General features: G+C 67.5%; 58 protein-coding genes, 1 tRNA gene and 1 pseudogene (1 of these 60 cut by a window edge). 38 read left to right on the top strand and 22 right to left on the bottom strand.

Translation table 11 applies throughout. The annotated features are described in order from the left end of the window. The 15 genes in view from KYC_RS14100 to sctC are tightly spaced (at most 48 nt apart) and all read left to right on the top strand, a layout consistent with a single transcriptional unit that may run on beyond the window. Positions 1–223, top strand: the 3' portion of a protein-coding gene (locus KYC_RS14100) for a tetratricopeptide repeat protein (RefSeq protein ID WP_008163319.1). The gene continues 218 nt to the left of window position 1, outside the view; 223 of the gene's 441 nt are visible here — the last part of the coding sequence; its start codon lies beyond the left edge, outside the window; it ends in the stop codon at positions 221–223. Between the two features lie 48 nt (positions 224–271). Beyond that, positions 272–700: a type III secretion system inner rod subunit SctI gene (sctI, locus tag KYC_RS14095; RefSeq protein ID WP_008163316.1), complete on the top strand. Its 429-nt coding sequence runs from the start codon at positions 272–274 to the stop codon at positions 698–700. Further along, a complete protein-coding gene (gene sctJ / locus KYC_RS14090) occupies positions 700–1,551 on the top strand; it encodes a type III secretion system inner membrane ring lipoprotein SctJ (RefSeq protein ID WP_008163314.1) in 852 nt (283 codons plus the stop codon). Before sctI ends, sctJ begins: the two co-directional genes overlap by 1 nt. Further along, a complete protein-coding gene (locus tag KYC_RS14085; RefSeq protein ID WP_008163311.1) occupies positions 1,548–2,204 on the top strand; it encodes a SctK family type III secretion system sorting platform protein in 657 nt (218 codons plus the stop codon). Before sctJ ends, KYC_RS14085 begins: the two co-directional genes overlap by 4 nt. Further along, the gene (locus tag KYC_RS14080; protein ID WP_008163309.1) at positions 2,174–2,812 is read left to right on the top strand and encodes an HrpE/YscL family type III secretion apparatus protein; all 639 of its coding nucleotides are present in this window, start codon (positions 2,174–2,176) and stop codon (positions 2,810–2,812) included. Before KYC_RS14085 ends, KYC_RS14080 begins: the two co-directional genes overlap by 31 nt. 2 nt (positions 2,813–2,814) lie before the next feature. Next, a complete protein-coding gene (gene sctN, locus KYC_RS14075) occupies positions 2,815–4,146 on the top strand; it encodes a type III secretion system ATPase SctN (protein ID WP_008163306.1) in 1,332 nt (443 codons plus the stop codon). Beyond that, positions 4,143–4,649, top strand: a complete 507-nt coding sequence (locus tag KYC_RS14070) for a type III secretion protein (protein ID WP_008163305.1) — start codon at positions 4,143–4,145, stop codon at positions 4,647–4,649. The genes sctN and KYC_RS14070 overlap by 4 nt, the downstream gene beginning before the upstream one ends. Next, a complete protein-coding gene (locus KYC_RS14065; RefSeq protein ID WP_008163304.1) occupies positions 4,646–5,206 on the top strand; it encodes a hypothetical protein in 561 nt (186 codons plus the stop codon). Before KYC_RS14070 ends, KYC_RS14065 begins: the two co-directional genes overlap by 4 nt. Before the next feature lie 16 nt (positions 5,207–5,222). Beyond that, positions 5,223–6,302: a type III secretion system cytoplasmic ring protein SctQ gene (sctQ, locus tag KYC_RS14060; protein ID WP_008163303.1), complete on the top strand. Its 1,080-nt coding sequence runs from the start codon at positions 5,223–5,225 to the stop codon at positions 6,300–6,302. Further along, the gene (gene sctR, locus KYC_RS14055; RefSeq protein ID WP_008163301.1) at positions 6,299–6,985 is read left to right on the top strand and encodes a type III secretion system export apparatus subunit SctR; all 687 of its coding nucleotides are present in this window, start codon (positions 6,299–6,301) and stop codon (positions 6,983–6,985) included. The genes sctQ and sctR overlap by 4 nt, the downstream gene beginning before the upstream one ends. A gap of 7 nt (positions 6,986–6,992) precedes the next feature. Further along, a complete protein-coding gene (gene sctS, locus KYC_RS14050; RefSeq protein ID WP_008163300.1) occupies positions 6,993–7,259 on the top strand; it encodes a type III secretion system export apparatus subunit SctS in 267 nt (88 codons plus the stop codon). A 15-nt stretch (positions 7,260–7,274) separates the two neighbouring features. Beyond that, positions 7,275–8,075, top strand: coding sequence for a type III secretion system export apparatus subunit SctT (gene sctT / locus KYC_RS14045; protein ID WP_008163299.1), 801 nt, complete (start codon positions 7,275–7,277; stop codon positions 8,073–8,075). Beyond that, complete coding sequence (gene sctU / locus KYC_RS14040; RefSeq protein WP_043518426.1) at positions 8,072–9,130, top strand: type III secretion system export apparatus subunit SctU; 1,059 nt, start codon at positions 8,072–8,074, stop codon at positions 9,128–9,130. Before sctT ends, sctU begins: the two co-directional genes overlap by 4 nt. Next, positions 9,127–9,522 (top strand): CesT family type III secretion system chaperone, encoded by a 396-nt coding sequence (locus KYC_RS14035; RefSeq protein ID WP_008163292.1) that lies wholly within the window; start codon positions 9,127–9,129, stop codon positions 9,520–9,522. Before sctU ends, KYC_RS14035 begins: the two co-directional genes overlap by 4 nt. Continuing rightward, positions 9,519–11,465 carry a type III secretion system outer membrane ring subunit SctC gene (sctC, locus tag KYC_RS14030; RefSeq protein ID WP_274428536.1) on the top strand — a complete coding sequence of 649 codons (1,947 nt, stop codon included), beginning with the start codon at positions 9,519–9,521 and terminating at the stop codon, positions 11,463–11,465. Before KYC_RS14035 ends, sctC begins: the two co-directional genes overlap by 4 nt. 19 nt (positions 11,466–11,484) lie before the next feature. Here sctC and KYC_RS14025 read toward each other — a convergent pair whose 3' ends face one another. The 4 genes from KYC_RS14025 to KYC_RS14010 form a co-directional block, all read right to left on the bottom strand. Further along, the gene (locus tag KYC_RS14025) at positions 11,485–12,051 is read right to left on the bottom strand and encodes an RNA polymerase sigma factor (protein ID WP_043518424.1); all 567 of its coding nucleotides are present in this window, start codon (positions 12,049–12,051) and stop codon (positions 11,485–11,487) included. 223 nt (positions 12,052–12,274) lie between these two features. Beyond that, positions 12,275–12,847: a BspR family type III secretion system anti-sigma factor gene (locus tag KYC_RS14020; RefSeq protein WP_008163286.1), complete on the bottom strand. Its 573-nt coding sequence runs from the start codon at positions 12,845–12,847 to the stop codon at positions 12,275–12,277. 212 nt (positions 12,848–13,059) lie between these two features. Further along, positions 13,060–14,244 (bottom strand): ABC transporter substrate-binding protein, encoded by a 1,185-nt coding sequence (locus KYC_RS14015; RefSeq protein ID WP_008163283.1) that lies wholly within the window; start codon positions 14,242–14,244, stop codon positions 13,060–13,062. Beyond that, positions 14,241–16,244: a SpoIIE family protein phosphatase gene (locus KYC_RS14010; RefSeq protein ID WP_008163281.1), complete on the bottom strand. Its 2,004-nt coding sequence runs from the start codon at positions 16,242–16,244 to the stop codon at positions 14,241–14,243. The genes KYC_RS14015 and KYC_RS14010 overlap by 4 nt, the downstream gene beginning before the upstream one ends. A gap of 109 nt (positions 16,245–16,353) precedes the next feature. Between KYC_RS14010 and KYC_RS14005 the strand changes: the two genes are divergently transcribed. Next, positions 16,354–18,846 carry an MFS transporter gene (locus KYC_RS14005; protein ID WP_043518416.1) on the top strand — a complete coding sequence of 831 codons (2,493 nt, stop codon included), beginning with the start codon at positions 16,354–16,356 and terminating at the stop codon, positions 18,844–18,846. A gap of 60 nt (positions 18,847–18,906) precedes the next feature. Here KYC_RS14005 and alr read toward each other — a convergent pair whose 3' ends face one another. Together alr and KYC_RS13995 are read right to left on the bottom strand one after the other, a co-directional pair. Next, complete coding sequence (gene alr, locus KYC_RS14000) at positions 18,907–20,052, bottom strand: alanine racemase (protein WP_008163277.1); 1,146 nt, start codon at positions 20,050–20,052, stop codon at positions 18,907–18,909. Positions 20,053–20,186: 134 nt separating this feature from the next. Continuing rightward, on the bottom strand, positions 20,187–20,618 hold the full coding sequence (locus KYC_RS13995; protein WP_008163275.1) for an ATP-binding protein: 432 nt from the start codon (positions 20,616–20,618) through the stop codon (positions 20,187–20,189). Positions 20,619–20,771: 153 nt separating this feature from the next. Here KYC_RS13995 and KYC_RS13990 point away from each other — a divergent pair, with 153 nt between their 5' ends. Beyond that, entirely contained in the window at positions 20,772–21,107 is a 336-nt protein-coding gene (locus KYC_RS13990; protein WP_008163274.1) for an STAS domain-containing protein, read from the top strand. A gap of 9 nt (positions 21,108–21,116) precedes the next feature. Here KYC_RS13990 and KYC_RS13985 read toward each other — a convergent pair whose 3' ends face one another. Further along, the gene (locus KYC_RS13985) at positions 21,117–21,344 is read right to left on the bottom strand and encodes a hypothetical protein (protein ID WP_008163272.1); all 228 of its coding nucleotides are present in this window, start codon (positions 21,342–21,344) and stop codon (positions 21,117–21,119) included. A 197-nt stretch (positions 21,345–21,541) separates the two neighbouring features. Between KYC_RS13985 and KYC_RS13980 the strand changes: the two genes are divergently transcribed. The 3 genes from KYC_RS13980 (at position 21,542) to KYC_RS13970 (ending at position 24,497) form a co-directional block, all read left to right on the top strand. Then, complete coding sequence (locus KYC_RS13980) at positions 21,542–22,471, top strand: NUDIX hydrolase (RefSeq protein WP_008163269.1); 930 nt, start codon at positions 21,542–21,544, stop codon at positions 22,469–22,471. A gap of 82 nt (positions 22,472–22,553) precedes the next feature. Further along, complete coding sequence (gene nadC / locus KYC_RS13975; RefSeq protein WP_043518413.1) at positions 22,554–23,438, top strand: carboxylating nicotinate-nucleotide diphosphorylase; 885 nt, start codon at positions 22,554–22,556, stop codon at positions 23,436–23,438. 72 nt (positions 23,439–23,510) lie between these two features. Further along, positions 23,511–24,497 (top strand): tripartite tricarboxylate transporter substrate binding protein, encoded by a 987-nt coding sequence (locus KYC_RS13970; protein ID WP_043518411.1) that lies wholly within the window; start codon positions 23,511–23,513, stop codon positions 24,495–24,497. A gap of 45 nt (positions 24,498–24,542) precedes the next feature. Here the strand turns inward: KYC_RS13970 and KYC_RS13965 are convergent, their stop codons facing one another. Further along, the gene (locus KYC_RS13965) at positions 24,543–25,220 is read right to left on the bottom strand and encodes a tellurite resistance TerB family protein (protein ID WP_008163262.1); all 678 of its coding nucleotides are present in this window, start codon (positions 25,218–25,220) and stop codon (positions 24,543–24,545) included. 171 nt (positions 25,221–25,391) lie between these two features. On the opposite strand from KYC_RS13965, the gene KYC_RS13960 reads away from it, so the two are divergent. Then, positions 25,392–25,790 (top strand): OsmC family protein, encoded by a 399-nt coding sequence (locus KYC_RS13960; protein ID WP_008163261.1) that lies wholly within the window; start codon positions 25,392–25,394, stop codon positions 25,788–25,790. A 43-nt stretch (positions 25,791–25,833) separates the two neighbouring features. Here the strand turns inward: KYC_RS13960 and fabI are convergent, their stop codons facing one another. From fabI to gloB, 3 genes are all read right to left on the bottom strand, one after another. After that, positions 25,834–26,619 carry an enoyl-ACP reductase FabI gene (gene fabI / locus KYC_RS13955; protein WP_008163259.1) on the bottom strand — a complete coding sequence of 262 codons (786 nt, stop codon included), beginning with the start codon at positions 26,617–26,619 and terminating at the stop codon, positions 25,834–25,836. 115 nt (positions 26,620–26,734) lie between these two features. Beyond that, positions 26,735–28,153 (bottom strand): transglycosylase SLT domain-containing protein, encoded by a 1,419-nt coding sequence (locus KYC_RS13950; RefSeq protein ID WP_008163257.1) that lies wholly within the window; start codon positions 28,151–28,153, stop codon positions 26,735–26,737. 7 nt (positions 28,154–28,160) lie between these two features. After that, positions 28,161–28,982 carry a hydroxyacylglutathione hydrolase gene (gene gloB / locus KYC_RS13945; protein WP_008163255.1) on the bottom strand — a complete coding sequence of 274 codons (822 nt, stop codon included), beginning with the start codon at positions 28,980–28,982 and terminating at the stop codon, positions 28,161–28,163. Between the two features lie 19 nt (positions 28,983–29,001). Here gloB and KYC_RS13940 point away from each other — a divergent pair, with 19 nt between their 5' ends. From KYC_RS13940 to KYC_RS29650, 7 genes are all read left to right on the top strand, one after another. Beyond that, positions 29,002–29,781: a class I SAM-dependent methyltransferase gene (locus KYC_RS13940; protein WP_008163253.1), complete on the top strand. Its 780-nt coding sequence runs from the start codon at positions 29,002–29,004 to the stop codon at positions 29,779–29,781. 50 nt (positions 29,782–29,831) lie between these two features. Further along, a complete protein-coding gene (gene rnhA, locus KYC_RS13935) occupies positions 29,832–30,293 on the top strand; it encodes a ribonuclease HI (RefSeq protein WP_008163251.1) in 462 nt (153 codons plus the stop codon). A 177-nt stretch (positions 30,294–30,470) separates the two neighbouring features. Continuing rightward, complete coding sequence (locus KYC_RS13930) at positions 30,471–31,553, top strand: efflux RND transporter periplasmic adaptor subunit (protein WP_008163249.1); 1,083 nt, start codon at positions 30,471–30,473, stop codon at positions 31,551–31,553. 33 nt (positions 31,554–31,586) lie between these two features. After that, positions 31,587–34,676 (top strand): efflux RND transporter permease subunit, encoded by a 3,090-nt coding sequence (locus KYC_RS13925; protein WP_008163248.1) that lies wholly within the window; start codon positions 31,587–31,589, stop codon positions 34,674–34,676. A gap of 2 nt (positions 34,677–34,678) precedes the next feature. Continuing rightward, the gene (dnaQ, locus tag KYC_RS13920; protein ID WP_008163247.1) at positions 34,679–35,404 is read left to right on the top strand and encodes a DNA polymerase III subunit epsilon; all 726 of its coding nucleotides are present in this window, start codon (positions 34,679–34,681) and stop codon (positions 35,402–35,404) included. A 60-nt stretch (positions 35,405–35,464) separates the two neighbouring features. Beyond that, positions 35,465–35,539, top strand: a tRNA-Val gene (locus KYC_RS13915). 420 nt (positions 35,540–35,959) lie between these two features. Next, complete coding sequence (locus KYC_RS29650; RefSeq protein ID WP_008163246.1) at positions 35,960–36,127, top strand: hypothetical protein; 168 nt, start codon at positions 35,960–35,962, stop codon at positions 36,125–36,127. An 18-nt stretch (positions 36,128–36,145) separates the two neighbouring features. Here the strand turns inward: KYC_RS29650 and KYC_RS13905 are convergent, their stop codons facing one another. The 5 genes from KYC_RS13905 to KYC_RS13885 all read right to left on the bottom strand — a co-directional run bounded on the left by KYC_RS13905 (position 36,146) and on the right by KYC_RS13885 (position 40,289). Beyond that, positions 36,146–36,613 (bottom strand): YaiI/YqxD family protein, encoded by a 468-nt coding sequence (locus tag KYC_RS13905; RefSeq protein ID WP_008163245.1) that lies wholly within the window; start codon positions 36,611–36,613, stop codon positions 36,146–36,148. A 5-nt stretch (positions 36,614–36,618) separates the two neighbouring features. Further along, positions 36,619–36,885 carry a hypothetical protein gene (locus KYC_RS13900; RefSeq protein WP_008163244.1) on the bottom strand — a complete coding sequence of 89 codons (267 nt, stop codon included), beginning with the start codon at positions 36,883–36,885 and terminating at the stop codon, positions 36,619–36,621. Between the two features lie 42 nt (positions 36,886–36,927). Then, the gene (locus tag KYC_RS13895; protein ID WP_008163242.1) at positions 36,928–38,424 is read right to left on the bottom strand and encodes a TAXI family TRAP transporter solute-binding subunit; all 1,497 of its coding nucleotides are present in this window, start codon (positions 38,422–38,424) and stop codon (positions 36,928–36,930) included. Between the two features lie 2 nt (positions 38,425–38,426). Beyond that, positions 38,427–39,635, bottom strand: a complete 1,209-nt coding sequence (gene gltS / locus KYC_RS13890; protein ID WP_008163241.1) for a sodium/glutamate symporter — start codon at positions 39,633–39,635, stop codon at positions 38,427–38,429. Between the two features lie 159 nt (positions 39,636–39,794). Then, positions 39,795–40,289 carry a GNAT family N-acetyltransferase gene (locus KYC_RS13885; RefSeq protein ID WP_008163237.1) on the bottom strand — a complete coding sequence of 165 codons (495 nt, stop codon included), beginning with the start codon at positions 40,287–40,289 and terminating at the stop codon, positions 39,795–39,797. A gap of 165 nt (positions 40,290–40,454) precedes the next feature. Between KYC_RS13885 and KYC_RS13880 the strand changes: the two genes are divergently transcribed. Beyond that, positions 40,455–41,501 (top strand): glycosyltransferase family 2 protein, encoded by a 1,047-nt coding sequence (locus KYC_RS13880; protein ID WP_008163235.1) that lies wholly within the window; start codon positions 40,455–40,457, stop codon positions 41,499–41,501. Between the two features lie 2 nt (positions 41,502–41,503). Continuing rightward, on the top strand, positions 41,504–43,087 hold the full coding sequence (locus KYC_RS13875; RefSeq protein ID WP_008163232.1) for an ArnT family glycosyltransferase: 1,584 nt from the start codon (positions 41,504–41,506) through the stop codon (positions 43,085–43,087). Here the strand turns inward: KYC_RS13875 and KYC_RS29875 are convergent. Beyond that, positions 43,047–43,442, bottom strand: coding sequence for a GtrA family protein (locus tag KYC_RS29875; RefSeq protein WP_008163230.1), 396 nt, complete (start codon positions 43,440–43,442; stop codon positions 43,047–43,049). The genes KYC_RS13875 and KYC_RS29875 overlap by 41 nt on opposite strands. A 36-nt stretch (positions 43,443–43,478) precedes the next feature. Here KYC_RS29875 and KYC_RS13865 point away from each other — a divergent pair, with 36 nt between their 5' ends. Then, positions 43,479–44,294: a ChbG/HpnK family deacetylase gene (locus KYC_RS13865; protein ID WP_008163228.1), complete on the top strand. Its 816-nt coding sequence runs from the start codon at positions 43,479–43,481 to the stop codon at positions 44,292–44,294. Here KYC_RS13865 and KYC_RS13860 read toward each other — a convergent pair. Further along, positions 44,291–45,154: a LysR family transcriptional regulator gene (locus tag KYC_RS13860; protein WP_008163226.1), complete on the bottom strand. Its 864-nt coding sequence runs from the start codon at positions 45,152–45,154 to the stop codon at positions 44,291–44,293. The genes KYC_RS13865 and KYC_RS13860 overlap by 4 nt on opposite strands. A gap of 111 nt (positions 45,155–45,265) precedes the next feature. Here KYC_RS13860 and KYC_RS13855 point away from each other — a divergent pair, with 111 nt between their 5' ends. Further along, positions 45,266–45,727, top strand: a complete 462-nt coding sequence (locus tag KYC_RS13855; protein WP_008163224.1) for a multidrug/biocide efflux PACE transporter — start codon at positions 45,266–45,268, stop codon at positions 45,725–45,727. Here the strand turns inward: KYC_RS13855 and KYC_RS13850 are convergent. Both KYC_RS13850 and KYC_RS13845 read right to left on the bottom strand, forming a co-directional pair. Continuing rightward, a complete protein-coding gene (locus tag KYC_RS13850; protein ID WP_008163221.1) occupies positions 45,724–46,611 on the bottom strand; it encodes an alpha/beta hydrolase in 888 nt (295 codons plus the stop codon). The two genes, KYC_RS13855 and KYC_RS13850, sit on opposite strands and share 4 nt — an antisense overlap. Positions 46,612–46,692: 81 nt before the next feature. Further along, on the bottom strand, positions 46,693–47,580 hold the full coding sequence (locus KYC_RS13845) for a LysR family transcriptional regulator (protein ID WP_008163220.1): 888 nt from the start codon (positions 47,578–47,580) through the stop codon (positions 46,693–46,695). 96 nt (positions 47,581–47,676) lie between these two features. Here KYC_RS13845 and KYC_RS13840 point away from each other — a divergent pair, with 96 nt between their 5' ends. After that, positions 47,677–48,081, top strand: coding sequence for a CidA/LrgA family protein (locus KYC_RS13840; RefSeq protein ID WP_008163218.1), 405 nt, complete (start codon positions 47,677–47,679; stop codon positions 48,079–48,081). Next, entirely contained in the window at positions 48,071–48,763 is a 693-nt protein-coding gene (locus KYC_RS13835; RefSeq protein ID WP_008163216.1) for an LrgB family protein, read from the top strand. Before KYC_RS13840 ends, KYC_RS13835 begins: the two co-directional genes overlap by 11 nt. Positions 48,764–48,771: 8 nt before the next feature. Here the strand turns inward: KYC_RS13835 and KYC_RS13830 are convergent, their stop codons facing one another. After that, positions 48,772–49,416: a LysE family translocator gene (locus KYC_RS13830; protein WP_008163214.1), complete on the bottom strand. Its 645-nt coding sequence runs from the start codon at positions 49,414–49,416 to the stop codon at positions 48,772–48,774. Then, positions 49,413–50,336: a DMT family transporter gene (locus tag KYC_RS13825; protein ID WP_008163212.1), complete on the bottom strand. Its 924-nt coding sequence runs from the start codon at positions 50,334–50,336 to the stop codon at positions 49,413–49,415. The genes KYC_RS13830 and KYC_RS13825 overlap by 4 nt, the downstream gene beginning before the upstream one ends. 142 nt (positions 50,337–50,478) lie before the next feature. Between KYC_RS13825 and KYC_RS13820 the strand changes: the two genes are divergently transcribed. The 4 genes and pseudogenes from KYC_RS13820 to KYC_RS29470 all read left to right on the top strand — a co-directional run. Next, positions 50,479–51,936 carry an aminotransferase-like domain-containing protein gene (locus tag KYC_RS13820; RefSeq protein WP_043518408.1) on the top strand — a complete coding sequence of 486 codons (1,458 nt, stop codon included), beginning with the start codon at positions 50,479–50,481 and terminating at the stop codon, positions 51,934–51,936. A gap of 39 nt (positions 51,937–51,975) precedes the next feature. Beyond that, positions 51,976–52,320, top strand: a complete 345-nt coding sequence (locus KYC_RS13815; RefSeq protein ID WP_008163208.1) for a protein tyrosine phosphatase family protein — start codon at positions 51,976–51,978, stop codon at positions 52,318–52,320. Between the two features lie 98 nt (positions 52,321–52,418). Next, on the top strand, positions 52,419–52,883 hold the full coding sequence (locus KYC_RS13810; RefSeq protein WP_008163206.1) for a universal stress protein: 465 nt from the start codon (positions 52,419–52,421) through the stop codon (positions 52,881–52,883). Between the two features lie 356 nt (positions 52,884–53,239). Further along, positions 53,240–54,196 (top strand): annotated as a pseudogene (locus KYC_RS29470) (hypothetical protein); the annotation flags it as partial.

Raw genomic sequence — 54,196 nt, 5'->3', positions numbered from 1 at the left:
CCTGAATTCGGCGCGCGCGTCCGAAGCCGTGGCGCTGCTGGAATCCGCCGTCCTCGCCGACCCCGGCGAACGGGCGCTGCTGGACGCCTGGCGCGGATTCGCGCTGCAGCTCGCCGGCCGCAACGGCGAAAGCCGGTGGCTGCTCGAGACCGTCGCACGCGGTCAGGGCGACGGCGCCCAGCTTGCGCGCGGTCTGCTCGGCCTGCCGCGGGAGGGCGCCTGACATGCGCGCCGCCACCGCTCGTCAACCTGATTACCGGAGTTAGGGAACATGGAAATCGCCGCGCTCTCGGCCGCCCTGCCGCCCGTGCTGAACACGCCGGCCGCCGCGCCCGCGCAACTGGCCACCGAACGCTTCAACGCCATCATGAACGCGCCGGCCATCGAGCCGGGAAGCGAAACGCCCGCGCTGACGGGGCTGCAGGCCGCCTTGCAGACGGCCTTTGCGGCGCCCGTGGACGCGGCGCCGCAGACGCTGGGCAACCAGATCCTCTCCAGCCTGCGCAGCACCACCACGGAATACGCCGACAAGTGGCAAGGCATCTCGGGCCGGCTGGACGCCTTGGCCGCCCAGCCCACGGTGGCCGACATGATGCGGCTGCAGGCGGACCTGCTGCACGTGTCGGTGAACTACGAGATGGTCAGCAAGGCCGTGTCGCGCACGACGCAGAACATTGATTCGCTCGTCAGGATGTCGTAATGCCATACGTTGCACGCTTTTCTTCCGGCGCGGCCTCGCGCAGCGCCGTGTTCGCGCCGCTGGGGCGCTTGCGCTATCTGCTGCTGGTCCTGCTGTTGGCGCTGGCGGCCTGCGGCTCGCGCGTCGAATTGTTTTCTGCCGCCAACGAAAGCGAAGCGAACGAGGTCCTGTCGGTGTTGCTGGATGCCGGCATCTCGGCACAGAAGGCTACGACCAAAACGGGCGTGGCGGTGTCGGTTGACGGCCAGCAGGTGGCGCGCGCGCTGGACATTCTGCGGGCGCGGGGCTTGCCTCGTGAGCGCTTCGACGGCATGGGCCAGATCTTCCGCAAGGAGGGCCTGGTGTCCTCGCCGATGGAAGAGCGCGCGCGCTACATCTACGCGCTGTCGCAGGAACTGACCAACACGCTGTCGCAGATGGACGGCGTGCTGGCTGCCCGGGTGCACGTGGTGCTGCCGGAGCGCGGCGGCGTGGGCGAAACCACCACGCCGTCGACCGCCGCCGTTTTCATCAAGCACCAGACGGGCTACAACCTGGACGCCCTGCAGCCGCAGATCCGCAAGCTGGTGACCCACGCCATTCCCGGCCTCACCGAAGACCGCGTGTCGATCGTGCTGGTGTCGGCGCAGCCCGCGGCCGCGTCGGCGGCGGGCGGCAGCGCCACGCGCCAGGTCATGGGTATCGAGGTGGCGGAAGGCTCGGCCGGCACGCTGGCCGCGCTGCTGGGCGCGCTGGCGCTGCTGGCGCTGGCGCTGGCCGCGGCGGTCGGCTGGCTGCTCTGGCGCTACGGCCGGCCCGCGGGCATTACGCCGCTGCGCCGCGAGCCGAGCGCCGAGGCGCGCGGATCATGACGCTGGCGTCCAGCGCCCTGGATCGCCGGCTGGTTGTCTTCAACCTGCTGCCCAGCCGCACCCTGCATCCCAGCCGCCACGCCGCGTTCGCGGCGCCGGCCGGGCTCGATGCGCTGGCCGCCGCGCCGGCGCTGGCGTCGTCCTGGCACCGGCACTGGTCGCGGGAGATCCTGCGCGCGCTGGACCTGGTGGACCGGCCCGTCACGGACGCTGGCCGGCCGGAGCTGGCGCTGGCCCTGCTGCCTGCCGAGGCGATGGCGCAATGCGCGCGGCGCATGGGTGCGACGCTGTGCGGCCCGCGCCTGCGCCGGGCCATCGCGGGCGAGGAAGTCCGGCTGCTGATGGGCAGCCTGGGCGCAGAAGTCCTGGAATACACGCGCCGCACGGCGGGCGGGCTGCACCCCGGCATGCCGGAAAGCGCGGCCTGGCCGATCGAACAAGCCGCCGGCGCGGTGGACGCGCTGGGCCAGGCCGCCTTGCGCGCAGCGCTGAGTCCGGCCGGGCCGGAACTGCTGCTGCGCGCCGAATTGAAACTGCCGGAACAGTCGGCCGAGCGCTCGCCCCTGCCTGCGGCTGAAGCGCTGTCGCTTGGGCTGTCGATACTGAAGCACATGGATCCCTTATGGCATTCCTCATTCCCCGCGCTCCGCTGACGCCCCGCGCGCTGGCGGGGCGGACCGACCCGGGCGCCCGCGTGCTGCGCGCCGCCGACCAGGCGGCCTGGGCCGACGCCCAGGCGCTGCTGGCGCAGGCGCGCGAGCAGGCCGACGCCATTGTCGGCGGCGCGCAGGCCGCGTTCGACGCCGAGAGCCGCCGCGGCTACGAAGAAGGCCGCGAGTCGGCGCTGCTGGACCAGGCCGAGAAGATGATCGAGACCGTGGGCCGCACGGTCGAGTACTTCGCCGGTGTTGAGAACGAGATGGTGGAGCTGGTGATGGCCGCGGTGCGCAAGGTCGTCGATGGGTTCGACGACCGCGAGAAAGTCATGGTGGTGGTGCGCAACGCGCTGGCCGTGGTGCGCAACCAGAAGCAGATGACGCTGCGGCTCAATCCTGCGGAAGTCGACACCGTGCGCGAACAGATCAACGACCTTCTGGCCGCCTATCCCGGCGTGGGCTACCTGGACATCCTGGCCGACGGCCGCCTGGCGCGCGGCGCCTGCATCCTGGAAAGCGAGATCGGCATGGTCGAAGCCAGTCTGGAAGGCCAGATCCAGGCGCTGCGCCAGGCCTTTCAGCGCACGCTGGGCAGCAGAATATAGCCATGCGCCAATTCGATTACATCGCCGAGATGATGGGGCTGGCGCTGCAGGACACGCCGACCCTGCGCATCAAGGGCCGGGTTACGCAGGTGATCGGCACCATCATCAAGGCCGTCGTGCCGACCGTAAAGGTGGGCGAGGTCTGCATCCTGCGCAATCCCGGCGAAAACTTCGAGATGAAGGGCGAGGTGGTTGGTTTTGCGCGCGACGCGGCGCTGCTCACGCCCATCGGCGACATGTACGGCATCTCGACGGCGACCGAAGTCATACCGACTGGCCGCGCCCACATGGTGCCAGTGGGCCCGGGCCTGCTGGGCCGGGTGCTGGACGGCCTGGGCCGGCCGCTGGACGAGGCCGAACTCGGTCCGCTCGAGGCCAGCAAGTTCTACCCGGTGTTCGCCGAGGCGCCCGATCCCCTGAAGCGGCGCATCATCTCCCAGCCTCTGGAACTGGGCGTGCGCGCGCTGGACGGCGTGCTGACCTGCGGCGAGGGCCAGCGCATGGGCATCTTCGCGGCGGCCGGCGGCGGCAAGTCCACACTGATGGGCATGCTGGTCAAGGGCGCCGACGTGGATGTGACCGTGGTGGCGCTGATCGGCGAACGCGGCCGCGAAGTGCGCGAGTTCCTGGAACACGAGCTGGGCCGGGAAGGCCGGCGCAAGAGCGTGATCGTGTGCGCCACCAGCGACAAGTCGTCGATGGAGCGCGCGAAGGCGGCCTATGTGGCCACCGCCATTGCCGAATACTTTCGCGACCAGGGCAAGCGCGTGCTGTTCCTGATGGACTCGGTGACGCGCTTTGCGCGCGCCCAGCGCGAGATCGGCCTGGCGGCGGGCGAGCCGCCGACGCGCCGGGGCTACCCGCCGTCGGTGTTCGCGACGCTGCCCAAGCTGATGGAGCGCGCCGGCATGAACGAGCACGGCTCCATCACGGCGCTGTACACCGTGCTGGTGGAAGGCGACGACATGACCGAGCCCATTGCGGACGAAACCCGTTCCATCCTGGACGGCCACATCGTGCTGTCGCGCAAGCTGGGGGCCGCCAACCACTACCCGGCGATCGACGTGCTGGCATCCGCCAGCCGCGTGATGAACGCCGTCATTACGCCCGAGCACAAGCGGGCGGCGGGACGGCTGCGCGAGCTGATGGCCAAGTACCAGGAAGTGGAGCTGCTGGTGAAAATCGGCGAATACAAGCGGGGCGGCGACGCCGTCACCGACGAGGCCATCGACAAGATCGGCGCGATCAACGCCTTCCTGAAGCAGCGCACGGACGAGCGTGCGGCCTTGCCCGAAGCCCTGGCGCGCATGACCGAGATCGTGGGGGCGGGATGAGCGTCTTCGACGAACTGCTGGCCATCAAGCGCTTTCGCGAAGGGCAGGCGGAGATCGCCGTGTCGCGGCAGCGCCTGCGCCATGCGGAGGCGGACGCCGCCCGGCTCGGGTCCGAAGCCGCACTGGCGGCTTTCCGCGACGAAGCCGAACGGCGCGAGCGCGCCATGTATGGCGACCTGTGCAGCCGGGTGGTGCGCGTGCGCGAAATCGAGGACGTGCTGCAGGGCGTGGCAGGCCTACGCGAAGGCGAGCGCCAGCGCGAACAGGCGCTGGAGGCCGCTGAGCGCCAGCTGGAAGCGGAAAGCCAGGCGCTGGCCGCCAGCCGCCAGCAGCATCAGCAGGCCGTGCGGCTCACGGGAAAATTCGTGGAGCTGGCGCGCATCCACCTGGACGAGCACCTGAAGGCGTTGGAGCAGAAGGAAGACCTGGAAATGGAAGAGGCCGCGTCGATCTCGCGTGATCGCGAGGACTGGGAGCAGCACGAGGAGTTCGAGCCGGCATGAGCGACCGACGCATTGGCCTGGAAACGGCCATCCCGCAGGGAACATGGAACGCCGGGCAGTCCGACGGACAGGCCGCCGGGCGGCAGGCCAGCGACGCCGACCGCCAGGCGTTCGAGCAGGCCATGTCGCGGGGCGAGGCCGATGCGCCGGCCGCGCCGCCGGCCGCATCGTCGCCGTTTGCGCTGTTTGGCGCGGGCGCGCCCGTGGTCGCCGCGGGCGCCGACGGCCAATCGGAGACCCTGGCCCAGGCCTTGAGCGACACCGCCGGGCAGTTGCTGGTGGCCGACGGCAGCCAGGGGCGCCGCCAGGTCCGGATCGAATTGAAGGACGACGTGCTGCCGGGCGTCAGCGTGTCCGTCTACGAGGACGAAGGCCGCATGATCGCGGATTTTGTCTGCGCGCACGAAGGCTCGCGCGAACGGCTCTGCGCCATGGCGCCGGCGCTGGCTGCGCAGCTGGCCGCCAGCCTGGACAGGCCGACGCGCGTGCGCGTGGCCACCGACGACCCGGAAGACTCCCGTCTGGCGGAGACCGACGCCCCGGCGCCGGGCCGCTGACTTTTGCTGATTCCCCATGACCGCCAGTACGCATTTCTCCTTGTCTTCCCATCCGCTGCCGCGCCTGAGTGGCAATGAGGCGCGCGCGCGCTCGCTGATTGCGCGCCACGGCGCCGACCTGCCCATCGTGCTCGCCCCGCCTGACGGCGTGGATGCGGAACCCGCCGCGTGGCGCCTGGGATTCACGCCCGGCGTGCCGGACGCCGTCCGCCAGTCCGCCACCTTGTCTGCCGATCTGGAATGGGCCGGCGCCCGCCTGCGCGTCGGGCTGCCGCCGTCGGCCGCCCAGGCCTGGCTTGCCGCCCGGTATCCAGAGCTGGACGCCGCTGCCCCGCCGCCTGCACTGGTGGCGGCCGCCATCGAGGGCCTGCTGGCCGAAGCGATGGCGGCCTTGAGCGCCGCGTCGCCGGGCGGCCCGGCGCGCGTCGCCGCCATGGGCGCAGCCGCCGCGCCGCTGCCGCAGGCCTGGACGCTCGCCGCCCGCAACTGCGCCAATGACGACACCGTCTACGCCAGTCTGGAGGCGGACGGACTGGGGCTGATGCTGCTGGCCGGCCTGATCGGCGCGGCCGCCCCGTCCGACAACGGCATGGACGTGGACGGGGTGCCGGTGCGCGTGGCTGCGCGGCTGGGCTGGACCGATATGCCGGCCGACGAATTGCGCAGCCTGCGGGCGCGCGACACGGTCTTCCTGGACCACTACCTGGTCTCGCCGGAAGGCGAGCTCTGGCTTTCCGCCGGCGCGCAAGGGCTGCGCGTGCGGGCCGAACATTCCTCATACCTCGTTACCCAAGGCTGGACTTCCCTTATGACCGAGACGCCTCAATCGCCGGCCGACGCCGAAGCCGGCGCGCAGACGCCTTTCGATATCGACGCCGTCCCCGTGCGCCTGACGTTCGAGCTGGGCGAACGCCACCTCACGCTGGGCGAGCTGCGCCGCCTGCAGCCCGGCGAAATATTCGACCTTGAACGCCCGCTGGCCGACGGCCCGGTCATCGTGCGGGCCAACGGCGCGCTGCTGGGCACGGGCGAACTGGTGGAGATCGACGGCAGGATCGGGGTGACGCTGCGCAGCGTGGGCAAGGCGGGCGCATGAGCGGCGCTGCGGATCCGATCAGCCTGGCCGTCGTCCTGGCGCTGCTGGCGCTGGTGCCGCTGGCCGCCGTCATGACCACGTCCTTCCTGAAGATCGCGGTGGTGCTGACGCTGGTGCGCAACGCCCTGGGCGTGCAGCAGGTGCCGCCCAACATGGCGCTGTACGGCCTGGCGTTGATCCTGTCGGCCTACGTAATGGGGCCGGTCGTCATGCAGATCGGCGACGAGCTGCGCGCGCCGCCAGCGGCGGTAGCCCCGGGCGTAGCGACGCCCGGCGTAGCGACGCCCGACCGGCTGGAAGGCATCATGGACGCGGTGGCGCGGGGCGCGGAGCCCATGCGCGCGTTCATGATGAAGAACAGCCGGCCCGAGCAGCGCGACTTTTTCGTGCGCACGGCGCGCGAGCTGTGGGGCGAACAGGCCGCCCGCAACCTGAAGCAGGACGACCTGCTGGTGCTGATCCCGTCGTTCCTGGTGTCGGAACTGACGGCCGCCTTCCAGATCGGCTTCCTGCTGTATCTGCCGTTCGTCATCATCGACCTGATCGTGTCCAACATCCTGTTGGCGATGGGCATGATGATGGTCTCCCCGGTCACGATCTCCATGCCCCTGAAGCTCTTCCTGTTCGTCATGGTCGACGGCTGGACGCGGCTGATCCAGGGCCTGGTGCTGTCCTACGGTTGAGCGCGCCATGGGAACCGTCGATCTCGTCTCTTACATGACCCAGGCGCTGTACCTGGTGCTGTGGCTGTCCCTGCCGCCCATTGCGGTGGCGGCCATCGTCGGCACGCTGTTTTCGCTGTTCCAGGCGCTGACGCAGATCCAGGAGCAGACGCTGTCGTTCGCGGTGAAGCTGATTGCGGTGTTCGCCACGATCATGCTGACGGCGCGCTGGCTCAGCGCCGAGCTCTACAACTTCACGATCTCCGTGTTCGACCTCTTCTACAAGATCCATTAGGGGCGGCGCAGACACATGATTTCCGGCATTACGTACGCTGAAGCAAAGGTATTCCTGGGCACGCTGGCCATGACGCAGCCCCGGATCCTGGCGTTGTGCGCGATGCTGCCGCTGTTTAACCGGCAGCTCCTGCCCGGGATGCTGCGCTACGCCCTGTGCGCGGCCATCGGTATCGTGCTGGTGCCGGCGCTGGCGCCGCGCTATGCCGTCATGGACTTGGGCACGGTCGAGATCGCGCTGATCGTGGTCAAGGAGGTCTTCGTCGGCATGGTCATGGGCTTTCTGGTGGCCATTCCGTTCTGGATCTTCGAGGCGGTCGGCTTCGTGGTGGACAACCAGCGCGGCGCCAGTCTGGGCGCCACGATCAATCCGGCCACCGGCAACGACTCTTCGCCCATGGGCATCCTGTTCAACCAGGCTTTCATGGTGTTCTTCCTGGTGGGCGGCGGCTTCACGCTGATGCTGACCATGCTGTACGACAGCTTCCGGCTGTGGGACCTGTGGGACTGGACACCCACGCTGCGCGAGGAAAGCATTCCCCTGATGCTGGACCAGCTTGGCCGGTTCCTGCGCCTGACATTGCTGTTTGCCGCGCCGGCGATCGTCGCGATGTTCCTGGCCGAGGTCGGCCTGGCGCTGGTGAGCCGCTTCGCGCCGCAGCTCCAGGTGTTCTTCCTGGCCATGCCGATCAAAAGCGCGCTGGCCTTGCTGGTGCTGGTGCTCTACATGAGCACGCTGTTCGAGTACGCCGCCGAGGCCACCGGCCAGATTGGTTCGGCGCTGCCGTTCCTCGACAACCAATGGCGGGCGCCATGAGCGGCGAAAAGACAGAACAGCCAACCGGGAAAAAGCTGCGCGACGCGCGGCAGAAGGGCGACGTCGCCCACAGCAAGGATTTCACCCAGACGCTGCTGGTGCTGGCGCTGTTCGGTTACATGCTGGGCAACGCACATGGCATCGTCGAGTCCCTGGGCCGACTGATCCTGATACCTGCCACCCTGGTGGGTCTGCCCTTCGAGCAGGCGCTGCCCACCGCGCTGGACGCGGCCCTGCGCGAAGCGGTGGCGCTGGTGCTGCCGTTCATCCTGATCGTGCTGATCGTGGGCATGTTTTCGGAATTCCTGCAGGTCGGCGTGGTGCTGGCGTTCGAAAAGCTCAAGCCTTCGGCCAAGAAGCTCAACGTGATGGAGAACCTGAAGAACATCTTCTCCAAGAAGAACCTGGTCGAGCTGTTGAAGTCGATCATCAAGATCGCGTTTCTCTCCGTTTTGGTGACGCTGGTTGTGCGCGATGCTCTGCCGGAGCTGATGGCGGTGCCGCACAGCGGCCTGGCGGGCCTGGAGGCGGGCGTGGGCGGCATGATGCGCACGCTGGTGGTGAACATCGCGTTCGCCTACGTGGTGATTTCGCTGGCCGATTTCGTCTGGCAGCGTATGCAGTACCGCAAGGGGCTGATGATGAGCAAGGAAGACATCAAGCAGGAATTCAAGGAGATGGAGGGCGACCCCCACATCAAGCACAAGCGCAAGCATCTGCACCAGGAAATGGTGATGCACGGCGCCGTCGCCAGCGCGCGCAAGGCGACCGTGCTGGTCACCAACCCCACCCACCTGGCGGTCGCGATCTACTACCAGCCCGACGAGACCCCGCTGCCGCGGGTGCTGGCCAAGGGCGAAGGCGCGCTCGCCGAACAGATGATGAAGGCCGCGCGCGAAGCGGGCGTGCCCGTCATGCAGAACATTCCGCTTGCGCGCGCCCTGATGGCGACTGCGCAAGCCGACCAGTACATCCCCAGCGAGCTGATCGAGCCCGTCGCCGAAGTGTTGCGGCTGGTGCGCAAATTGGCCGCAAACCCGGAATCACAGCCATGAGTTCAGTCCATCCCCTCATTGCCGCCTATGTAAACCGCCACGGCATGCCGCTACCCGAGCGCGCCGACGGCCGGCTGACCGTGGTGGTCGACGACGCGTTCCGCATCCACCTGCATGCCGCGCCCAACGGCTGGCTGGCGATGACCTCGCGCCTGTGCAGCCTGCCGGAGCAGAGCGCGGCGCGCGACGACCTGGTGCGCGAGATCGGCAAGCTTGCCGCCGGGATGCTCAGCCGCCATGCGGCTTCCTGCGTGGTCGACCCGCAGGGGCGCACGCTGTGGCTGCAGCAGACTTTAAGCCCGGACAGCAGCCCCCTGGCGCTGGACGAAGCCGTCGGCGCGTTCGCCAACGCCCTGTCCTTCTGGGCGGGCGCGGTGCGGCGGCTGGCATGAAAAAGCATTCCGGGACCTTTACCCGAGGAGAAAGCGTGTTCAAGCGGATGATTCTGGCGACAGCCCTGTCGCTGGGCGTAAGCGGCGCAAGCGTGGCCGCGCCGAACTGGGCCAACGTGCCTTACAGCTACTACGCCCGCGAAGAGAGCCTGCAGTCGCTGCTGCGCGAGTTTGCGGGCGGCTTCAGCCTGTCGCTGCAGATGGGGCCCAACGTGTCGGGCACCGTCAACGGCAAGTTCAACGCCAACTCGCCCACCGAGTTCCTGGACAGGCTGGGCGGGGTGTATGGCTTTAATTGGTTCGTCTATGCAGGCACGCTGTTCGTCAGCCGCACCAACGACATGAAGACGCGTTCGGTCAGCGCCATGGGCAGCTCGATCAGCGCGTTGCGCCAGGCCCTGCAGCAGCTCGGCATCCTGGACCCGCGCTTCGGCTGGGGCGAACTGCCGGACCAGGGCATCGCGCTGGTGTCCGGCCCGCCCGGCTACGTGGACCTGGTCGAACGCACCGTGGCCGCGCTGCCGATGGGGGCGGGCGGGCAGCAGGTGGCGGTGTTCCGCCTGAAGCACGCGTCGGTGAACGACCGCACCATCAGCTACCGCGACCAGAAGGTCGTGACCCCGGGCCTGTCGACGGTGCTGCGCAACCTGATCACGGGCGGGGGCGGCGGCAACAACAACGAAACGCTGGCGGCCATCGCCGCGCCGCTGCGCGACAGCCCGCCGTCCTTCCCGCAGGTCAACGGCGGCCCGGCCGCCGACAGCGCGCCCACTGTCGCGGCGGCCAATGGCGCGCCGGTGCCGGTGGGCAAGCCGGGGCTGCGGCTGCGCGAACCCACGGTGCAGGCGGACGCGCGGCTCAACGCCATCATCGTGCAGGATATCCCGGACCGCATTCCCATCTACCGCAGCCTGATCGAACAGCTTGATCTGCCGAGCACGCTGGTCGAGATCGAGGCCATGATCGTCGACGTGAACTCCGACCTGGTGAACGAACTGGGCGTGAACTGGGGCGCGCGCGCGGGCACCACGAGCTTCGGCTACGGCAACCTGGCGCTCACGCCCAGCAACGGCCTGCCCGTGGACGGGGCGGCCGCCCTGTCGCCCGGCACGATCGGCGTCAGCGTGGGCTCCAACCTGGTGGCGCGTCTGCGCGCGTTGCAGACCAAGGGGCAGGCGAACATCCTGTCGCAGCCGTCGATCCTGACCGCTGACAACCTGGGCGCCATGATCGACCTGTCGGACACCTTCTACATCCAGACGCGCGGAGAGCGGGTGGCGACGGTGACGCCGGTCACGGTCGGGACCTCCTTGCGCGTGACGCCGCGCCACATCGAATCCCGCGAAGGCGCGCGTGTCGAACTGACGGTGGATATTGAAGACGGACGCATCCAGGAAGAGCGACCGATCGACGGCCTGCCGACCGTGCGCAAGAGCAACATCAGCACGCTGGCCGTGGTGGGCAACGACCAGACGCTGCTGATCGGCGGCTACAACAGCAGCCAGAACTCCGAGCAGGTCGACAAGGTGCCGTTCCTGGGCGATATCCCGGGGCTGGGCATTTTCTTTTCGAACAAGTCCAAGACGGTGCAGCGGCGCGAGCGGCTGTTCCTCATCCGGCCCCGCGTCGTCGCGGTCAATGGCGAAGTGGTCGCCCAGCCGGGCGCGGGCAGCGTACCGCCCATGCTGGACGCCACCTGGGGCGGCGGCGCGGGCATGACGGCGGGCCAGTATCTGGACCTGGCGCAAAGCCAGCGCACCCGGGTGCTGTTCGGACCCAATGTCGATAACGGCCGCGTCAGCGTCGGATCGCTGCGGGTGTCGGAATGGATGCAAGGCGTGCCGGTGGCGCAGCCGGTGCTGCAAGGCAAGTCGACGGCCACGCAAGGGCCGGTGATTCAGGTGGAGCCGGTGGCGGCGCCGGGAACGGGCAGGGCGCCGTAAGGCGCGCTGCGTGCCGGGCCTAGTCGTCCAGGCGCAGGCCCTTCTGGGCCATCTTCTCGCGCAGCGCCGAGCGCGCGCGAGAGAGGCGACTGCGCACGGTGCCGATGGGCACCGTCAGAAGCGCGGCGGCCTCTTCGTAAGAGATATCGTCCAGTCCCACCATGAGCAGGATGTCGCGCATGTTCTCGGGCAGTTCGTCCAGCGACTCCTGCAACAGCGCCATGGTCTGGTTCTGTTCCAGCACGCGGTCGGGCGAAAGATCGGTGCTGGCCTGGTCCTGCAGGACGCTGTCGCTGACGAAGTCATGGCGGCGTTCCGGGGCGCGCGACAGGTGATTGCGCACCAGGTTCAGGGCGATGCCGTAGAGCCAGGAGGAAAGCTGGGATTCGCCGCGGAAACTGCGCAGCGAGCGCGCCGCCTCGACGAACGCCTGCTGGGCCAGGTCCTCGGCCTCGGTGGTATTGCCAATGTGCTTGATGATGAAGCGCTGCAGGCGGCTGGAGTGTTCGCGGACCAGGTCGCGCAGCAGGTATTCATTGTCCGAATCCCATCCCTGCTCTTCGCCGTCTGGGCGAAGATGCGGCAAGTCCGCTTCCGAGGAAGCCGGCGTGCAATCGCGCGGGTTGGTCATGGGATGTAATAAAAGAAACGAGTCTCAGGCTACAAATTACTACCAATGTGGCGAATTATCGCAGCTTAGCGACGTCACAATATTTCGAAACTTGAAATATCGCGCCAAAACTCGGGTTTTTTGCCGGGGATGTGTAAAAACAAGTAAGCCGCCTGGCCGATATTCCGGCCGGCGGAAACTAGCTGGTCTTGAGCAGGTCCCGCAGCCATCCGGCCGCCGTGGCCAGCGATACGGGACTCTGGCCGGAGCGGGCCGCCTGGTCGAAGCGCGCCTGCATGGCCTCGTCCAACGCAGCGCGGCGGGCGTCGTCCACACTGGACGGCGCGATGCCGGCATCGCTGCACGCTTGCTGGAAGGCGGGGGTGTTGCCGGCCGCCGAAGCCGCCAGCCGCGTCATGAAGTCCACGCCGGACAGCGCGTGGCTGGACGTTTCGGCCATGTCGAGCGCGGCCGCGACCGTGCGGGAAGACAGCGGCTTGCCGGGATTGGGCTCCAGGCCGAGTTCGCGCGACACGGCGCTGGCGATGCCCTGGCCGTAGCTCTGGGCAAGCGCCTGCGCGAACATGGCGGTCGTGTCGACATCGGGGGCAACCCAGGCAACGCTGCGGCCGCTGGGCGTCACGCCCATGCCCAGCACCTGCAGTTTTTCGCCCGAGATCTGGACGTATATGTCCTGTGCGCCTTCCGCCGCTTTGGCGAAGGCGTCCAGGGAGACGAATGGCGACGAAGGGGTAACCGATGAAATTGTCATGCAGCCAAAAAATCCGGCGTGTCCTGTATCGGGCCCGTGAGAGGTCTGGAAGCTCGTGGGGTTGAGTAACCCAAGTGCTGCTTTAGTTCCACGGGCGGGGCACGTTGCCGAATTTTATTCCATTCGCCAGACCAGACGTTGCAAGACCTTTCCGACTCATGACGATACGCAAGCTGTTAAGGCAAGCTTCTGCTGCATGCGTACTGCGCCGGCTATTGCGCTTCATAGACTTCGTCGGCCGCCAGCAGGATATCCACGGGCGGATCGAAGCCGATGACGCGCGCGGTTTCGAGGTTCAGCGCGATCTTGGCCGGGTCGATCCATACTTGCGACAGTTCGCGCGGCTTGGCCCCGTTGAAGATGCGCGCCATGGTTTCGGCATAGAACAGGCCGACGTAGGAATAGTCCGCCTGGGCCAGGCTGAGCAGCAGGCCATGCTTGACCTCTTCAGAGCCCAGCATCGAAAAGCTGGGCACGCGCGCCTGCCGCAGGATCTCGGCAATGGTGTCGATCGAAGCCGGCGTTACGCCACGGTGCACGGTGACATACACGGCGTCCACCTGCGGCGCCAGCTTTGCATAGCATTCGACGGCGTTGCGCGTGGCGGCCTCGGCCGCGATGCCGTTGGACGGCGCATTGCAGGTCAGCACCTCGAAGCCCTGTTCGCGCGCAACCTGCTCCACGGCTTCGACGGCGCTGTATGTGCGGCCTTCGGGGCTGTCTTCGTACACCAGCCCCAGGCGCTTGAAAGGCACGATCTCATGGAACAGGCGGACCTGGCGCTGGTAGCGCTCGGGCTGCACGCGCGCATGCAGGTTGTCCAGGCCGCTGTCCTGCGCCGACCGCGTAATGCGGGCGCCCACGGCGTCGCTGGTGGATCCGACGATGGTCGGCACTGGCGCGCCCATCCCGGCCATGTCCTGGCCGGCCCAGGTGCCCATGGCGATGATGAGGTCCAGGTCGTGCTTGTCCGCCAGGCGCTGCTTGATGGCTTCGCGCACCGCGGGACGCTTGGCGGCGTCGAAGTTGCCCGGCTGCCACCAGGCATCGCGCACGAATTCCAGCGTATCGCTGCGCGCGTTGTCGGCCAGGAACGCCCACATCTGTTCGCCGTTGAGCCCGTCGGGAATGGCGGGCAGCGTGACCCAGCCCAGCTTCTGCAGACCATCGACGGTCACGCGCAAGGTGCGCGGATATTCGCTGTAGTCGCCGCTTTCGAAATACCCGATGCGCCACTTCCTGCCGTCGGGGCGGGCGGTGGGCTTGGTGGGGAACACCTGCGCCTGCGCTGCGTCGGGGGCGGCGGACGTGGCCGGGGTCGGGGCCGTCTGCGCCAAGCCCGCGGCGGGCGCCAGCAGGGCCGCGCACAGCGCCAGGGTGGACAACGAGTTCTTCATGGGCGGCGGATCACGATCAAGGTGATGTCATCGGATTGTTCCGCGCCGTCGGCGAAGTCCTGGACGTCTTCGAGCAGACGCTTGGCCAGGCTGGCCGAGGGGACGGGCGGGTTGGACAGCACGGCCAGCAGCCGGGGATCGCCGTACTGGTCGTCGTTGGGATTCACGGCTTCGGTGACGCCGTCGGTGTAGCCGACCAGCATTTCACCGGGCGCCAGGGTCGCGGACAGGCTGCGGTAGTGCAGGTCTTCCTGCACGCCGCAGGCCGGACCGCTGCGGCCTTCAAGCAGCCGCACCACGCCGTCCGCGCCCACTACGGCCGGCGGCAGGTGGCCGGCGTTGGCCCACTGCAATTCACCGGTGGTCAGGTCCAGCACGCCCAGCAGCAGCGTGACGAACATCATGTTGGGATTGTTTTCGGACAGGCGGTTGTTGATCTTCTGCATCATCAGCGCAGGATCCGTCTCGTCCTCGGCCGTGGCGCGGATCAGCGTGCGCGTCACGGCCATGAATAGCGCCGCGGGCACGCCCTTGTCGGACACATCGCCGATGGCCAGGCACAGCCGCCCGTCGGACAGCGTGAAGTAATCGTAGAGGTCGCCGCCGACCTCCTTGGCCGGCAGCATGACCGCGTTCAGGTCGACCTGTTCGCGGATCGCATCGGACAGCGGCACGGGCAGCAGGCCCAGCTGGATGGCGCGGGCGATGTTGAGTTCGCTTTCGAAGCGCTCGCGGGCCGTGGTTTCGCGCATCAGCCGCGCCACGTTTTCGCGCAGCTTGTGGTCCATGAACAGGAACGAAGCGGCCAGGCGGCCGACTTCGTCCTTGTGCCGGTCCGGCAGGGCGGCGATGTGCGCGGGTACGCTGGACGCGGCGGTCAGGTCCTGTTCGGGCAACTGGCGCGCGTAGCGCGTCAGCGTTTCCAGCGGCCGCACGATGCGCGCCGCCATCAGCCAGGCGCAGACCAGCGCGACCAGCATCATGCCGACGAAGATGAGCGCCTGCCGGTTCAGCAGTTCGCGCGCGGGCGCGGTCAGATCGCTTTCGGGCACGGCCGCGACCAGCGTCCAGCCCAGCGGCGCGAAGCGCGCGCTGTCGATGCGCCAGGGGCCGCCGCCGCCGTCGAACGACAGGCTCTGCAGCTCGCCGCCGCCTTTCTGCTGCGCCAGCAGGTCGCGCAGGGAGTCGCCCTGCGGATTCCTGGCGTCCAGCAGGTCCGCCTGCTTTTCCGGCAGCGGCACGATCATCCTGCCGTCGTCCGACGCGATGAAGATGACGCCCGACTGCGCCAGGGTCAGCCGGGACAGCGTGGCGCGCACCGAGCTTTCCATCTGCTCGCGCCGCGTCTGGATCTGCTCGATGACGTCGTGCGCGCTGTCGGTGATGGCGAACACCCAGTTCCACGGACGGAAATAGCCAAAGTACGCATAGCGCGTTTCGCTGTCGGCGCGCTGCGCGGCAGGCGGCCAGCGGTAGATGGCGAAACCGTAGCCGGAACTGCGGCTTTCTTCATAGAGCGCCTGGGCGAGCGGGCGGTTCTTGAAGTCCGATACGTCCGACAGGTCCAGGTCGATCATCTCGGGATTGCCGCTGGCCAGCACCTGGAAGTCGGCGTCGTAGACGAACGCGTAGCGACGGTCGTCGAGCTTGAGCTTGTTGATCCACGCGCGCGCCATGCCCTTGGCCGCGCCCGGCGTCATGAGGCCGCGCTCGGCCATGTCGGCGTAGGAATTCAGCGCGGCGGCCACCACGGTGCCGGTCTGCATGAGCTGGCGCCGGCCGCTGCGCACGGTGGAAATCTTGTCGGTAAGCAGCGCGCCCCAGCGGGCTTCGGCGTCGCGCAGCACCAGTTCCATCACGTTGCTGACCGCATGGCGTTCGCTGTTCATCACCGTGCGCGTCACGTTGCGCTGCGAAGTGAGCATGACGAACGCGGCTACCGCCACGAGTATCGCCACGACCAGTAGAAAAATCTTGCTACGCAGCGACCGGAACGGCATGGAGGCAGTGGTGGGCGGTGTCGGAGTCGGTGTGAAAAAAGATGCAATTTGCATTAATTGTAAATACCATTGGTGCCCGTGTGTAAATACTTTGCGGTGCTTCGGTCCCATGCGTAGCGAACCAATTCAATTCGTGCTGGAGGGTTTGAAACGCCGCCCGGTGCTTGAAGTCACGCTGGCCTGTCTGGCCGTCCTGTTGCTGGCGCAGGCCCTCATCGGCGCGCTGAGCCTTTCGGCGTTGAACCGCCTGGTGGTGGACACCACGGCTGATCGGGTGGAAGTCATTGCCCGCCGCGCGGCGGGCAATATCGAAAACGGATTGAGGCTGGGCAAGCCGATCGAGCAATTCTTCGGTTTGCGCGAAAGCCTGCGCGATAGCGTTGCGGGATCGCGCGATGTGCGCGGCGCGGCGGTGCTGCTGGCTGATGGGCAGACGCTGGCCCTGCAAGGCGAACTGCCCGATGGCGCCGTTGCGTTGGCCAAGGCGCTGCAGGCGGGCGGGGCGCGCGATGCAAGCGCGTCGCGCCGCCCATCCGGCGCATTGATGTCCGTGGGCGAAGGCGCGGTGACGCTGGCCGTTCCGCTGTCGGGCGCGGACGGCAAGGTGGTCGGCGCGGTGACGCTGTCCGTGGCGAAGGACGCCGCCGCCAGCCGCAGCCTGATCGTCGACAACTTGAAGGTGCTGCTTGCCGTCACGGTCGCCGTGGGCCTGGGGCTGGCCGCCGTCTTCAAATACCTGGTGCCGCTGACGTCGCTTGCGGCTGGCGGCCGGGCCCGATTCGTGGTGCCCTTGCTGGCGCTGATGCTGGCGCAGGGCGTCTACGCGGCCTACACGATTTCCACTTTCCGCAGCGGCTGGGTCGAGGTCACGCGCAACAACGTCGGCCTGTTGGCCGAAGGCCTGCAGCGCGACCTGAACCGCGTGCTGGGCTATGGCCTGACGCTGGACCGCCTGCGTGGCGTCGACGCGCCGTTCTCGCGCCTTGCGGCGACCTTTCCCGCAGTAGATCAGATTGAACTGGTGGACAGCGCCGGCCGCGTGCTTGCCCGCGCCGATGCGCGCGGGGCGCTCGATGTCGCCGGCCTGCCGGCGGCGCGTCCGCAGGCAGACGACCTGACGCTGGTGCTGCCGCTGGGACTGGCGCGTCCCGATTCCCGGGCGCATGGCGATCTGGTGCTGCGGCTGTCCGGCGATGTCATCGCGGCCGGCGTGCGCAGCCGCGCGCTGGATGCCGTGACCGTCGTGGCCGTCGCGCTGGTCGCGGCTATCGAGATGCTGTTGCTGCTGGCGCTGCTGATGAACCGCGCCTTCGCCGCGCGCGCGGTGCTGCCGGACGGCACGCGCGTCGGTCCCGACGATGCTTCCGAGGTGGGCCGCATTGCGCGGCCCGTGATGTTTGGCTTCCTGTTCGCGTGGGCGCTGCCGTTGGGGTTCCTGCCCTTGTATGCGCGCAGCCTGTCGGCGGGCGGGCTGGAGCTGCCGGCCAACCTGCTGCTGGCGCTGCCCATCTCCGTCGAGATGGGTTGCGGCCTGCTGACCTCTTTGCTGGCGGGCAGGCTGACGGACCGCAAGGGGTGGCAGGTGCCCGTGCTGGCCGGCCTGGGCGTGTCCTGCGCCGGCATGCTGGCCTGCGCGGCGGCAAACAATTTGCTGATGTTCAGCGCGGCGCGCGGCCTGGTGGGCCTGGGTTACGGGCTGACGTGGATGGGATTGCAAGGCTTCATCGTCACGCGCAGTCCGGCGGCTTATCGCGGCCGCAACATGACCGGCGTCATCGCGGGCTTGTTCGCCGGCCATCTTTCCGGCGCGGCTGTCGGCGCGATGCTGATGGAGCAGGTCGGATTCCGGGCCGTCTTCGGTGTGGGCGCGGCGATGCTGGTGTTGCCCCTGGCCGGCGTGCTGATCCTGATGCGCCCGTACATGGATGTGGGGCGCAAGCTGACGGCCGGCGCGGCCGCCGGCGCCGCGAAAATTTCCGCCAGTCTGTCGGACACGCTGCGCCTGCTCTGCACGCGCGACTTCGGCCTGCTGCTGCTGGGCAGCGTCATTCCGTTTTCCATCGCCCAGGTGGGCCTGTTGTCTTTTGCGCTGCCGTTGTACCTGGAGGCCGAGGGCGTGGCTGCGTCCAGCATTGGGCGCGTATTGATGATCTACGGGCTGTGCGTGATCTATGTCGGGCCGCTGATGGGCCGCGTGGTCGACCGCAGCCGCACCAAGAAAAGCTGGATTGTGATGGCCGGGCTGGTCGGCAGCATCGGCATGCTGGGGCTGTACTTCAACAGCGGTCTGCTGGCCGCGGCTGTGGCCGTGCTGCTGCTGGCGCTGGCGAGCTGCTTCGCCGGCGCGTCGCAATCGCCGTATATGCTGGCCCTGCCCGATGTGCAGCGCTATGGCGCCGCCGGTGCCACCAGCGTGATGCGTGCCGCCGACAAGCTGGGCCAGATGGCCGGACCACTCGTGGTCGGCGCGATGTTTGGCGCGGCCGGCTTGGGGGCGGCCGGCATGGGGGCGGGGCTGGCCGCCACCGGCGTCATTTATCTGTGCGCCACCTTGTTGTTCCTGCTGTTCGCGCCCGCGCGTCCGCGCGACGAGGCCGTCTGAATTCAGCCGGGCCGGCCCAAAGCCGGCGTGCGCAAATGAGTCAAACGAGGCCGGCGCCATTCAGTGCGCGTCGGCCAGTTGCACGGGCACGCGCGCGCTCAGGCCTGTCAGCAGGTCGGCCGCTATCGTGCCGGCCGATGCCGCCACCTCTTCGACGGCCAGGCCGCCCGCGCCCCACAGCGTGACCGGCGCGCCGATGCAGGCGTGCGGCACGGGGCCCAGGTCCACGGCCATCATGTCCATTGATACGCGTCCCAGCAGGCGCGTGCGCACGCCGTCGACGATTACCGGCGTGCCGGTGGGCGCGTGGCGTGGATAGCCGTCCGCATAGCCGCAGGTGACGATGCCGACATCCATGGCTTGCTGCACGGTGAACGCGCCGCCGTAGCCCACGCCCGCGCCGGCCGGAACGCGCTGTATGCCCACCAGCTGCGAATGCAGCGACATGGCGGGCCGCAGCTCAAGCTGCGCGGCGCTGGTGTCCGCGAAAGGGCTGGCGCCGTATAGCGCCAGGCCTGGCCGCACCCATTGCGTGTCGGCGGCGCGCGCGCCGTGCTTGAGCAGGGCGGCGGAGTTGCTGGTGGACACAGGCCCGGGCAGCCCGGCGATGACGTCGCGGAACAGGGCGTCGGCGCCGTCGACGCCGCCGGGTTCGTCGGCGCGCGCGTAATGGTTCAGGTGGCCGACCTCGCCGATCAGGCCGCGGCGGGACATGGCGCTTGCCGCCTCGTAGGCCGCGCGATAGGCCTGCGCGGCGAATCCGGTGTGATGGATGTCGCCCGCGTAGCGCAGCCAGACCGCCGGCCGCTGCGAGAGCGGAGCCTGCGCCAGCCATTCGAGCTGCGCGGCGTGTGTGATCACCAGATGCAGGCCGGACGCATCGAGCAGTAGCGCGTCGGCCGGCGAGTACAGGCCGCCATACACCAGCACCGGCCCTTGCCATCCCATGCGGCGGCACGCGCGCGCTTCGTCCAGGTGCAGCACGGCCAGTCCATCGGCGCCGCGCAGGGCCGGGAGGATGCGCCTGACGCCATGGCCGTAGGCATCGGCCTTCACCGTGGCCCACAGGCGCGGCGCGGCCCCGCTGGCCGGCAGCGCCTTGCGCAGCCGCGCCAGGTTGTGGGCCACGGCATCGGGATCGACGCGGGCATGCAGCGGGCGGGCAGTCAGTCCTTCTGGTCGGTAGGGAGCATTCACAGGCGGCATCGGCATTCAAGCAGCGCGCAACCGGCGCGCAGTCCCAGCATGAGTGACGGATGCGCGGATTTTGTTCGGTACTTTCTGCCTATGAGTTGGCAGTGTTTGATAGGGCGCTTGATGCGCCGGCGCAAATGCCGCGTTCAGGCGGCCCGCGCGACGAGCGTGAGGCGGTTGCGGCCGCCGCTGCGCGCGTAGCGCAGCTCATGCAGGTAGTGCTGCATGAGACGCACGCCGTGGCCGCCGATCTGGGCGTCGTCCAGTGTTGCCGCCAGCCCGGGAGGCGGCGACTTGGTGGGGTCGTAGGGGCGCCCGTTGTCGACAATATCGAGCGAGATCCACTCGCTGTCCTGGCTGCAGGACAGCGCGACGCTGGGCGGCGAGCCGGACTGCGCGGGATCGTCGAATGCGTAGGACACGATGTTGGTCAGCGCTTCGTCCAGGCTCAGCGATAGTCCGAAGTTCAGCTTGGGCGGCCAGGCCTGGCGTTCGGCAATTCCCTCCAGCCACTGCATGGCGGCGGCGACGGCGTGCTGGTCGGGAACGAGATCAAGCGTATCGGACTGAGAGGGCATGAGGCGCCTTGCGTTCAGGGGTACACGTGCAGGCGCAAGTATGCACGAACGGCCCGTGCCGCGAACAGAGCGCGCGCGCCTCGCGTATCATCTCCGCTTCGCGCAGCCGCCCTCGCGCAAGGGCCGGGCGCCGGTCATTCATCGGGAAACACTATGAGTCTCGCAATAGAGAAAGTCGGAGAAGCGCTGGTTGTCTCGCCCGAAGGCCAGATCAACAGCGGCAACGCCGCGGGCATCGAAGCCGACCTGCTGGCCCACGTCGAAAAGGGCGAAAGTCGTTTCGTGCTGGACCTGTCCAACCTGAACTACATCTCCAGCGCGGGCCTGCGCGTCGTGCTGGTCCTGGCCAAGCGCCTCAAGCAGGGCGGGGGCGCCTTGGCGCTGTGCGCGATGCAGCCGCACGTGCGCGAGGTCTTCGACATCAGCGGTTTCCTCGCCATCCTGACGGTGTTGGACACGCGTCAGGAGGCGGTGGCCAAGGTGGCCTGACGCGCCGCGTCAGTTCTTGCGGTTTTCATAGGACGTATCCAGCACATCGTCCTCCGGGGTGATGATGCCGGGTTCTCCGGGCTCGGCGATGGCGCGGCCGCGGCGCGGCATGCCGGCGACCACCTTGCCGTCTTCCGGCATCGGCAGCACCTCGGTGCCTTTGCGCGGATCGGCGCAGTGCTTGTCCGGTTCGGCGGGCTTGGGCGCAAGGTTTGGATCTGGGGCAGTTTTCAGCATGGTGATCGCTCCGTCTGCGGGCGTCCCAGGATGGCGACGCGCCTGGATTCCAGTTCCATCTTAGGTCGGTGGCGGGGTCTGGTGGCCGTTTGCGCTGTCACGTTTGCAAGGGGCTGTTGCAGGGCTCCGTCCTTATAATTTCCAGCGCCGCGCGGCTTCGCGCGCGCGGCCGGCTTACTTCATTTTTCACACCTACCTTGACCGAATCCGTCGAACGCTCCGTCCATGCCGAACTCGTTGCCGTGCTTGTCGCCGTGACCAACGGCGAGCCGCGCGTATTGACGACCGACGACGCGCGCGCCCTGCCGGCCGGGCCTTTCGAGCTTTCGCACCGTTCTCTGCAGGCCGGCCTGCGCGACTGGGTGGAGGCGCAGACGCATCATCCGCTGGGCTATGTCGAACAGCTCTACACCTTCGCCGACGGCGACCGTTCCGACGAGTCCGGCGGCCGTGTCATATCGGTCAGCTACCTGGGCCTGACGCGCGAAGCGGGCGAGACCGGCGTGGCGCAGGTCGGGTGGCAGGACTGGTACCGCTACTTTCCGTGGGAAGACCGGCGCGCCGGCGCGCCCGCGCTGGTGCAAGACCTGATCGTTCCGCAACTGGCGGCCTGGTGTGAAGACAGCGCGGACGCTGCCGTTCGCGCGCGCCGCCATCAGCGCGCGGCCATCACCTTCGGCATGGACGATACGTCGTGGAATGAAGACCTGGTGCTGCAGCGCTACGAACTGCTGTTCGAGGCCGGACTGGTGCCCGAGGCGGTCCGGCGCAATGGCGGCCAGGCTGTGCTGCCCGGGCAGCCGATGCGCCACGACCACCGGCGCATCCTGGCCACCGGCATCGCGCGCCTGCGCGCCAAGATCAAGTACCGGCCGGTGGTGTTCGAACTGATGCCTGAACAGTTCACGCTGCTGCAGTTGCAGATGGCGGTCGAAGCGTTGGCCGGACGCGGATTGCACAAACAGAATTTCCGCCGCTTCATCGAACAGCAGGCGCTGGTGGAAGAGACCGGCGCCATGGCCACCGGCACCGCTGGCCGGCCCGCCAAGCTGTTCCGGTTCCGCCGCGACGTCCTGCTTGAACGCGCAATCGCGGGCAGCAAACTGCCGGTATCGCGCGTGCTCTGATGCTTGACAAGGTTTATGCTCGTCTTTAGCATAAGTGGTGCGCAAATCTTGCGCGCCTTTTTTTAACTCACAAATACTCAAAATGAGCATTAAAGCCGCAGTGCCCGCGACGACCGACCGACTGCCTGTTCCGCCCCTGCCGGAAGTCATGCTGGAGCCGCTGGTGCGCGCGGCATTGCTGGAAGATCTGGGGCGCGCCGGCGACCTGACCACCGACGCTATCGTCCCGGCAGACGCCACGGCCGAGACCCGGCTGGTGGCGCGCCAGGAGGGCGTGCTGGCCGGACTGGACCTGGCCCGCCTGGCGTTCCGGATCATGGATCCGGGCATTGAATTCATCGTGTCGCGGCGCGACGGCAGCGAGCTCGAACCGGGCATGGAGATCGCGCGCATCCGGGGCAGTGCCCGCGCGATGCTCAGCGCCGAGCGCGTAGCGCTGAATTTCCTGTGCCACCTCAGCGGCGTGGCGACCGCCACCGCGTCCATCGCCCGCGCCATCGGGGGCCACGGCGCCCGCGTGACCTGCACCCGCAAGACCATGCCGGGTCTGCGCGCCGTGCAGAAGTACGCGGTGCGCGTGGGCGGCGGCAGCAATCACCGCCACGGCCTGGACGACGCCGTGCTGATCAAGGACAACCACATCGCGCTGGCCGGCGGCGTGGCCACGGCAGTGGCGCGCGCGCGGGCCGGCGTCGGCCACATGGTCAAGATCGAACTGGAAGTGGACACGCTGGAACAGCTGGAAGTGGCGCTGTCCTTGGGCGTGGACGTGGTGCTGCTGGACAACATGAGCCTGGACGACCTGCGCCGCGCGGTCGCGATGGCGCGCGGCCGGGCCATCACCGAGGCATCCGGCCGCATCACGCCCGAGACCGCGGCGGCCGTGGCCGCCACCGGCGTGGACCAGATCGCCGTGGGCTGGCTGACCCATAGCGCCAAAGTGCTCGACATCGGCCTGGACGCCTGAGTCCGTCCGCCGGCTTTGCTTACCCATGCGACGCCGCCACCGCCGGCGCCGCGGCTTTCACTGGCCCGCATCATGAAACGTCTGCTCCGATTCTCTCTCCCGCTTATGGCGCTGTCCCTGGCGGCCTGCGGCAATCCGCCTTCGGGCGAAGCGCCAGGCGACGCGTCCTATCCCGCGCATCCCATCACCATCGTCGTGACGTTTCCGCCTGGCGGCGGCACCGATCTGCTGGCGCGCCGCATCGGCGCCAGCCTGCAGGAGTCGCTGGGACAGCCGGTGGTGGTGGAGAACCGGCCGGGCGCCAGCGGCAACATCGGCGCCCGCATCGTGGCCGAAGCCGCGCCGGACGGCTACACGCTGCTGATGGTGAACAGCTCGTTCGCGATCAACCCTGGCGTCTACCGCAACCTGGGCTTTTCGCCGAAGCGCGATTTCGCGGCGGTCATCAATGTGGCTTTCGTGCCGTCGGTGTTCGTCGTGCCCCCGGCGTCCCCGCTGCGCAACCTGGACGACGCGCTGGCGGCAGCCGTGCCGGACAAGCCCCTGCCGTTCGCGTCCTGCGGCAATGGCACGCCGCAGCACCTGGCAGGGGAAATGCTGGGCCGCGCCACGGGCGCGTCGCTGCAGCATGTGCCGTACAAGGGTTGCGGCCCGGCGCTGACGGATGTCGCCGCGGGGCAGGTGGGCATGGGCATCGTGACGGCGTCCAGCGCCGCGCCCTTGATTGCGGCGGGCAAGCTGCGTGCCCTGGCGGTCACGTCGCCGGCGCGCTCGCCCCTGATGCCGACCGTGCCCACCGTTGCCGAACAGGGCGTGTCCGGCTATGCGCTCGACCAGTGGCACGGCTTGTTGACGCCAGCGGCCACGCCGCCCGCCGTGGTTGAAAAGCTGAATGCCGCCGTGGCGAAAATCCTGCGGCGGCCCGATGTGCAGGCCTCGCTGCGCGACCAGGGCTTTACGCCTGCCAGCAGCACGCCGGGCGAATTCCAGCAGATGATCGGCGCGGATATCGACCGCTACACCACGCTGACCGAGGCGATCGGGCTGCGGGCGGACTGAGTCCGCCCGGCGATCCACGGCCGCGCGGCCGGCCTGCGCGAGGCGTCAGGCGGCGGCCTTGGCGTGCTGCTCGAGCTGTTCCTTCAGGCCGGGCTGCAGCTTCAACTGGCGCGCCAGTTCGTCCAGGTAGGCGCGTTCCATGTAGCTTTCCTCGTCCACGACGAGCAGGCTGGCCAGGTACATTTCCGCGGCCATTTCAGGCGTCTTGGCCGACTGCGCCACCACGGCGGGGTCCAGCGGGCGCGACAGCTCGGTTTCGAGCCAGCGGCGGTCCTGGGCGTCCGACGACAGCTTGGCCAGTTCGGTTTCCAGCAGCGTGCGCTCTTCGGGGCCGATGTGGCCGTCGGCCTTGGCCGCGCCGATCATGGCGGTGAGGACCGCGTTGCTGTGCTGTTCGGCCTCGGGCGCGGGCAGGCGGTCCAGCGTCTGGGGTGGGGCGGCGGGGGCGCCGGACTGGCTGCGCTGCCAGTCGCCGTAGGCGCGGTAGGCCAATGCGCCCAGCGCGGCCATGCCGCCGTACATGGCGACCTTGCCGCCGATCTTGCGGGCTTTCTTGCTGCCCAGCAGCAGGCCGAGCGCGCCGGCGCCCAAGGCGCCGCCGCCCAGGCCGGTCAGGAACGAGGATCCCTTGCCGCCGGTGGCGTTCTGGACGCGGTTAGTGGTGTCGGATAGCAGCCCCTGTCCGGACTGCAGCAGTTGATCGAGTAATTGTCTGGCGCTCATGCGGCCTCCTTGGATGCATGCGGATGCTGTGGATAGCCATATCGGACCAGCGTTTCGCCAGGAAGTTCAGCTTTCCGTCAGCAGCTGATCCATGCCCGCCAAGGCGGCGGCAATGCTACAACGGGGCTGGTGGAGGCCGTCCGGCCGCCCGTCCCCAGAGGAGATCGACCCATGAGCATCCGCGTGCGCCAGAATGCGCCCCAGACCCTGCAATTCACCGCAACGGCCGAAGGCCACGACCTGCCGCTGGCCATGCCGCAGCCCGAGGGCGAGGGACCGGATCCCCACGATTATTTCGATACCGCGCTGGGCGGTTGCAAGGCGATGACGCTAATGGTCTACGCAAAGCGCAAGGGCCTGCCGCTGGAGTCGGTGGGGGTGGAAGTGGTGCGAGACGCCAGCGAGGAGCGCAAGGGGATTTACCGCCTGACCGCCAAGCTGACGCTGCATGGCGAGCTGTCAGACCCGCAGATCGACGAATTGCTGGCGGTGGCCGAAAAATGCCCGATCCACAAGCTGATGACGGCGGTGGACGTGCAGGTGTCCACGTTGGTGGTGCGGCCGGACTGAGCGTCCGGCCGGGCGGGGCGCCGGGCCCCGCCCGCGGGAAAAATCAGTCTTCCATGCCCGGAACGATGGTCGAGAAACCGCCGTCCACATGGGTGATTTCGCCGGTCACGCCGGCGGCCAGGTCCGACATCATGAAGGCGGCGACGTTGCCGACGTCTTCGATGGTGATGTTGCGGCGCAGCGGCGCCTGGCTTTCCACGAACTTCAGGATGGCCGAGAAGTCCTTGATGCCGCTGGCGGCCAGGGTCTTGATCGGGCCGGCCGAAATGCCGTTGGCGCGGATGCCGCGCGGGCCCAGCGCCGTGGCCAGGTAGCGCACGCTGGCTTCCAGCGACGCCTTGGCCAGGCCCATCGTGTTGTAGTTGGGGACGACGCGCTCGGCGCCCAGGTAGGTGAGCGTCAGCACGGAGCCGTTGCGGCCTTCCATCAGGGGCAGCGCGGCCTTGGCCATTGCGGCGAAGCTGTAGGCCGAGATGTCGTGCGCGATGCGGAAGCCTTCGCGCGACAGGCCGTCCAGGAAGTTGCCGGCGATGGCTTCGCGCGGGGCGAAGCCGATGGAGTGGACCAGGCCGTCCAGACCATCCCAGTGCTGGGCGAGTTCGGTGAAGGCGCCTTCGATCTGGCTGTCTTCGGCCACGTCGCAAGGCAGCACGATGTTGCTGCCGAATTCGGCGGCGAATTCGCCCACGCGATCCTTGAAGCGGTCGCCGACGTAGGTGAACGCCAGTTCGGCGCCTTGCTGGTGACAGGCGCGTGCGATGCCGTAGGCGATGGAACGGTTGGAAAGCACCCCGGTGACCAGGATGCGCTTGCCGGCGAGAAAGCCCATGAGATGTCCTTTGATTTTTTCCCTTCTGGAGACCGCCTATTTTAGGGAATTTGGCGGCCCAGCGGGCGTGGAAGCGCGGCGCCGGTCAGGGGCGCCGCGTTGTCCGGGGCGGCGGTCAGCCGCGGGCGTTGGTGCCCGGCACGCGCAATTGGGTGCCGATCTTCAGGGCGCTGCCCTTCAGGTTGTTGAGCGCGCGCAGCGCGTCGACCGTGGTGCCGTACTGCTTGGCCAGCGAGAACAGGGTGTCGCCCTGGCGGACCTTGTGGCTGCGGACGTTGGGACGGGCGCTGGAAACGCGGGCGGCGGGCGCTTGCGCGGCGCGGCCGCGCGGGGCGGCGGCCTTGTTGTCTTCTGGCGCGGAATCCAGCGCGCCGACCGGGGGCGCCAGCGACGCGAGCTGGACGCCGCCCGTGCCGGGGTCGCCAGGCACCAGCAGCGCCTGGCCGCTGGCGGATTTCTGGCGTCGGCCGATGTCGTTGGTTTCACGCAGCGTGGCTTCGCTGACGCCGAAGCGTTTCGCGATGGACGCGTAGGATTCGCCGCGGCGCGTATGGTAGACCTTCCAGGCGGACAGGTCGCCCTTGTAGTTGGTCAGATTTGCGTTGAAGACTTCAACGCGGTCGGCCGGCAGCAGCAGGGTGGGGCCGTGGTCGCCGCGGATGACGGGGCGGTTGAACGAGGGGTTCAGGGCCTTGAACTCGTCGAGCGGCATTTCGGCCAGCTTGGCGGCGATTTCCAGGTCGATGTCGCTGTTCTTCTGGACTGTCACGAAGTAGGGCGTGTTGCCCACCGGGGGCAGCGCCACCGCATAGCGCTGCGGGTCGGCAATGATGTTCTTGATGGCCTGCAGCTTGGGCACGTAGTTGCGGGTCTCGTCCGGCATGTTCAGCGACAGGTAGTCGGTGTTCTGGCCGGCGGCCTCGTTCTTGGCCATGGCGCGCTGCACGGAGCCTTCACCCCAGTTGTACGAGGCCAGGGCCAGGTACCAGTCGCCCTGCATTTCAAACAGCTTTTCCAGGTAGTCCAGCGCCGCGTTGGTGGAGGCGATGGGATCGCGGCGTTCGTCGCGCCACCAGTCCTGCTTCAGGTTGAAGTGCTGGCCGGTGGCCGGCACGAACTGCCACAGGCCGGACGCCTTGGCGCGCGACAGGGCGGTCGGGTTGTACGCGCTTTCCACGAAGGGCAGCAGCGCCAGCTCGGTCGGCAGCCCGCGGCGGTTGATCTCGTCGACGATGAAATACAGGTACTTGCCGGCGCGTTCGGCCATGCGCTGCACCGACTCGGGGTGGGACGCGTAATAGGCGGTCCACTGTTCGGAGAGTTCGGTGTTCAGGTTGGGGATGGCGAAACCGCGGCGGATGCGGTCCCAGGCGTCGACCGGCGGGTTGGTCAGGTCGATCGTTCTGGAGGTGTCCCGGGCGATGTAGCGGCCTTGGGAATTGGTGGTGAGGTTCTTGCTATCGGGGGCTTTGGTTCCTGCGCAACCGGCGAGGACTGCCAGCATGAGCGGCAGAAGGAGTCGGGATAGATTCATCAGGCTGTCACTTGAAATCGTTCTTCCATTCACGAAGGGAGGCAAAGACCTCTACCGGCGTATGCAGGTTGCTTCCGGCCCAGTCAGCCGCGGCGCGAGCGACGTCGGGCTGCTGTGTGCGCAAAAACGGATTGGTCGCGCGTTCCTGGCCGATGCTCGAGGGGAGCGTGGGGTGGCCTTGCGCGCGTAATTGCTGGGCTTGCAGCTGCCATTCTTGCAGGCTGCGATTGGCCGGTTCGACCGCCAGGGCCCAGCGCAGGTTCGCTAGAGTGTACTCGTGTGCGCAAAAAACCTTTGTATCGGCAGGTAAAACCGCAAATTTCCCCAAAGAATCAAACATTTGCGCTGGAGTGCCTTCGAAAAGGCGGCCACAGCCTCCGGCAAACAGGGTGTCGCCGCAGAACAGGGCGGGCTCCACGCCGGCCGCCCGGCCCACGTAGGCGATGTGCCCGGCGGTATGGCCGGGCACGTCCAGCACGGCCAGGTCCAGGTCCAGTTCGGGCAGCGTCACGCGGTCGCCTTCGGACAGAGGAACGTCGCAGCGCGGCAGGCGCTCATGCGCGGGGCCGTATACGGTAATGCCTTCGATGCGTGACAATTCGGGAACGCCGCCCACATGGTCGCCATGGTGGTGCGTGAGTAGAATGGCGCGCAGCCTCAAGCCTTGCTGTTCAAGAAAGCGCAGCACCGGGCCGGCTTCGCCGGGATCCACCACCGCGGCCTGGCCGTCGCGGACGATGGCCCAGATGTAGTTGTCGGAGAAGGCTGGCAAAGGCAAGACCGCGGCGTTGCGTTCGCGGCCGCCTGCGGGGGCGGTCAAGGCTTGCATGGGACTCGAAGGAAAAAACGTGGCAGAAGATACTCCGCCGATTGTAGAACTGGCCGAATGGTTCCAGACTCCGCCGGGCCAGTACGCCCTGGCCTGGGAGCGGGCGCAGTTCGACGCGGCCGTCGCGGATGTCTTCGGATATTACGCCTGGCAGGTCGGCCTTGCCGACGTGAATCTGTTGCGGGCCAACCGGATGCCGTTCAAGGGCTATGTGGGCACCGAGACCCCGGCGCCGGACAGCCTGGCCGGCTGGCAGTCGCGGGTGGTCGTCGCCCAGCCCGAGGCCCTGCCGTTCGAATCCCAGAGCGTGGACCTGCTGATCCTGCCGCATGCCTTCGAATGCACGACCCAGCCCCACAACGTGCTGCGCGAAGTGGAACGCGTGCTGGTGCCCGAGGGCCGGGTCGTGATTTCGGGGTTCAATCCCTGGAGCATGTGGGGCGCACGCACGCGGATGCCCGGCATGGAGCCATGGCTGCCCCAGCCGCCGTCGTCCCAGGTTTCGCTGCCGCGCCTCAAAGACTGGTTCAAGCTGCTGTCCCTGGAAGTCGACGAAAGCCAGTTCGGCTGCTACGCGCCCGCCTGCCGCAGCGAAAAATGGCTGCAGCGCTGGAGCTTCCTGGAATCCGCAGGCGCCCGCTGGTGGAGCCTGGGCGGCGCCATCTATATGGTGTCGGCCGTCAAGCGCGTGACCGGCATGCGTATCATCGGGCCTGCCTGGAAAACCAAGCCCAAGCGCGCGCGCGCCGCGTCGGTCGTGGTCAACCGCCAGGCGGACGACGGCTTCGGCCCCTCTTGAACGGCCGGACCGGCATCACTTTGCACGAACAAGGAACACCAAGCGGCACCATGCAGGACAACAAACCGAACGAGCAGAAAGTGGAAATGTGGACCGACGGCGCCTGCAAGGGCAATCCGGGTCCGGGCGGCTGGGGCGTGCTGATGCGCGCCGGCGCCCACGAGAAAACGCTGCATGGCGGCGAACTCCAGACCACCAACAACCGGATGGAGCTGCTGGCGGTCATCGAAGGGCTGCGCGCGCTCAAGCGCCCCTGCGTCGTCACCATCCATACCGATTCCCAGTACGTCATGAAGGGCATGACCGAATGGCTGGCCAACTGGAAGCGGCGCGGCTGGATGACGGCCGACAAGAAGCCGGTGAAGAACGCCGAGCTCTGGCAGGCGCTGGACGATCAGGTGCGCCGCCACCAGGTGAGCTGGAAGTGGGTCCGCGGCCATGCGGGCGATCCCGGCAACGAACGCGCCGACCAGCTGGCCAACCTGGGCGTGGAAGCCGCCAGACGCGGCTGAGGCATCCGGATATACCCTCGAATCCGCCCCAAGGGCGGATTTAGTTCTTTCAGCCGGCTACTGGATTGTTCCAGTATGTAAATTCGGGTGCTAAAGTGCCAACCCTCCTTCCCGTTCCTGCGGCGGCGCCCGAGTCAGGCATGCCGGGCCCGCGCCGCAATACCGCCACATTCGCGCATGAAAAAAGCAGTACTGCTGGCCGCCGTTGCGGCAGGGTTGGCCGCGGGGGCCGCGCTCGGCGTTTTTGTGCCGCGCTGGCTCACGCCCGCCGCCACGCCCGCCCAGGCCACCGCCAAATCTTCCGCCGCGCCCGCGGCGCCCGCCCGGGTGGCTGTGGCCCCCGTTCAGGAAATTCCGTTCGCCCGCGGCCTGTCGGCGGTGGGCAGCCTGCGGTCCGACGAATCCGTCGTGCTCCGGCCCGAAGTGGCCGGCCGCATCCAGGCCATTGATTTCAAGGAAGGCCAGCCCGTCAAGCAGGGCCAGGCGCTGATACGCCTGGACGATTCTGTGCCGCGCGCGGAACTGGCCCAGGCGCGCGCCAACCTCACGCTGGCGCAGAGCCACTACCGCCGCGCCGTCGAACTCCAGGGCAAGGGCTTTGTCAGCCAGCAGGCCCGCGATGAATCCGCCAGCACGCTGAAGGTCCAGGAGGCCGCCGTGGCGCTGGCGCAGGCCCGGCTGGACAAGATGACCATCACCGCCCCGTTCGCCGGCACCGTCGGCCTGCGCAGCGTGTCGGTGGGCGACTACGTCAATCAGGGTCAGGACCTGGCGCCGCTTGAGGCGATCGACCCGCTCAAGGTGGACTTCCGGGTGCCGGAAATGTATCTGAGCAAAGTCGGCGTGGGGCAGCAGCTGACGCTGCGGCTGGACGCGCTGCCGGGCCAGGAGCGGCGGGGCGTGGTCTACGCCGTGAGCCCGCTGGTCGACGCGGGCGGCCGGTCCATCCTGCTGCGCGCCACCGTCGCCAACCAGGACGCCGTGCTGCGGCCGGGCATGTTCGCCCGGGTGCAACTGCTGTTCAATCAGGACAAGGCGCTGGTCGCGCCCGAGGCCGCGCTATCGCCGTCGGGCGAAACGCAGTACGTTTACCGGGTCGAGAACGGCGTCGCGCAACGGCGCGAAGTGACGATCGGCGAGCGCCGCGAGGGTCGCGTCGAGATCCTGACCGGTGTGGCCGTGAACGACATGCTGGTGGTTTCGGGCCTGCAGCGCGTCACGGACGGCGCGCCCGTGACCATCGTGGGCAACGGCCAGTGACGCCGGCCCTTCTACCTATTCAGCGATAGCGCCATGCGTATCTCGGAAACCTGCATCAAGCGGCCGGTGTTTGCGTCGGTCCTGTCGCTGATCATCGTGCTGATCGGCCTGATCTCGTATTCGCGCCTGACCGTGCGCGAATATCCCAAGATCGACGAGCCCATCGTGTCGGTGGACACCACCTATAAGGGCGCGTCGCCCGAGGTGATCGAATCCCAGGTGACCAAGCCGCTGGAAGACCAGCTGGCCGGGATCGAGGGTGTGGACGTGATGACCTCGCGCAGCCGTTCCGAGCGCAGCCTCATCAATATCAAGTTCAACCTGTCGCGCGATCCGGACGCCGCCGCGGCCGAGGTCCGCGACAAGGTCTCGCGCGCCCGGCGCTTCCTGCCCGATGAAATCGACGAGCCCATCATCGGCAAGGTCGAGGCCGACTCCCAGCCCATCATCTATATCGCCGTGGAGTCGGGGTCGTATTCGGCGATCCAGACCTCCGACTACATCAACCGCTACATCAAGACCCGCCTGTCGGTGCTGCCGGGGGCGGCGGAGGTCCGCGTCTTCGGCGAACGCCTGCCTTCCATGCGCATCTACGTGGACCGCGACAAGCTTGCGGCCTACGGCCTGACCGTGCAGGACGTCGAAGCGGCACTGCGCAGCCAGAACGTGGAAATTCCCGCCGGTCGCATCGAATCCCGCGCCCGCGAGTTCTCGGTGGTGTCTGCGACCGACCTGCAGACCCCGGCCCAGTTCGAAGACGTGATCGTCGCCAACGTGAAGGGTTATCCGGTGCGGCTGCGCGACGTCTCCAAGGTCGAGATCGCGGCGGCCAACGACCGGGTGCTGTCGCGCTTCAACGGCAAGCCCGCCATCAATATCGGCGTTACGCGGCAGTCCACGGCCAACCCGCTGGAACTGTCCAAGGCGGCGCGCCAGGAGGTCGAGCGGCTGAACGAAACCCTGCCGGCCGGCATGAAGCTGAACATCGCGTACGACTCGTCGGTGTTCATCGAGCGCTCCATTGATTCCGTGTTCCACACCATCGGCGAAGCCATCGTGCTGGTGGTGCTGGTGATCTTCTTCTTCCTGCGCAACCTGCGCGCCAGCATCATTCCCATCGTCACCATCCCGGTGTCGCTGGTGGGCGCCTGCGCGCTGATGTACCTGTTTGGCTTTTCCATCAACACGCTGACGCTGCTGGCCATGGTGCTGGCCATCGGCCTGGTGGTGGACGACGCCATCGTGGTCCTGGAGAACATCTACCGCCACATCGAGGACGGGATGCCGCGCAAAGAGGCGGCGCTGCGGGGCTCGAAGGAAATCGGCTTCGCGGTGGTCGCCATGACGATGACGCTGGTCACCGTGTACGCCCCGCTCGCCTTTGCCACCGGCCGCACCGGGCGGCTCTTCATCGAGTTCGCCCTGGCGCTGGCGGGCGCCGTGCTGGTGTCCGGCTTCGTGGCGCTGACGCTGACGCCCATGATGTGTTCCGTGCTGCTGCGGCACCAGAGCAGCCACAGCCGCTGGTACAACCTGATCGAAGGCTGGCTGAACGGCATGAGCAACGGCTACCGCCGCATGCTGGGGGCATCGCTGCGGCACCGCTGGGTGGTGGTGGTGATCGGGCTGGCCGTGGCCGCGGGCAGCGGCGTGCTGTTCAAGGTGGTCAAGAGCGAACTGGCGCCGGTCGAAGACCGGGGCGTGGTCTTCGGCATCGTCAACTCGCCCGAGGGCGCCACGCTGAACTACACGCTGGACAGCATGCTGGGCATCGAGAAGTTCTATGCCGACATTCCCGAAGCCAGCGGCAGCCAGGTCACCGTGGGCTTTCCCACGGTCACCGACGGCACGGCGATCCTGCGCCTGAAGCCCTGGGAACAGCGCGACCGCAAGCAGCAGGCCATCACGCAGCAATTGCAGCCGCAGTTCGCGTCGCTGCCGGGCGTGCGCGCCTTCCCCACCAATCCGCCGTCGCTGGGCCAGTCGGCCCGCTCCAAGCCGGTGGAATTCATCATCATGAGCCAGGCCTCGTATGAAGAGCTGTCGCGCCTGACCCAGATCTTCCTGACCGAACTGCGCAAGTATCCCGGGCTGCAGAACCTGGACACCGACCTGCGTCTGAACACGCCCGAACTCCGCGTACGCGTGGACCGCGACAAGATGGCCGACGTGGGCGCCAACGTGGACGTCGTGGGCCGCACGCTGGAATCCATGCTGGGCGGCCGCCAGGTCACCCGCTACAAGGACGAGGGAGAACAGTACGACGTGATCGTGCAGGTGACGCCGCGCGACCGCGCCAATCCCACCGACATCTCCGGCATCTATGTGCGGGCGCGCGACGGCAGCATGGTCCAGCTGGACAACCTGCTGGGCGTGCACGAAGGCGTGTCGCCGCAGTCGCTGAATCACTTCAACCGCCTGCGCGCCGTGAAAATCGACGCGGCCGTGGCGCCGGGCTACGCGCTGGGCGAAGTCCTGGAACACATGCACCAGGTGGCGCGCGAGGTCCTGCCCAACACAATCGTGACGGATCTGGACGGCCAGTCGCGCGAGTTCCGGGATTCGTCGGGCAGCATTTATCTGGTCTTCGCCATGGCGCTGGCCTTCATCTACCTGGTGCTGGCCGCGCAGTTCGAAAGCTGGCGCAACCCGTTCATCATCATGCTGTCGGTGCCGCTGTCCATGACGGGCGCGCTGCTGGCCCTGTGGCTGACCGGCGGTACGCTGTCCATTTACAGCCAGATCGGCCTGATCACGCTGGTGGGGCTGATCACCAAGCACGGCATCCTGATCGTGGAATTCACCAACCAACTGCGTGACGAGGGCAGGGAACTCTTCGAGGCCGTGATCGAGGCCAGCGTGCTGCGCCTGCGCCCCATCCTGATGACGACCGGCGCCATGGTGCTGGGCACGGTGCCCCTGGCGCTGTCGACCGGCGCGGGGGCGGAATCGCGCCAGCAGATCGGCTGGGTCCTGGTCGGCGGCCTGATGCTGGGTACACTACTGACCTTGTTCGTCGTGCCGGTGGCCTATACGCTGATTGCCACCGCACGCAAGGAGTCCGGCAGCGCAGCGCACCATCCGCACACGCCGCCGGCCTCGCAGCCCCAAGCGTCGGAATAGTTATGCGCCAGATCATCTTTGACACGGAAACCACCGGACTGGACCCTGCCCAGGGCCATCGCATCGTCGAAATCGGTTGCGTGGAGCTCGTCAACCGGATGTCGACGGGCAACAACCTGCACATCTACCTGAACCCGGACCGCGACAGCGACCCCGAGGCGCTGGCCGTGCACGGCCTGACCACGGAATTCCTGTCGGATAAGCCGCGTTTCTCGGACGTCGCGGACGAATTCGTCAAGTTCATCCAGGGCGCCGAACTGATCGCGCACAACGCCGCGTTCGACGTGAAGTTCTTCAACGCCGAACTCGCGAAGACCGGCCGCGGCCCCATCAACGACTACTGCGAGACCGTCACGGACTCGCTGCTGCACGCCCGGTCATTGTTCCCCGGCAAGCGCAACTCGCTGGACGCGCTGTGCGATCGCTTCGGCATCTCGAACGCCCACCGGACCCTGCACGGCGCCTTGCTCGACTCGCAACTGCTGGCGGAAGTGTGGCTGGCCATGACGCGCGGCCAGGATGCGCTGCTGATCGACGTGGACGACAGCGCCAATGCCGGCGGCAACGGCGTCGTGCTGGCGAAGTTCGACGCGTCGGGCCTGCCGGTGCTGCAGGCCAGCGCCGACGAACTGGCCGAACACGAAACCTATCTGGCCGCGCTGGACAAAGCCGTGAACGGCGAGTGCGTCTGGCGCAAGATGGACGCGCCCGTTGCGGCGCCTGCCTGAATCTTTTCCAGTGCGACTTGCGCACGTTTAAAAAAACGTGCTATTATTTCGCCTCTTTCGGGGTGGTTAGCTCAGTGGTAGAGCACTGCCTTCACACGGCAGGGGTCACTGGTTCGAACCCAGTACTACCCACCAAAGACCTTCCAAGGCTTCTTAAGCCTTTGAAGCGCCCCAGAAAGCAACGCTGATTCCGCCCGCGGTTTTGGTTTTGTTTTCAGCAGTGGGCAACAAGCAAAAAGCCAACCTTCATCGGTTGGCTTTTTTGTTTTCCGGCTAAATGAAATCTGCTTCATGGGAAAGCGGACGGCCTTACCTGATGGCCTTACCCGATGGCCGTTATCCAACAGCCTTACCCAAAACGGCCTTATCCAGTTCCTTGCCCACTGCGTGGCTATTCATTAATCTCCTGATTTGTCGCAACCGCGCAGCAGCCGGTTGCGCCAAACCCGTACGACGCCTGTCTATCATTAAAAAAGCGATGAACAAAGGCGGCGATTGATCCGGACGGTTAGCACCGGCGGTTGATCGCCAAACGATCGGCAACAGGAGAAGGCTATGGGCCCGCACACCAACACCATGCTCATCATCATTGTCACGGGCGTGGCGCTCATGCTGGTCGGCTTCGGGTTCCGCGACCGGAATCTGGGAATGGGATTGATGGGCCTGGGCCTCATTACGGCCATCGGCGCCATCCTGTACAAGGCCTACATCACCTTCTATTGACCGCGGCTGCGGCGGGGCTCAGCCTTTTTGCGCCTGCTGCCTGGCCGCGCGCGACAGCAGGGTGTCGAGCTGGTTCGCGAACGCCTTGCGGTCGGCCTGGCTGAATGACGGCGGGCCGCCCGTGTCCACGCCGCTTGCGCGCAATTCTTCCATCATGTCCCGCACCGCCAGCCGCTCGCGGATGGTTTCCGGCGAATAGCGTTCGCCGCGCGGGTTGAGCGCCATCGCGCCTTTTTCCAGCACCTGCGCGGCCAGCGGGATGTCGCCGGTGATGACCAGATCGCCCTGGTCCGCGCGTTCGGCGATGTGCGCGTCGGCCACGTCGAAGCCACGCGGCACCTGCACGGCGCGGATCAGCGGCGACGGCGGGGTGTACAGCGCCTGGTTGGCCACCAGCGTCAGGGGCACCTGCCAGCGCTGTGCTGCGCGGAACAGGATGTCCTTGATGACGGCGGGGCAGGCGTCCGCGTCGACCCAGATGTGCATCGCGCTCAGGCGTCCAGCGCCTTGCCCAGCGCTTCGGCCACGATGTCGTTGGTCGACACGCCGCGTTCGGCGGCCGCCGCGCGCAGCTTGTCGGCCTGCGCCTGCGAGAGCTTGAGGGGGAAGGGCACCAGGCCGGCGGCCTGGTCCAGCTTGCGCTGTTCGCGGCGGTCGGGCGCCTGCGAGGCGGCGCCGAAGCGGTCGGGCGTGGCTGCCTGCTTGAGTTGGCCGGCCAGCTTCAGGGCCTGGTTCTTTTGGAGATCGAATTTGTTCATCGGAATTCCTGATAAGGAGCGCCATCATAAGCGCAACCGGCCTCAGCGCGGTTTGCCGTGCTCCAGTTGCGCGATGCCTTCTTCCGCTCCATCGTGCAGCGGCACGCTCAGTCCCAGCCGGGCTGTGGCCGCCGATACCTGCGAACCCTGTGCGGAGCCGGCGGCCAGCAGGTCCTGGCCTGTCTGGTACACGGCGCGCACGACCACCAGCGCTTCGTCGCGCGTCAGGTCGGTTGTGGTCAGCATCAGCGCCGCCATGCCCACGGTGGGAATCCGCTCGGGCTGGTTGGGGTAGGTGCCCGCGGCGATGTCCAGCGGCATGAGCACGCTGTTTTCCGAGACCAGGGTCTTGATGGCGGCCGGGTCCAGCGGCAGCAGCTTCAGCTGCGCCTGGGCCAGTGCGTCGCGCAGCGGCGTGGCCGGCACGCCGATCACCTGGGCGGCGGCGTCCACGGCGCCGGCATGCAGCGCGGGCAGCGCCGCCACGAACGCGGTGTCCGACACCGTGTAGTCGCGGCCGGCCTGCAGGCCATGCGCCGCCAGCACGGTTTCCAGCGTGGCACGCACCGCCGAGCCTTCAGGCCCCAGCGCGATCGTCTTGCCCTTCAGGTCGCGCACCCCGCGCAACGCGGGATCGTCGCGCACGACGATATGAACCATTTCCGGGTAAAGACTGCCCAGCGCGCGCAGGCCGGTGAACGGACCTTGTCCTGCGAATGGACCCTTGCCCTCGTAGGCCATGCGCGCCGTATCCGCCTGGGCCAGCGCCACCACGGCGGCGCCGCTGCGCAGCAGCGCGATGTTGTCGGCGCCGCCGCCCGTGATAAGCGGCGACACCCTTATCTGCCGCGCCCGCGCCACATCGCTCAGGGCGCGCGCAAAGGCCAGGTACTCGCCGCGGTCCGGCCCGCCGGCCAGCGGATAGCCCTGCTGCAGCCGCGACAGGCGGCCGTTGATGCGGGCCACCGAGCGTTCCAGTTCCTGCTGCACCACGTGCTGCGCGGTGCTGGATGCGCTATAGGACACCGAATGCGTGATCTGATCCAGCGTGTCCAGCAACTGGCGCGTGACGGGCGGCGGGGCGCCGGTGTCCAGCGACGGCGCTTCGGCGGCCTTGAAGCCCGCGGGCGTGACGAGTTTCCAGGCGCCGTCCTGCTGCCGGTAGATGGCGCTGGCATGGGCCACGATGCGGTCGCCGGCCCGGTTGCCGCCGGATTTCACGCCGCTGATGCTGCGCGGGCCGGCGCCCAGCAGCGTCACCAGCGACGCCGCGCCGGGCTGGTCCCAGGCGCCCAGCGAAATGTCGCGGACCATTTCCAGTTCGATGTCGTAATAAACGACGCGCCGCGTTTCGCCCGCCGGGGCGGTGCTGTCCGACGCGGAGCCCATGCGCCTGAGTTCGGCGATGCGGAACACGTCCGGGCCGTAGGTGGCGCTCAGGCTGTGGCCGACGTCGGCGCGCAGGACGTCGGCGTCGGGCGCGCGGCCGCAGGCCGCCAGCATCAGGCACAGCGCAAGAAGAACCAGTCTCTTGAACATGGCTACATCCCTCCCACGAACGGCAAGGAGATCAGGGAGCTCAGGACGATCACGTTGAGGATGTCGACCAGGAAGGCGCCCGTGACCGGAACCACGATAAAGGCCTCGGGCGCGGGTCCGTGGCGGCGCGTGAGCGCCTGCATGTTGGCGATGGCGGTGGCGGTCGCGCCCAGCCCGAAGCCGCAGAAGGCGGCGGACATGATGGCCGCCTCGTAGTCCTTCTTGAGCAATCGGAACACGACAAAGGCGGCGTACAGGGCGCAAGCCAGCGTCTGCACCGCCAGCATCAGGGCCAGCGGGCCGGCCAGCCGGGCCACGCTGGACAGGTCCAGCGTCATCATCGTCATGCCCAGGAAAAGCGACAGCGAGATCGTGCCGATGATGTCGGTGGCGCGATCGTCCAGCCTGATGCCCACGAGCGGCCCCGCGTTGCGGATCAGCACGCCGGTGGCCAGGCACCACAGGAAGTTGGGCAGGCTGACCGGAGCGTCCTCGACCAATGTCGCCAGCACGCCGCCCACCACCAGGCAGACGAACGCCGCGGTCAGGGAAAGGATGAAGGTGCCGGCGGTGGGGGGCGCGTGCGCTTCGTTCAGATCGACCGCCTCGTGGCCCGCGTCGCCGACGTGGTCCAGGCTGCCCGACACCTTGTGCCGCCGCATGATCCATTCCGCGACCGGACCGCCGACAACGCCGCCCAGCACCAGGCCCAGCGTGGCCGCCGTCATGGCAAGCGCCATCACATCCTGGATATTGTTGATGTCGGCGAAGCGCGACGCGTAGGCCGCGCCCGTTCCGTGGCCGCCCACCAGCGTGATCGTGCCGCCCAGCAGGCCCATCAGCGGGTGCATGTCCAGCAGCCATGCCATGCCCAGGCCGACCGCGTTCTGCAGCACCAGGAACGGAATCAGCGCCAGCAGGAAGGCGATGAGGCGGGGGCCGCCCTTGGCCAGCAGTTTGAGGTTCGCGGTCAGGCCGATGCAGCCGAAGAACAGCAGCAGCAGGGTAGGCTTGATGCTGGTTTCCAGCGAGACGGACACGCCGCCCCAGGTCGAGAACAGGTAGGCCAGCACCGCAAACAGCAGGCCGCCCACGATGGGATCGGGAATGCTGTAGCGGGCCAGGATGCCGATCCGCGTGGTCAGCACGCGCCCGATGACGAGCACCAGGCAGCAAGCGAGAAAGGATTGAACGGGCGAAAGGGAGAGCATATGAACCTTTGCGCCCCGCAGGGGCGCAGCTAGGGCCAGATCAAGGTAATCGAACCGTTGCTGCCGCATCGCTCGCGGACTGCGAACCTATCTTACGGCGAGCGCTGGTCTGATGTACACGGGCATTTCAGCAGGCCGGTCCACGGCCTGCGCGGAGCGCTACAGCGGGAAGGCGCGCGACATGTAACTGGCGCCGGCGCCGTAGCCCGCCAGTTTTTCGGTCAGTTCGCCGCCGTGGATCTCGACAGGGGCGTAGCCCAGGCGCAGCCAGTAGCCCGCCGCCGATGCCAGCGACACCAGGCTGGCGCGCTGGCGGCCGTCAGCCATGGCGCGTCCGGCGGCAGCGCGCACCAGGGCTCCGCCCACGCCCAGGCCCTGGGCCGAGGGAATGACCGCGCAGTCGTGCAGGAACCAGTGGTCGGCGCCGGGCGGCAGCGCGTCCAGGGGTACGTCCAGGGCCGGCGGCAGGCCGGCGTCCCAGGGGTAGGAAACCAGGTAGCCCAGCAGGCCTGCGCCCCTTTCCGGCTGCGCCACCCAGCAATAGGGCTGCGCAAGGGCAAGGCGGTTCAGGAAGAACCCAGCGCTTTCCAGCAGGAATTCGGGGTAGGCCTGGGCTTGGGCATCGAGCACGGCGGCCACGTCGCCGGACAGCATGGGGCGAACTTGATATTGCATGACAAGCTGCAGTCATAAGGAATTCAACGCCTGCATTCTAGCCGTCGGCATCCGGGGCGGCCCGGCCTGGGCATTTCATGAAAATTCGACGAGGCCCTGCGCATACTGCGTTGCACCAAGTCCCGCACCGCATTTCCCCGCATCATGCAAATCCAATTCCGGTCCGATCCGCTTCCGCAGCCCGCCCTCCCCAAATCCTTTCCGTTGAGGTCGGTGTGGCCCACTCCGGTTGCGAACGTGCCCTACGACACGCGCGTGACTTGCGTCATTCCCTGCCTGAACGAATGCGAGAACCTGCGCGTGCTGCTGCCCCTGCTGCGCAACCGGCTTGCCGCGCTGTGCACCAGTTGGGAGATCATCGTGGCCGACGACGGCAGCACGGACGGCACTGATGCGCTGATGGAGGAATGGACCGGGCACGACGGATTCCAGCATGTCCAGCTGTCGCGCAATTTCGGCAAGGAGGCCGCGCTCAGCGCCGGCCTGGAAGCCGCCAGCGGCAATGTGGTGATCTGCCTGGACGCCGATCTGCAGCATCCGCCAGCGCTCATCGAGCAGATGCTGGCGCGCTGGGCGGCCGGCGCGGAAATGGTCTATGCCGTGCGCGAAGGCCGCGACGACGAATCCTGGGTCAAGAGGTCTGGCGCGCACTGGTTCTACAAGCTGCTCAGCAGCGCGCGCGGGGTACACGTGCCGGCGCATGCCGGCGACTTTCGGCTGATGGACCGGAGCGTGGTGGACGCGCTGATCGCCCTGCCCGAGCGCACGCGCTTCATGAAGGGCCTGTACGCGTGGGTCGGCTTCAAGGGCGAGGCCTTGCCCTACACGCCCGACGAGCGCCTGCATGGCGGCAGCCGCTATGGCGGGCTGCGACTGTTCCGCCTGGCGCTGGACGGCCTGACGGCCTTCACGACCTGGCCGCTGCGTCTGGTCAGCCTGGTCGGCGTGGCGTTCGCCTTTCTGGCGCTGGCCTATGCCGTCTTTCTGGTGGGCGATTACCTGATGTCCGGCAATGCGGTGTCCGGCTGGACCACCATCGTCACGGCGGTGCTGTTCTTCGCGGGCGTCAACCTGATTTCGCTGGGCGTGGTGGGCGAGTACGTGGCCCGCATCTTCGACGAGGTGAAAGGCCGGCCGCTGTTCGTCGTGCGGCGGCGCCGCGGCCGGCCGGCCGGCAAGGCGCAGGGCTGATCATGGCCGGCACTGCACACCCGGCGCGTTCCGACTGGACCCCGCCGGCAGGACGGTTTCTGCTGGCCGTCGGCATCTGGCTGGCCTGGCTGGCGTGGATACGGCCGCTGACGCTGCCCGATGAAGGCCGCTATGCCGGCGTGGCCTGGGACATGCTGCGCAGCGGCTCCCATGCGGTGCCGCTGCTGGACGGCATGCCTTATTTCCACAAGCCGCCGCTCTACTACTGGCTGGCCGAGCTGTCGTTCTCGGTTTTCGGCGTGCATCCCTGGGCGGCACGGGTGCCGTCCTGGCTGGCCGCGTGGGGCGCGGCCGCCGCGCTGTACGTCTTCGTGCGCCGTCATCGCGACGCCGCGGCCGCCAGCCTGGCGGTGTTGATCTTGACCACCATGCCGTTCTTCTATGGCGGCGCGCAGTTCGCCAATCTGGACATGCTGGTGGCGGGACTGATCACCCTGTGCGTGCTGGCGGCGACGGAAACCGCGTTGCGCGCCGCAAACGGCCAGGCCTGGCGGTGGATGTCCGTCGCCGCCGCAGCGCTGGCCGCGCTGGCTGTCCTGGCCAAGGGGCTGATCGGCCTGGTGCTGCCGGGCGCCATTCTGCTGGCCTGGCTGGCCTGGGAACGCCGCTGGCGCGGCCTGGCCGCGCTGGTCTGGCCCCCAGCGCTGATGGTGTTCCTGGCGGTCGCCGCGCCGTGGTTCGTGCTGATGCAGCTGCGCTTTCCGGGCTTCTATGACTACTTCTTCGTCTACCAGCACTTCCAGCGCTTTGCCGCAGGCGGGTTCAACAATGCCGAGCCCTTCTGGTTCTATTTGCCGGTGCTGGCCGGCCTGAGCCTGCCCTGGTCGCTGTGGAGCGGGGGAATCCTGCGCCGCGCGTTCTGGGCCGAGGGGCCGGCGCGGGCCCTGCGGCGGCTGGCGGCGGTCTGGTTCGTGGTGGTGGTGGCGTTCTTTTCGCTGCCGCACTCCAAACTGATCGGCTACGTGCTGCCCGCGCTGGCGCCCCTGGCCTTCCTGCTGGCAGAGGTCATCCTGGCGGCCTGGCGCGCCGGGACGGACAGCGCCACGCCGCGGCTGGTGCGCATCAGCGCCGCGGTGGCGGCAAGCGTGTGCGTCATCGCCGTGGGCGTGGCGGCCACCCATGCGCGAGGCAGCGCTGCGCCGCTGGCGAAGGTCGTGCGCGAGCAGGCAAGGCCGGAGGACACCTTTGTTTCGCTGCACGCCTACCCCTTCGACCTGGCGCTGTATGCGCGGGCGCTGCGTCCGTCCTGGGTGGTGGACGATTGGCTCAATCCCGAGGTGCCGGTGCGCGACAACTGGCGCAAGGAACTCTACGACGCCGCGAAGTTTGATCCGGCCACCGGCCAGCAGGTGCTGGTCAGCGCTGAACAGTTCAACGCCCGCCTGTGCGCGGCGCCGGAAGGCGCGCGTTTCTGGGTCTGGGGCAACCATGCGGACGGCACGGTCTACGCGTCGCTGCAGGGCCTTGCGCCCGCGGTTGCAGGCGCCCGCCATGCGATGTGGCGGGTGGACGTGGACGCGGCGCTCAGGCAGCGGGTTTGTGCCGGAACGCCCACAGCCGGCTAGCGATGAACGTGGCGAACGCCAGTCCGGTAAGGATCAGGGCCAGCAGCGTGTCGTAGGGAATATCCGTGGCGTGCAGCAACCAGGCATAGGCGGCTTCGTTGATCGCGAAGCCGGCTGCTGAAATGAGAAAGAACCGACGGGCCGCTATGGTCCAGGGGATGGGCGAATGTCGGAACGTAAGCCGGTAGTGGCCGCTGAACGATACGACGAAGGCGGCGAGCCAGCCGATCAGGTTGGCCGCCAGCGGCGGGGTGCCGAAGGCTTCGACGCAGCCTACGGCAACAGCCCAATGGGTGGCCGCCGCGGCGCAGCCGACGGCGACGAAAAGGCTGATTTGCCGGAGCAGCGTACGCATGTTGAGTGTGGCGAACAGGAGTCTCGAGGTGCAGCGATGAGCAAGCGCATTGTGGTCTGCGGGGATGATTTTGGCATGAATGCCGACATTGATGAGGGCATGATCACCCTGGCCGGCATGGGGCGGCTCAGCGCCGTGAGCTGCCTCGCGCTCGGGCCGACCTTCGCCGCCAATGCGCCCCGGTTGGCGGCGCGGGACGTCGATATCGGCCTGCACGTAAATTTCACGGAAGCGCTGGACCCGGACGCTGCGCCGATGCCGCCGCTGGGCCCGCTGATCCTGAAGGCATACGCGGGCCTGCTCGATGCGGCGTGGATCGACGCGCACCTGGCCCGACAGTTCGACGCCTTCGAAGCGGCTTTCGGCCGCGCGCCGGATTACGTCGACGGGCATCAGCACGTGCATCAGCTGCCCGGCATCCGCAAGCGCCTGCTGGCGCTGCTCAAGGCGCGCTACGGTGCGCATGCTCCCTGGCTGCGCCAGACCACTCCTGGCATGCTTTGCGGCGTTCCGCTGAAAGAAGCGTTCAAGGCCCGCGTCATCGGCGCGCTGGGCGCGGCGGCGCTGGCGCGCGAGGCCCGTTCGAACGGCTTGCGGACCAACCGCCGTCTGCTGGGCGTCTATGCGTTCGACGGCGGCGAGCGGCGTTACGCCAGCCTGCTGCAGAACTGGCTGTTCAATGCGCGCGACGGGGATCTGGTTATGTGCCACCCCGCGCAGGGCAGCGCGCAGGGCAGCGCCATGGCGCGCCAGCGGCGTGCCGAATTCGACGTGCTGGCCAGCCCCAAACTGGGCGATTGGCTCGGCGCCAATGGGGTGCGCATCTCGCGCCTGCCGGCCGCACAGCGCTAGGGCTGCGTCAGGCTCTGCAGCAGCCAGGCGCCCGCCGGACCGAGCGCGCGGCGCGTGGACCATACGGCGTCCACCCGGATGTGGCGCGGCCACCCCGGCACCTTCAGCTCCACCAGTTGTTCGCGGCCGAAGCGCTGGATCATCCAGCGCGGCAGCTCCGTCCAGCCGAATCCCAGGCTGGCCATTTCCAGCAGCATCAGGTAGCCGGGCGCCGACCAGGTCGAATGCCCGGGCGCCGCTTCCTTGTCATCCAGTTCGTAAGTGCTCAGCCGCAGTTCGCGCTGGGACTTCAGGTGATCGGACGTGACTGAGGGCAGGCTGGCCAGGGGATGGGAGCGTCCCACGCACAGGGCGATCTCGGACACTTCGGCCAGGCTGGCGTGCGCGACGTCGGGCGGATAGCTTTCCTGCGCGGCCATCAGCCCCAGGTGCGCGCGGCCCTGCTGCACCAGCGCCACCACGTCCTCGTACTCGGCGATCAGGCATTCGAAACGCAGCGCCGGATAGCGCTGGTCGATCTGGCTGAGCATGGCTTCAAAGGTCCGGGACTGGAACGTGTCGGACAGCACCACGGTCAGCCTGGGTTCCAGCCCTTCGGACAACTGGCTGGCGCTGCGGTTCAGGCGGTCGTTGGCGGCCAGCACCTGCAAGGCCTGTCCCAGCAGGACCTGGCCGGCCTCCGTCAGGGTGGGCTGGCGCTGGCTGCGGTCGAACAGCGCGACATTCAGGTCCACCTCCAGGTTGGCGATGGTTTCGCTAATGGTGGACTGGCTCTTGCCCAACTTGCGGGCGGCGGCGGAAAAAGAGCCTTCGGCGGCGACCTGGGCAAAGGCGGCCAGGGATTCCAGGGAGTGGCGCATGGGCGGATGAGGGAAGAGTGATATCGGTTTTTCCGATGGATACTATCTTTAGCGTAACGGAAATGTCGTAGAAAATGGCGTCACTTTGAAGCAACCGACCTCAGGTGGGTCATGACGCAAGCCAAGAAAACTCTCAAGGAACGATTCCTCCACGCCTTTCTGTTCGAAATCCTCGCCATCGGCCTGTGCGCGCCGGTTGCGGCCTGGGCCATGGGCAAATCCCTGTTCGAAATGGGCGTGCTGACCGCGGTGATCGCCTGGATCGCCCTGGTCTGGAACATGATCTACAACGCCGGTTTCGACCGCCTCGAAAACCGCTTCGGCTTTACCCGCAACCTGCGGGTGCGCGTCGCGCATGCCTTCGGCTTCGAGCTGGGCCTGATCCTCATCGTGATCCCGCTGGCGGCGTGGTGGCTCAGCATCAGCCTGTGGCAAGCCTTCGTGCTGGACATCGCGCTGGTGCTGTTCTACCTGCCCTACGCCTTCTTCTACAACCTGGGCTACGACCGCGCGCGTCCCCACGTGATGAAGTGGCTGTCGCGCCGGGCTGGCGCGGCGGCCGCGCAGGCCTAGCCCTTCTTGCCCTGGTAGGCCTTTCCGGCGTCCTGCATAAAGGTCTTCACCGCGGTTTCATACTGCGCGCCGCTGCGGAAGGCGCCCGAATGCGAGGCGCCTTCTATCTTGACCAGCCGTTTCAGGTCCGGCGCCACATTGCGGGCGGCGGCAAAGAGTTCGTCGCTCATCGTGTGCGGCACGACGCGGTCCGCGGTGCCGTGCAGGAACAGCATCGGCGTGTGCATCTGCGCCAGCTTGTCCACCGACGCGAACGGCTGCGTGACCAGCAGGCTGGCGCCGGGCACCTTGCCCCAGCGCAGCGTGGACAGCATCGCGCCGATGCTGGTGAAGCTGGATTCCACGATCAGCCCGGCGAAGTCCGGCTGTTCGGGGCGCGAGGCCAGGTCGATGGCGATGGCCCCGCCCAGGCTGTGTCCGTAAACGAAGCGGCGCGCCGGATCGGGCTGCAGCCGCGCCAGTTCCTTGAGTCCGGCCATGGCGTCTTCCAGCGCGCTTTCCTCGGATGGCAGCCGCGGGGTGGACGCGCCGAAGCCCCGGTAGTCGATCGCCAGCACCGAATAGCCCATGCGGGTCCAGCCGTCGATGCGGAACGCGCTGCCGTTCAGGTTCCAGCGCGCGCCGTGCAGGTACAGCACCGTGGGCGCGCCGGCCCGGGGGCTTTGCAGGTACCAGGCGCGCACCGAGTCGCCGTTGGCGAGCGTCAGGTCGTAGACCTCTGTGCCGGCGGCGGGCTCGCGCCACCAGGTCTGCGGTTCGGCTTGGGGCGAGAAGATCGTCTGGCGTTGCCAGGAATCGAGCTGGGTGCAGCCCACCACGCCGGAGGCGGCGAGCACGAGGGCGACGAACAGTCGGCGGGTGGAGAATCGGGGCAGGGCGGGCATGAAAGGTCTGACCCGTTCAGGCGGGTTGGGTTCCGGCTTCAGCATACCCCGGGCGGACGGCCCACGCCCAGCGCCGCGCCGTCACGCCCGGGGGCGATGCACTTCGCGGTTCAGGGCCAGCCAGGCCTGCGCAGCGTGCGACAGATAGCCGCCGCGCCGCCACACCAGCACCATTTCCCAATCCGTCCCCGGGTCGCGTAACGGAACCCGCGCCACGCCCGCATGCAGTTCCTCGTTGGCTTTGATGCGCGGCAGGAATGCCACGCCCAGCCCGGCGGCCACCAACGCCACGATGAAGTCGATCTGGCCGCTGCGGGCGGCGATGGTCGGCGCAAACCCGGCGCGCTGGCAGGCGTCCTGGATGATGCGGTTCAGGGCGAAACCCGTTTCGAACAGGATGAAGGGCGATTCGCGCAAATCGTCCAGATCCACCGATTCGGCCCGCGCCTGCGGGTGGTCGGCGGGCATGAGCGCCACCAGCGGTTCGCGCGCCACCGGCTGCCACTCGAAATTGTCGGGCACGGGCCTCAGCGAGGCCGCCAGTTCGATTTCGCCCGCCATCACCATTTCTTCCAGCCGGCGGCTGCCATGCTCCACCAGGCTGATCTCGATGCGCGGATAGCGGCTGCGAAAGCGCGCGAACATCGGCGCGAACAGCGAACTGCTTCCCAGCGGCGGCAGGCCCAGGCGCAGCACGCCCCGCTTCAGGCCCTTCAAATCGTCCAGCTCGGCGATCAGATCGTCGCGTTCGGCCAACATGGCCAGGGCGCGGCGGTAGACGATTTCGCCCGCCGCGGTCAGCTGCATCGGCTGGGCGTGGCGGTCCAGCAGGGGCATGCCCAGCTCGTCCTCCAGTTGCCGCACGGCCTTGCTCACCGTGGGCTGGGTGGCGTAAATGACTTTGGCGGCCTGGGAGAATCCGCCTTGGCGGACGACTTCAACCAGGGCGCGCAGGGGACGCAGTTCCATGGCTATGCCTTTATGGAATAGGACGAATTCATCGAATTCATTTTATCTATAGCTTGGCCGAGCGTAAAACATCAGCTTGCCGCTGGAACACCTCTCATGCCCCGCTTTCGTCGTTTTGTCATCCTGCGCAGCACGCTGCGCCGCAGCCGCCTGCTGCAAATCGCCCTGATCGTCCTGTTTTCCCTGCTTGGCCAGGCGCTCGCGCAAGCCTCCGGCCTGCCCGTGCCCGGCGGCGTCATCGGCATGGCGCTGGTGCTCATCCTGCTGGCGACGCGGCGGTTGCGCATCCGCAATGTGCGGCGCGGGGCCAGCTGGCTGTTGGGTGAAATGCTGCTGTTCTTTGTGCCGGCCGTCATGTCCTTGCTGGACCACCGCGAATTCCTGGGGTTGCTGGGGCTGAAGCTGCTGGCCGTCATCCTGCTGGGAACGGCGCTGGTCATGGCGGGCACGGCGCTGACCATTGATCTTTGCTATCGCTGGATGAACCGCCATGCCGCTTGAATTCAACCTGGTGTTCTGGCCGGCGGCGACCGTGCTGGCCTATGTCTGCGCGCGTCTTTTCTATCGCCGCTACGCCTTTTGGTGGACGTCGACCCTGGTCGTCGCGCCCGCGCTCCTGCTGACGCTCGCGATCCTGTTGCACACCGGCTACCGCGACTACATGTCGGGGTCGCACTGGCTGATGGCCATGCTGGGGCCCGTCATCGTGGCGTTTGCGCTGCCGCTGTATGAGCAGCGGGCGCTGATCCGCCGCTACTGGCCCGTGCTGGCGGCGGGCGTCGCCGTGGGCAGCGGCATTGCCGCCGCCAGCGCCTGGATGCTGGGCAGCCTGCTGGACCTTCCGCCGGACCTGAGGCTGAGCCTGCTGCCCCGGTCGGTGGCCACTCCGTTCGCCGTGGCGGTGTCGTCGCATGTCGGGGGCGTGCCGGACCTGACCGCCGTGTTCGTGATCGTCACGGGCGTATTCGGCGCGGCCATCGGCCAGCTCATGTGCCGCTGGCTGCCGTTGCGGTCCGCGCTGGCGCGCGGCGCGCTGTTCGGCATGGGCGCGCACGGCGCGGGCACGGCCAAGGCGCGCGAGCTGGCGGCAGAAGAAGGCGCGGTGGCGGGCCTGGTCATGGTGATGGCAGGCCTGTTCAATGTGCTGGTTACGCCGGCCGTGGTGGTCGGGCTGCTGGCCTGAGCCAGGCCTTAGCGCAGCAGTTCCAGCGCCACCGGGTACAGGGATGCCACCAGCAGCAAGGCCATGCCGATATTGAATGCGCGGATCGCGGCCGGCCTGTGCAGCACGCGGCGCAGCGCCGTGCCGAAGGTCACCCAGATCCCGATGCTGGGCAGATTGACGATGCCGCAGACGAGCGTGGCGATCACCAGGTTGGCGAAAAAGCCGTTCTGCGGCGTATACGTGGCCACCACGCCCACGGCCATCACCCACGCCTTGGGGTTGATCCACTGAAAGGCCGCCGCCTGCAGGAAGGTGAATGGCTTGCCGCGCGTTTCGCCTTCTTCCATGGGCCCGGAGTTCGCAATCTTCCAGGCCAGGTAAAGCAGATAGGCGGCGCCCGCGTACTTCAGCACGGTGTACAGCCCGGGCGTCTGCTGGAAGACCGATCCCAGGCCGATGCCCACCAGGAAGATCATCAGGCTGAAGCCCAGGTTCACGCCCAGCAGGTGCGGCAGGCTGCGCCGGAAGCCGAAATTCAGGCCCGACGAGGCCAGCATCACATTGTTCGGGCCGGGCGTGATGGAGCTGACCAGGGCGAACAGCGCCAGGGGACCCAGCAGCGGCAGGGAAGCCAGGGGGATGTCGGCCCAGTTGGCGGGAAACAAGCTCATTTCGAGGTCCTTACGATGGCGCGGCGTCCGCCGGCGATAACGGCGACCACGGCGACGGCGAACACGAATGTCGCAGCGTCCACGGATTCGCCAAACAACAATGCGGCGGCCACGACGGTCAGGAAGGGTTGCAGCAATTGCACTTGCCCGACCCGGGCGATCCCGCCCGCGGCCAGACCGCGATACCAGGCGAAAAAGCCCAGGAACATAGAGCCGAACGCCAGGTAGGCGCAGGCGGCCGTCACCGTCGCGCTGGGCCAATGGGCCTGCTGCGCGGCCATCCAGCCCACCGGCGCGGCGACGACTGGCGCGCTGATCGCCAGCGCCCAGCATATCGTGCGCCAGCCGCCCAGCGTGCGCGAGGCCCGCGCGCCCTCGGCATAGCCCATGCCGCCCAGCACCACCGCCACCAGCAGCCACAGGTAGCCGGCCGTCAGCACGCCCTGGCCCTGGCGCAGGGCATAGGCGGTGACCAGCGCTGCGCCCACCACGGCCCAGCCCCAGAAGGCGGCCGACGGGCGCTCGCCGCTGCGCAGGGCGGCAAAGGCGGCGGTGGACAGCGGCAACAGGCCGTTGAAGACGGCCCCTTGCGAGGCGGGCACGGTCTGCATCGCCAGCGACGAGGCCAGCGGCCAGCCCACGACGATGCCCAGCGCGGCCAGAATGACGCCGGGCCATTCCTGGCGGCTGGGCCGGCGGCTGCGCGTCAGCCACAGCAGGGCGATCGCGGGCGCCGCGGCGATCAGCGCGCGTCCCAGGCCCACCAGCAGGGGCGCCAGTTCGGCTACCGCCAGCCGGGTCATCGGCAGGGTCAGCGAAAACACCAGGACGCCCAGAAATCCGTAGCCATAGCCTTCCCACAGATGGGAAGGCGCGGCGGGGCTGGCCGGAGGCGTCGGGTAAGGCAGGGGACGGTTCATGGCGGCATGGGCGAAAAATGTAGGGAACTACGGCCGTGCACGGTTGCGGGCTTGCGGCATACCTGTCACTCTACGCATAGTTGTCAGTACAGTACCGGTACACATTGCATGTCACTTTAACCACTGGCCTGGTCAAATCTCCATGACAGTTGCTCCGCCTTCCCCGTCTTCCATGCCCTGGCAGCCCGTGCGCCAGGCCGATGCCACGTTGGTGGCGCAATTGGCCGACGGCCTGGCCCGCCGCATCGACGAGCAAGGCCTGCGCCCGGGCACCCGCCTGCCATCCATCCGCAAAATGGCCGAACAGTCCGGCGTAAGCCGGTTCACCGTGGTCGAGGCCTATGACAGGCTGGTGGCGCGCGGACTGGTCCAGTCGCGCCGGGGCGCAGGGTTCTTCGTGCGTGCGCGCAGCGGCCCGCTGACGGCGGTGGCCGCCGCGCCCACCGCGCTGGCCGCGCCCGCCCGGATTGACGTCGCCTGGTTGTTGCGCAGCATGTTCCGCGAGGCCAATGCGCCGGGCATGCCGGGCGGGGCCGGGCTGCTGCCGGCAGACTGGCTGGATCCCGACATGGTGGCGGGCGCCGTGCGGGCCGTGGGCCGCTCCGTGCGCGCAAACCTGGTCAGCTACGGTCATCCCCAGGGTTTTGCGCCGCTGCGCCAGCAGATCGCCGCCTACCTTCAAAACGAGGGCGTGCCCGCGCATCCTGAACTCAACCTCCTGACGACCAATGGCGTCACCCACGGCCTGGACCTCATCGCCCGGCATCTGGTCAAGCCTGGCGACACTGTCCTGGTCGAGGATCCGGCATGGTTCGTCATCTTCGGCCGGCTGGCCGCCTTCGGCGCCAACCTGATCGGCGTGCCGCGCGGGCCGGACGGCCCAGACATCGACGTGCTGGAAAAGCTGGCGGCGCAGCACAAGCCCAAGCTATTCATCATCAACGGCGCGGTCCACAACCCCACCGGCCACACGCTGTCGGCAGGCGCGGCCTACGGCATCCTGCGCATCGCCGAACGCCACGATTTCATGGTGGTCGAGGACGACACCTACGGCGAACTGCATCCGGGGGGCGCAATCAAGCTGGCCGCGCTGGACCGCCTGAACCGCGTCATCTTCGTCAGCGGCTATTCCAAGATGCTGGCGGCCAGCCTGCGCGTGGGCTATGTCGCCGCCAAGCCCGACATCCTGCAAAAGCTGGCGGACCTGAAGATGCTGGCCGGCCTGACCTCGCCTGAACTGGGCGAACGCGTCATCCACCGGGTGCTCATGGAAGGCCAGTACCGGCGCCACATCGAACGCGTGCGCGTGCGCGTCGACGACGCGCGGCAGCGCTGCATGAAGGGGCTGCAGAAACTCGGGCTGACGGTGCCCCATGAGCCGCACGCCGGCATGTTCCTATGGGCCGATTGCGGACGCGATTCCGAGGTGCTGGCCCGCGCCGCCGCCGACCGCGGCTTGCTGCTTGCGCCGGGCACGCTGTTCTCGCCTTCACAGGCGCCGTCCACCATGCTGCGGTTCTCGGTGTCCATCGCGGACCACCGGGGCATCTGGACCGAATTGGAAAAACTCTTCGCGCAAATGGGCTCCTACAATCAATAATACGCAGCTATCTCGTTGAAGCCATTGAAGGAACCTGTCATGTCCGCACCCATCAAGCCCCTGACCCAGAATTTTGCCGTCGCCCCGCAACTGGGGCCCGACGACATGGCCGATGTTGCCGCCGCCGGCTACAAAAGCGTCATCATCAACCGTCCTGATTTCGAAGGCGGTCCAGACCAGCCCACCGCCGCCGACGTCTCCCGCGCCGCGCTGGCCGCCGGCCTCCAGATCGAATACCAGCCCGTCGTGGGCAGCGCCATGACCGCCGCCGACGTCGCGCGTTTTGCGGAACTGCTGCGCACGCTGCCGGGCCCCGTGCTGGCATACTGCCGCACGGGCACTCGCTGCACGAATCTGTTCGCGGCCGCCCAGCAGTTGGGCTGATCCCGCATTGACGCCCGTCAAGCTCGTCCGGTTCGGTTGATGTGAACCTGGCGGCTTTCCGTTAGCATAAAGATTCCTCTCAAACAGGAGCAGGCAAGATGTTCAAGAAGATCCTGATTCCCACCGACGGTTCCCCGCTCTCGGCGCAAGCCGCCAACGCCGGCATTTGCTTTGCGCGCTCTGTGGGCGCCGAAGTCGTTGCGCTCTACGTGACGCAGCCCTTTGCCGCCACGATCGGTTTTGACGGCATGGCCGCGGCCTACGCCATCACCGATGAAGACTACGAAAAGGCCTCCGCCGAGCAAGCCGACAAATACCTCAAGCAGATCACCGACCGCGCCGACACGGCCGGCGTGAAGGCCGAGGCCCGCGCGGTGTCGAATTTCAATGTGGCCGACGGCATCGTGCAGGCTTCGACCGACGCCGGCTGCGACCTGATCTTCATTGGCAGCCATGGCCGCAGCGGCCTGTCGCGCCTGCTGTTGGGCAGCGTCACCGCCAAGGTGCTGTCGCTGGCCACTACCGCAGTGCTGGTCTACCGCGTCAAGGAAGACAAGAAGTGATCCTGCGCGGGCAGCGGCGCGCCTGATCCGCTGCCGTCCGCACAAAGGTCCCCGGACGCCGGGGGCCGCACCCGATCCTCACGAAGCGCAATGCTGAGTGGGGATTTTTTTCGCCCATCGCAAACTCCCATGACACAACCTTAAGATTTTGTATCTGGCACGCAGCGATGCGCTCGCCTTCCGGCAATGTCAGCCACAGGCTGACTACGGCGCATCTGTGCTGCCCTTGATCCCAATCTGGCGCAGCAAGCGCAATTTCGTTCTGGTCATATTTTTAAGGGATCACTCAGCTTCTCTAATGCCGTGGTGCACGCAATATTTGAATCAATGTGTCAACAACGGTAAACGAGAGTTCGATGAAACCTAATAATTTCGATCGCCCGGCCCCTGCCAATTTGACCAAGCGCCTCTTGTCAGGGGCGTCAACAGTGGTGCTGTTGATGAGTTGCGGCTCGGCGTACGGGCGGGCCGTTTGGTCCGGATCGACATCCAGCGACTGGTTCGTGGCATCAAACTGGGTAGCCGGGATACTCCCTTCATCTCAGAACGTCGATATTGGCGGGGCGCCGGGAGTTGGATTTTCTCCGGTCTTCGGCGCCGGCCAGAGCGATTCGGTGAATGAACTTCTTATAGGCGGCAACAACGTCGGTGATACCGGCGCCTTTACTATCGAGGGCGGCGGCAGGCTCTCCGGTGTTGAACTGAACCTAGGCCGTTATTCGGGCACTTCAGGCCTCATGGAAGTAAAGGACAGCGGTTCAAGCTGGACAACAACCTGGCATTCTGAGATCAGTTCAGGCAATAGCTGGGTGGGGTATCAAGCAGGCAGCTCGGGCGAGTTGAACATCTCAAACGGCGGCAGCTTCAACACGCACGGACTCGTGCTTGGTTACCTTGGTGAAACGGGCTCTTTCGGCCGCTCGGCGGGCATTGTCCGCGTCGAAGGTCCGGGCTCGCAGCTTACCGCTGTCACCATGCATATCGGCAACTACGGCGACGGCAAGCTCTTCGTCTCGCAGGGCGGAAGTGTCGCCAACTGGTACACCCTCATTGGTGCGGAATACGGCAGCACCGGCAGGGCTACGGTTAGCGGCGCCGGCTCGCAGTGGACGACGAATGGCGACACCATGGTCGGCGGGAGTGGCTTTGGAGAGCTGCTCATCTCCGATCGCGGGCAGGTCAGAACGGGTTCGAGCGCCATGATTACTGCTTTGGGTCCTGGCGGCGTCGGCTTGGTTCATGTGAAGGATCCAGGCTCAATCTGGGACATCGCCAATGATCTGAGCATGGGGAGCAACGGGGGGCAGGCCACC

It is taken from the genome of Achromobacter arsenitoxydans SY8 (assembly GCF_000236785.1).
GTDB lineage: Bacteria > Pseudomonadota > Gammaproteobacteria > Burkholderiales > Burkholderiaceae_B > Achromobacter > Achromobacter arsenitoxydans.
This window is presented reverse-complemented; position numbering and strand designations above follow the sequence as displayed.

Bases quoted from the DNA above. Each gene is read 5' to 3' on its own strand.
- sctI (WP_008163316.1), top strand. From the start codon at position 272: ATGGAAATCGCCGCGCTCTCGGCCGCCCTGCCGCCCGTGCTGAACACG.
- sctJ (WP_008163314.1), top strand. From the start codon at position 700: ATGCCATACGTTGCACGCTTTTCTTCCGGCGCGGCCTCGCGCAGCGCC.
- KYC_RS14085 (WP_008163311.1), top strand. From the start codon at position 1,548: ATGACGCTGGCGTCCAGCGCCCTGGATCGCCGGCTGGTTGTCTTCAAC.
- KYC_RS14080 (WP_008163309.1), top strand. From the start codon at position 2,174: ATGGCATTCCTCATTCCCCGCGCTCCGCTGACGCCCCGCGCGCTGGCG.
- sctN (WP_008163306.1), top strand. From the start codon at position 2,815: ATGCGCCAATTCGATTACATCGCCGAGATGATGGGGCTGGCGCTGCAG.
- KYC_RS14070 (WP_008163305.1), top strand. From the start codon at position 4,143: ATGAGCGTCTTCGACGAACTGCTGGCCATCAAGCGCTTTCGCGAAGGG.
- KYC_RS14065 (WP_008163304.1), top strand. From the start codon at position 4,646: ATGAGCGACCGACGCATTGGCCTGGAAACGGCCATCCCGCAGGGAACA.
- sctQ (WP_008163303.1), top strand. From the start codon at position 5,223: ATGACCGCCAGTACGCATTTCTCCTTGTCTTCCCATCCGCTGCCGCGC.
- sctR (WP_008163301.1), top strand. From the start codon at position 6,299: ATGAGCGGCGCTGCGGATCCGATCAGCCTGGCCGTCGTCCTGGCGCTG.
- sctS (WP_008163300.1), top strand. From the start codon at position 6,993: ATGGGAACCGTCGATCTCGTCTCTTACATGACCCAGGCGCTGTACCTG.
- sctT (WP_008163299.1), top strand. From the start codon at position 7,275: ATGATTTCCGGCATTACGTACGCTGAAGCAAAGGTATTCCTGGGCACG.
- sctU (WP_043518426.1), top strand. From the start codon at position 8,072: ATGAGCGGCGAAAAGACAGAACAGCCAACCGGGAAAAAGCTGCGCGAC.
- KYC_RS14035 (WP_008163292.1), top strand. From the start codon at position 9,127: ATGAGTTCAGTCCATCCCCTCATTGCCGCCTATGTAAACCGCCACGGC.
- sctC (WP_274428536.1), top strand. From the start codon at position 9,519: ATGAAAAAGCATTCCGGGACCTTTACCCGAGGAGAAAGCGTGTTCAAG.
- KYC_RS14020 (WP_008163286.1), bottom strand. From the start codon at position 12,847: ATGACAATTTCATCGGTTACCCCTTCGTCGCCATTCGTCTCCCTGGAC.
- KYC_RS14015 (WP_008163283.1), bottom strand. From the start codon at position 14,244: ATGAAGAACTCGTTGTCCACCCTGGCGCTGTGCGCGGCCCTGCTGGCG.
- KYC_RS14010 (WP_008163281.1), bottom strand. From the start codon at position 16,244: ATGCCGTTCCGGTCGCTGCGTAGCAAGATTTTTCTACTGGTCGTGGCG.
- KYC_RS14005 (WP_043518416.1), top strand. From the start codon at position 16,354: ATGCGTAGCGAACCAATTCAATTCGTGCTGGAGGGTTTGAAACGCCGC.
- alr (WP_008163277.1), bottom strand. From the start codon at position 20,052: ATGCCGCCTGTGAATGCTCCCTACCGACCAGAAGGACTGACTGCCCGC.
- KYC_RS13995 (WP_008163275.1), bottom strand. From the start codon at position 20,618: ATGCCCTCTCAGTCCGATACGCTTGATCTCGTTCCCGACCAGCACGCC.
- KYC_RS13990 (WP_008163274.1), top strand. From the start codon at position 20,772: ATGAGTCTCGCAATAGAGAAAGTCGGAGAAGCGCTGGTTGTCTCGCCC.
- KYC_RS13985 (WP_008163272.1), bottom strand. From the start codon at position 21,344: ATGCTGAAAACTGCCCCAGATCCAAACCTTGCGCCCAAGCCCGCCGAA.
- nadC (WP_043518413.1), top strand. From the start codon at position 22,554: ATGAGCATTAAAGCCGCAGTGCCCGCGACGACCGACCGACTGCCTGTT.
- KYC_RS13970 (WP_043518411.1), top strand. From the start codon at position 23,511: ATGAAACGTCTGCTCCGATTCTCTCTCCCGCTTATGGCGCTGTCCCTG.
- KYC_RS13965 (WP_008163262.1), bottom strand. From the start codon at position 25,220: ATGAGCGCCAGACAATTACTCGATCAACTGCTGCAGTCCGGACAGGGG.
- KYC_RS13960 (WP_008163261.1), top strand. From the start codon at position 25,392: ATGAGCATCCGCGTGCGCCAGAATGCGCCCCAGACCCTGCAATTCACC.
- fabI (WP_008163259.1), bottom strand. From the start codon at position 26,619: ATGGGCTTTCTCGCCGGCAAGCGCATCCTGGTCACCGGGGTGCTTTCC.
- KYC_RS13950 (WP_008163257.1), bottom strand. From the start codon at position 28,153: ATGAATCTATCCCGACTCCTTCTGCCGCTCATGCTGGCAGTCCTCGCC.
- gloB (WP_008163255.1), bottom strand. From the start codon at position 28,982: ATGCAAGCCTTGACCGCCCCCGCAGGCGGCCGCGAACGCAACGCCGCG.
- rnhA (WP_008163251.1), top strand. From the start codon at position 29,832: ATGCAGGACAACAAACCGAACGAGCAGAAAGTGGAAATGTGGACCGAC.
- KYC_RS13930 (WP_008163249.1), top strand. From the start codon at position 30,471: ATGAAAAAAGCAGTACTGCTGGCCGCCGTTGCGGCAGGGTTGGCCGCG.
- KYC_RS13925 (WP_008163248.1), top strand. From the start codon at position 31,587: ATGCGTATCTCGGAAACCTGCATCAAGCGGCCGGTGTTTGCGTCGGTC.
- dnaQ (WP_008163247.1), top strand. From the start codon at position 34,679: ATGCGCCAGATCATCTTTGACACGGAAACCACCGGACTGGACCCTGCC.
- KYC_RS29650 (WP_008163246.1), top strand. From the start codon at position 35,960: ATGGGCCCGCACACCAACACCATGCTCATCATCATTGTCACGGGCGTG.
- KYC_RS13905 (WP_008163245.1), bottom strand. From the start codon at position 36,613: ATGCACATCTGGGTCGACGCGGACGCCTGCCCCGCCGTCATCAAGGAC.
- KYC_RS13900 (WP_008163244.1), bottom strand. From the start codon at position 36,885: ATGAACAAATTCGATCTCCAAAAGAACCAGGCCCTGAAGCTGGCCGGC.
- KYC_RS13895 (WP_008163242.1), bottom strand. From the start codon at position 38,424: ATGTTCAAGAGACTGGTTCTTCTTGCGCTGTGCCTGATGCTGGCGGCC.
- gltS (WP_008163241.1), bottom strand. From the start codon at position 39,635: ATGCTCTCCCTTTCGCCCGTTCAATCCTTTCTCGCTTGCTGCCTGGTG.
- KYC_RS13885 (WP_008163237.1), bottom strand. From the start codon at position 40,289: ATGCTGTCCGGCGACGTGGCCGCCGTGCTCGATGCCCAAGCCCAGGCC.
- KYC_RS13880 (WP_008163235.1), top strand. From the start codon at position 40,455: ATGCAAATCCAATTCCGGTCCGATCCGCTTCCGCAGCCCGCCCTCCCC.
- KYC_RS13875 (WP_008163232.1), top strand. From the start codon at position 41,504: ATGGCCGGCACTGCACACCCGGCGCGTTCCGACTGGACCCCGCCGGCA.
- KYC_RS29875 (WP_008163230.1), bottom strand. From the start codon at position 43,442: ATGCGTACGCTGCTCCGGCAAATCAGCCTTTTCGTCGCCGTCGGCTGC.
- KYC_RS13865 (WP_008163228.1), top strand. From the start codon at position 43,479: ATGAGCAAGCGCATTGTGGTCTGCGGGGATGATTTTGGCATGAATGCC.
- KYC_RS13860 (WP_008163226.1), bottom strand. From the start codon at position 45,154: ATGCGCCACTCCCTGGAATCCCTGGCCGCCTTTGCCCAGGTCGCCGCC.
- KYC_RS13855 (WP_008163224.1), top strand. From the start codon at position 45,266: ATGACGCAAGCCAAGAAAACTCTCAAGGAACGATTCCTCCACGCCTTT.
- KYC_RS13850 (WP_008163221.1), bottom strand. From the start codon at position 46,611: ATGCCCGCCCTGCCCCGATTCTCCACCCGCCGACTGTTCGTCGCCCTC.
- KYC_RS13845 (WP_008163220.1), bottom strand. From the start codon at position 47,580: ATGGAACTGCGTCCCCTGCGCGCCCTGGTTGAAGTCGTCCGCCAAGGC.
- KYC_RS13840 (WP_008163218.1), top strand. From the start codon at position 47,677: ATGCCCCGCTTTCGTCGTTTTGTCATCCTGCGCAGCACGCTGCGCCGC.
- KYC_RS13835 (WP_008163216.1), top strand. From the start codon at position 48,071: ATGCCGCTTGAATTCAACCTGGTGTTCTGGCCGGCGGCGACCGTGCTG.
- KYC_RS13830 (WP_008163214.1), bottom strand. From the start codon at position 49,416: ATGAGCTTGTTTCCCGCCAACTGGGCCGACATCCCCCTGGCTTCCCTG.
- KYC_RS13825 (WP_008163212.1), bottom strand. From the start codon at position 50,336: ATGAACCGTCCCCTGCCTTACCCGACGCCTCCGGCCAGCCCCGCCGCG.
- KYC_RS13820 (WP_043518408.1), top strand. From the start codon at position 50,479: ATGACAGTTGCTCCGCCTTCCCCGTCTTCCATGCCCTGGCAGCCCGTG.
- KYC_RS13815 (WP_008163208.1), top strand. From the start codon at position 51,976: ATGTCCGCACCCATCAAGCCCCTGACCCAGAATTTTGCCGTCGCCCCG.
- KYC_RS13810 (WP_008163206.1), top strand. From the start codon at position 52,419: ATGTTCAAGAAGATCCTGATTCCCACCGACGGTTCCCCGCTCTCGGCG.